At 42.2% G+C, this 57,445-nt stretch carries 56 protein-coding genes (2 of these 56 only partly in view); 25 read left to right on the plus strand and 31 right to left on the minus strand.

The features are described 5' to 3' along the window. Nucleotides 1–592: the 5' portion of a sulfite exporter TauE/SafE family protein gene (locus ABJH64_RS16410; RefSeq protein WP_348274001.1), read on the minus strand. Its footprint begins 167 nt before the window's first position; the window shows 592 of its 759 coding nt (coding positions 1–592); the start codon lies at nucleotides 590–592; the stop codon falls past the left edge of the window. A 227-nt stretch (nucleotides 593–819) separates the two neighbouring features. On the opposite strand from ABJH64_RS16410, the gene ABJH64_RS16415 reads away from it, so the two are divergent. Beyond that, nucleotides 820–2,979 (plus strand): TonB-dependent receptor, encoded by a 2,160-nt coding sequence (locus ABJH64_RS16415; protein ID WP_348274002.1) that lies wholly within the window; start codon nucleotides 820–822, stop codon nucleotides 2,977–2,979. 119 nt (nucleotides 2,980–3,098) lie between these two features. Here the strand turns inward: ABJH64_RS16415 and ABJH64_RS16420 are convergent, their stop codons facing one another. From ABJH64_RS16420 to ABJH64_RS16435, 4 genes are all read right to left on the minus strand, one after another. After that, nucleotides 3,099–3,620, minus strand: a complete 522-nt coding sequence (locus ABJH64_RS16420; RefSeq protein WP_348274003.1) for a hypothetical protein — start codon at nucleotides 3,618–3,620, stop codon at nucleotides 3,099–3,101. Between the two features lie 336 nt (nucleotides 3,621–3,956). Further along, complete coding sequence (locus tag ABJH64_RS16425; protein ID WP_348274004.1) at nucleotides 3,957–5,762, minus strand: hypothetical protein; 1,806 nt, start codon at nucleotides 5,760–5,762, stop codon at nucleotides 3,957–3,959. Nucleotides 5,763–6,102: 340 nt separating this feature from the next. Beyond that, nucleotides 6,103–6,846: a DUF4197 domain-containing protein gene (locus ABJH64_RS16430; RefSeq protein WP_348274005.1), complete on the minus strand. Its 744-nt coding sequence runs from the start codon at nucleotides 6,844–6,846 to the stop codon at nucleotides 6,103–6,105. Between the two features lie 247 nt (nucleotides 6,847–7,093). Beyond that, on the minus strand, nucleotides 7,094–9,787 hold the full coding sequence (locus ABJH64_RS16435) for a putative LPS assembly protein LptD (RefSeq protein ID WP_348274006.1): 2,694 nt from the start codon (nucleotides 9,785–9,787) through the stop codon (nucleotides 7,094–7,096). Between the two features lie 103 nt (nucleotides 9,788–9,890). On the opposite strand from ABJH64_RS16435, the gene ABJH64_RS16440 reads away from it, so the two are divergent. Beyond that, a complete protein-coding gene (locus ABJH64_RS16440; RefSeq protein WP_348299601.1) occupies nucleotides 9,891–10,691 on the plus strand; it encodes an N-acetylmuramoyl-L-alanine amidase in 801 nt (266 codons plus the stop codon). Nucleotides 10,692–10,921: 230 nt separating this feature from the next. On the opposite strand, the gene ABJH64_RS16445 is transcribed toward ABJH64_RS16440, so the two are convergent. The 4 genes from ABJH64_RS16445 to ABJH64_RS16460 form a co-directional block, all read right to left on the minus strand. Beyond that, nucleotides 10,922–11,377 (minus strand): DUF4268 domain-containing protein, encoded by a 456-nt coding sequence (locus ABJH64_RS16445; RefSeq protein WP_348275197.1) that lies wholly within the window; start codon nucleotides 11,375–11,377, stop codon nucleotides 10,922–10,924. A gap of 29 nt (nucleotides 11,378–11,406) precedes the next feature. After that, a complete protein-coding gene (folB, locus tag ABJH64_RS16450; RefSeq protein ID WP_348275198.1) occupies nucleotides 11,407–11,772 on the minus strand; it encodes a dihydroneopterin aldolase in 366 nt (121 codons plus the stop codon). Then, complete coding sequence (locus tag ABJH64_RS16455) at nucleotides 11,772–12,737, minus strand: DivIVA domain-containing protein (protein ID WP_348275199.1); 966 nt, start codon at nucleotides 12,735–12,737, stop codon at nucleotides 11,772–11,774. The genes folB and ABJH64_RS16455 overlap by 1 nt, the downstream gene beginning before the upstream one ends. A gap of 93 nt (nucleotides 12,738–12,830) precedes the next feature. Then, the gene (locus ABJH64_RS16460) at nucleotides 12,831–13,745 is read right to left on the minus strand and encodes a WD40 repeat domain-containing protein (protein ID WP_348275200.1); all 915 of its coding nucleotides are present in this window, start codon (nucleotides 13,743–13,745) and stop codon (nucleotides 12,831–12,833) included. A gap of 35 nt (nucleotides 13,746–13,780) precedes the next feature. Between ABJH64_RS16460 and ABJH64_RS16465 the strand changes: the two genes are divergently transcribed. Together ABJH64_RS16465 and ABJH64_RS16470 are read left to right on the plus strand one after the other, a co-directional pair. Further along, nucleotides 13,781–14,410, plus strand: a complete 630-nt coding sequence (locus tag ABJH64_RS16465) for a 4'-phosphopantetheinyl transferase superfamily protein (RefSeq protein ID WP_348275201.1) — start codon at nucleotides 13,781–13,783, stop codon at nucleotides 14,408–14,410. Next, on the plus strand, nucleotides 14,411–14,989 hold the full coding sequence (locus ABJH64_RS16470) for a redoxin domain-containing protein (protein ID WP_348275202.1): 579 nt from the start codon (nucleotides 14,411–14,413) through the stop codon (nucleotides 14,987–14,989). Here the strand turns inward: ABJH64_RS16470 and ABJH64_RS16475 are convergent. From ABJH64_RS16475 to ABJH64_RS16490, 4 genes are all read right to left on the minus strand, one after another. Then, nucleotides 14,983–15,828: a transglutaminase-like domain-containing protein gene (locus ABJH64_RS16475; protein WP_348275203.1), complete on the minus strand. Its 846-nt coding sequence runs from the start codon at nucleotides 15,826–15,828 to the stop codon at nucleotides 14,983–14,985. The two genes, ABJH64_RS16470 and ABJH64_RS16475, sit on opposite strands and share 7 nt — an antisense overlap. A gap of 194 nt (nucleotides 15,829–16,022) precedes the next feature. Further along, nucleotides 16,023–17,618, minus strand: coding sequence for a carboxyl transferase domain-containing protein (locus tag ABJH64_RS16480; protein WP_348299602.1), 1,596 nt, complete (start codon nucleotides 17,616–17,618; stop codon nucleotides 16,023–16,025). Between the two features lie 263 nt (nucleotides 17,619–17,881). Beyond that, on the minus strand, nucleotides 17,882–18,376 hold the full coding sequence (locus tag ABJH64_RS16485; RefSeq protein WP_348275365.1) for a DUF6265 family protein: 495 nt from the start codon (nucleotides 18,374–18,376) through the stop codon (nucleotides 17,882–17,884). Between the two features lie 162 nt (nucleotides 18,377–18,538). Continuing rightward, entirely contained in the window at nucleotides 18,539–18,853 is a 315-nt protein-coding gene (locus tag ABJH64_RS16490) for an iron-sulfur cluster assembly accessory protein (RefSeq protein WP_348275364.1), read from the minus strand. A gap of 108 nt (nucleotides 18,854–18,961) precedes the next feature. On the opposite strand from ABJH64_RS16490, the gene ABJH64_RS16495 reads away from it, so the two are divergent. The 9 genes from ABJH64_RS16495 (at nucleotide 18,962) to ABJH64_RS16535 (ending at nucleotide 25,947) form a co-directional block, all read left to right on the plus strand. Next, complete coding sequence (locus ABJH64_RS16495; RefSeq protein WP_348275363.1) at nucleotides 18,962–19,483, plus strand: hypothetical protein; 522 nt, start codon at nucleotides 18,962–18,964, stop codon at nucleotides 19,481–19,483. A gap of 2 nt (nucleotides 19,484–19,485) precedes the next feature. Then, nucleotides 19,486–19,899, plus strand: coding sequence for a YkvA family protein (locus ABJH64_RS16500; RefSeq protein WP_348275362.1), 414 nt, complete (start codon nucleotides 19,486–19,488; stop codon nucleotides 19,897–19,899). Nucleotides 19,900–19,931: 32 nt separating this feature from the next. Continuing rightward, nucleotides 19,932–20,552 carry a thioredoxin family protein gene (locus ABJH64_RS16505; protein ID WP_348275361.1) on the plus strand — a complete coding sequence of 207 codons (621 nt, stop codon included), beginning with the start codon at nucleotides 19,932–19,934 and terminating at the stop codon, nucleotides 20,550–20,552. Nucleotides 20,553–20,559: 7 nt separating this feature from the next. Continuing rightward, nucleotides 20,560–21,279 carry an oxidoreductase gene (locus tag ABJH64_RS16510; RefSeq protein WP_348299600.1) on the plus strand — a complete coding sequence of 240 codons (720 nt, stop codon included), beginning with the start codon at nucleotides 20,560–20,562 and terminating at the stop codon, nucleotides 21,277–21,279. After that, nucleotides 21,276–21,728: a D-aminoacyl-tRNA deacylase gene (dtd, locus tag ABJH64_RS16515; RefSeq protein ID WP_348274412.1), complete on the plus strand. Its 453-nt coding sequence runs from the start codon at nucleotides 21,276–21,278 to the stop codon at nucleotides 21,726–21,728. Before ABJH64_RS16510 ends, dtd begins: the two co-directional genes overlap by 4 nt. A gap of 93 nt (nucleotides 21,729–21,821) precedes the next feature. Further along, a complete protein-coding gene (locus tag ABJH64_RS16520; RefSeq protein WP_348274413.1) occupies nucleotides 21,822–23,300 on the plus strand; it encodes a sulfatase in 1,479 nt (492 codons plus the stop codon). A gap of 238 nt (nucleotides 23,301–23,538) precedes the next feature. Next, on the plus strand, nucleotides 23,539–25,014 hold the full coding sequence (locus tag ABJH64_RS16525; protein WP_348274414.1) for an ATP-binding cassette domain-containing protein: 1,476 nt from the start codon (nucleotides 23,539–23,541) through the stop codon (nucleotides 25,012–25,014). A gap of 346 nt (nucleotides 25,015–25,360) precedes the next feature. Beyond that, entirely contained in the window at nucleotides 25,361–25,567 is a 207-nt protein-coding gene (locus ABJH64_RS16530; protein ID WP_348274415.1) for a DUF2191 domain-containing protein, read from the plus strand. Further along, nucleotides 25,564–25,947 carry a PIN domain-containing protein gene (locus ABJH64_RS16535; protein WP_348274416.1) on the plus strand — a complete coding sequence of 128 codons (384 nt, stop codon included), beginning with the start codon at nucleotides 25,564–25,566 and terminating at the stop codon, nucleotides 25,945–25,947. The genes ABJH64_RS16530 and ABJH64_RS16535 overlap by 4 nt, the downstream gene beginning before the upstream one ends. A 32-nt stretch (nucleotides 25,948–25,979) precedes the next feature. Here ABJH64_RS16535 and ABJH64_RS16540 read toward each other — a convergent pair whose 3' ends face one another. Both ABJH64_RS16540 and ABJH64_RS16545 read right to left on the minus strand, forming a co-directional pair. Beyond that, on the minus strand, nucleotides 25,980–26,324 hold the full coding sequence (locus tag ABJH64_RS16540) for a chloride channel protein (RefSeq protein WP_348274417.1): 345 nt from the start codon (nucleotides 26,322–26,324) through the stop codon (nucleotides 25,980–25,982). Nucleotides 26,325–26,472: 148 nt separating this feature from the next. Then, nucleotides 26,473–27,354, minus strand: a complete 882-nt coding sequence (locus ABJH64_RS16545; RefSeq protein WP_348274418.1) for a cation diffusion facilitator family transporter — start codon at nucleotides 27,352–27,354, stop codon at nucleotides 26,473–26,475. A 182-nt stretch (nucleotides 27,355–27,536) separates the two neighbouring features. Between ABJH64_RS16545 and ABJH64_RS16550 the strand changes: the two genes are divergently transcribed. After that, entirely contained in the window at nucleotides 27,537–28,952 is a 1,416-nt protein-coding gene (locus tag ABJH64_RS16550) for a cellulase family glycosylhydrolase (RefSeq protein ID WP_348274419.1), read from the plus strand. Between the two features lie 270 nt (nucleotides 28,953–29,222). Here the strand turns inward: ABJH64_RS16550 and ABJH64_RS16555 are convergent, their stop codons facing one another. The 6 genes from ABJH64_RS16555 to ABJH64_RS16580 all read right to left on the minus strand — a co-directional run bounded on the left by ABJH64_RS16555 (nucleotide 29,223) and on the right by ABJH64_RS16580 (nucleotide 35,958). Next, the gene (locus tag ABJH64_RS16555; protein ID WP_348274420.1) at nucleotides 29,223–30,458 is read right to left on the minus strand and encodes a multidrug effflux MFS transporter; all 1,236 of its coding nucleotides are present in this window, start codon (nucleotides 30,456–30,458) and stop codon (nucleotides 29,223–29,225) included. Nucleotides 30,459–30,701: 243 nt separating this feature from the next. Continuing rightward, a complete protein-coding gene (locus ABJH64_RS16560) occupies nucleotides 30,702–32,456 on the minus strand; it encodes an arylsulfatase (protein WP_348274421.1) in 1,755 nt (584 codons plus the stop codon). Between the two features lie 565 nt (nucleotides 32,457–33,021). Next, on the minus strand, nucleotides 33,022–33,324 hold the full coding sequence (locus ABJH64_RS16565; protein ID WP_348274422.1) for a hypothetical protein: 303 nt from the start codon (nucleotides 33,322–33,324) through the stop codon (nucleotides 33,022–33,024). Between the two features lie 367 nt (nucleotides 33,325–33,691). Then, a complete protein-coding gene (locus ABJH64_RS16570) occupies nucleotides 33,692–34,438 on the minus strand; it encodes a DUF3883 domain-containing protein (RefSeq protein ID WP_348274423.1) in 747 nt (248 codons plus the stop codon). Beyond that, on the minus strand, nucleotides 34,438–34,746 hold the full coding sequence (locus ABJH64_RS16575) for a DNA cytosine methyltransferase (RefSeq protein WP_348274424.1): 309 nt from the start codon (nucleotides 34,744–34,746) through the stop codon (nucleotides 34,438–34,440). Before ABJH64_RS16575 ends, ABJH64_RS16570 begins: the two co-directional genes overlap by 1 nt. Before the next feature lie 78 nt (nucleotides 34,747–34,824). After that, entirely contained in the window at nucleotides 34,825–35,958 is a 1,134-nt protein-coding gene (locus ABJH64_RS16580) for a DEAD/DEAH box helicase (RefSeq protein WP_348274425.1), read from the minus strand. Nucleotides 35,959–36,193: 235 nt separating this feature from the next. Here ABJH64_RS16580 and ABJH64_RS16585 point away from each other — a divergent pair, with 235 nt between their 5' ends. The 3 genes from ABJH64_RS16585 to ABJH64_RS16595 all read left to right on the plus strand — a co-directional run bounded on the left by ABJH64_RS16585 (nucleotide 36,194) and on the right by ABJH64_RS16595 (nucleotide 40,742). Next, on the plus strand, nucleotides 36,194–38,743 hold the full coding sequence (locus ABJH64_RS16585; protein WP_348274426.1) for a c-type cytochrome: 2,550 nt from the start codon (nucleotides 36,194–36,196) through the stop codon (nucleotides 38,741–38,743). Between the two features lie 12 nt (nucleotides 38,744–38,755). Continuing rightward, nucleotides 38,756–39,850, plus strand: a complete 1,095-nt coding sequence (locus tag ABJH64_RS16590) for a TIM barrel protein (RefSeq protein ID WP_348274427.1) — start codon at nucleotides 38,756–38,758, stop codon at nucleotides 39,848–39,850. Between the two features lie 94 nt (nucleotides 39,851–39,944). Further along, nucleotides 39,945–40,742 (plus strand): glucose 1-dehydrogenase, encoded by a 798-nt coding sequence (locus tag ABJH64_RS16595; RefSeq protein ID WP_348299599.1) that lies wholly within the window; start codon nucleotides 39,945–39,947, stop codon nucleotides 40,740–40,742. A 324-nt stretch (nucleotides 40,743–41,066) separates the two neighbouring features. On the opposite strand, the gene ABJH64_RS16600 is transcribed toward ABJH64_RS16595, so the two are convergent. From ABJH64_RS16600 to ABJH64_RS16620, 5 genes are read right to left on the minus strand one after another with little or no spacing between them, the layout of a single operon-like run. Beyond that, a complete protein-coding gene (locus ABJH64_RS16600; protein ID WP_348274429.1) occupies nucleotides 41,067–41,783 on the minus strand; it encodes a tetratricopeptide repeat protein in 717 nt (238 codons plus the stop codon). Next, entirely contained in the window at nucleotides 41,780–42,295 is a 516-nt protein-coding gene (locus tag ABJH64_RS16605) for a DUF1648 domain-containing protein (RefSeq protein ID WP_348274430.1), read from the minus strand. The genes ABJH64_RS16600 and ABJH64_RS16605 overlap by 4 nt, the downstream gene beginning before the upstream one ends. 50 nt (nucleotides 42,296–42,345) lie before the next feature. Then, nucleotides 42,346–42,873 carry a hypothetical protein gene (locus ABJH64_RS16610; protein WP_348274431.1) on the minus strand — a complete coding sequence of 176 codons (528 nt, stop codon included), beginning with the start codon at nucleotides 42,871–42,873 and terminating at the stop codon, nucleotides 42,346–42,348. 30 nt (nucleotides 42,874–42,903) lie between these two features. After that, on the minus strand, nucleotides 42,904–44,586 hold the full coding sequence (locus ABJH64_RS16615) for a DUF2207 domain-containing protein (protein WP_348274432.1): 1,683 nt from the start codon (nucleotides 44,584–44,586) through the stop codon (nucleotides 42,904–42,906). A gap of 60 nt (nucleotides 44,587–44,646) precedes the next feature. Beyond that, complete coding sequence (locus tag ABJH64_RS16620) at nucleotides 44,647–45,204, minus strand: LemA family protein (RefSeq protein WP_348274433.1); 558 nt, start codon at nucleotides 45,202–45,204, stop codon at nucleotides 44,647–44,649. A 332-nt stretch (nucleotides 45,205–45,536) separates the two neighbouring features. On the opposite strand from ABJH64_RS16620, the gene katG reads away from it, so the two are divergent. Next, nucleotides 45,537–47,798, plus strand: coding sequence for a catalase/peroxidase HPI (katG, locus tag ABJH64_RS16625; RefSeq protein WP_348274434.1), 2,262 nt, complete (start codon nucleotides 45,537–45,539; stop codon nucleotides 47,796–47,798). Between the two features lie 210 nt (nucleotides 47,799–48,008). Here katG and ABJH64_RS16630 read toward each other — a convergent pair whose 3' ends face one another. From ABJH64_RS16630 to ABJH64_RS16640, 3 genes are all read right to left on the minus strand, one after another. After that, the gene (locus tag ABJH64_RS16630; protein ID WP_348274435.1) at nucleotides 48,009–48,464 is read right to left on the minus strand and encodes a phage tail protein; all 456 of its coding nucleotides are present in this window, start codon (nucleotides 48,462–48,464) and stop codon (nucleotides 48,009–48,011) included. Between the two features lie 11 nt (nucleotides 48,465–48,475). Then, a complete protein-coding gene (locus tag ABJH64_RS16635) occupies nucleotides 48,476–49,264 on the minus strand; it encodes a polysaccharide deacetylase family protein (protein ID WP_348274436.1) in 789 nt (262 codons plus the stop codon). 163 nt (nucleotides 49,265–49,427) lie between these two features. After that, nucleotides 49,428–50,759: a GntP family permease gene (locus ABJH64_RS16640; RefSeq protein ID WP_348274437.1), complete on the minus strand. Its 1,332-nt coding sequence runs from the start codon at nucleotides 50,757–50,759 to the stop codon at nucleotides 49,428–49,430. A gap of 199 nt (nucleotides 50,760–50,958) precedes the next feature. On the opposite strand from ABJH64_RS16640, the gene ABJH64_RS16645 reads away from it, so the two are divergent. Further along, nucleotides 50,959–53,037, plus strand: a complete 2,079-nt coding sequence (locus tag ABJH64_RS16645) for a glycoside hydrolase family 20 zincin-like fold domain-containing protein (RefSeq protein ID WP_348299086.1) — start codon at nucleotides 50,959–50,961, stop codon at nucleotides 53,035–53,037. A gap of 187 nt (nucleotides 53,038–53,224) precedes the next feature. Here the strand turns inward: ABJH64_RS16645 and ABJH64_RS16650 are convergent, their stop codons facing one another. After that, on the minus strand, nucleotides 53,225–53,701 hold the full coding sequence (locus ABJH64_RS16650) for an acyl-CoA thioesterase (RefSeq protein WP_348274439.1): 477 nt from the start codon (nucleotides 53,699–53,701) through the stop codon (nucleotides 53,225–53,227). A 124-nt stretch (nucleotides 53,702–53,825) separates the two neighbouring features. Here ABJH64_RS16650 and ABJH64_RS16655 point away from each other — a divergent pair, with 124 nt between their 5' ends. From ABJH64_RS16655 to ABJH64_RS16680, 6 genes are all read left to right on the plus strand, one after another. After that, a complete protein-coding gene (locus ABJH64_RS16655; protein ID WP_348274440.1) occupies nucleotides 53,826–54,041 on the plus strand; it encodes a hypothetical protein in 216 nt (71 codons plus the stop codon). Nucleotides 54,042–54,167: 126 nt separating this feature from the next. After that, on the plus strand, nucleotides 54,168–54,440 hold the full coding sequence (locus ABJH64_RS16660) for a hypothetical protein (RefSeq protein ID WP_348274441.1): 273 nt from the start codon (nucleotides 54,168–54,170) through the stop codon (nucleotides 54,438–54,440). Between the two features lie 55 nt (nucleotides 54,441–54,495). After that, nucleotides 54,496–55,176 carry an SDR family oxidoreductase gene (locus ABJH64_RS16665; protein ID WP_348274442.1) on the plus strand — a complete coding sequence of 227 codons (681 nt, stop codon included), beginning with the start codon at nucleotides 54,496–54,498 and terminating at the stop codon, nucleotides 55,174–55,176. Nucleotides 55,177–55,238: 62 nt separating this feature from the next. Beyond that, nucleotides 55,239–56,246: a phosphotriesterase gene (locus ABJH64_RS16670; protein WP_348274443.1), complete on the plus strand. Its 1,008-nt coding sequence runs from the start codon at nucleotides 55,239–55,241 to the stop codon at nucleotides 56,244–56,246. Nucleotides 56,247–56,328: 82 nt separating this feature from the next. Continuing rightward, nucleotides 56,329–56,646, plus strand: a complete 318-nt coding sequence (locus ABJH64_RS16675; protein ID WP_348274447.1) for a type II toxin-antitoxin system HigB family toxin — start codon at nucleotides 56,329–56,331, stop codon at nucleotides 56,644–56,646. Between the two features lie 13 nt (nucleotides 56,647–56,659). Continuing rightward, nucleotides 56,660–57,016, plus strand: coding sequence for a helix-turn-helix domain-containing protein (locus ABJH64_RS16680; protein WP_348274444.1), 357 nt, complete (start codon nucleotides 56,660–56,662; stop codon nucleotides 57,014–57,016). A 126-nt stretch (nucleotides 57,017–57,142) separates the two neighbouring features. Here the strand turns inward: ABJH64_RS16680 and ABJH64_RS16685 are convergent, their stop codons facing one another. Further along, nucleotides 57,143–57,445, minus strand: partial view of a M28 family peptidase gene (locus tag ABJH64_RS16685; protein ID WP_348274445.1) — the 3' portion only. 1,413 nt of this gene lie beyond the right edge of the window; the window shows 303 of its 1,716 coding nt (coding positions 1,414–1,716); its start codon lies beyond the right edge, outside the window; it ends in the stop codon at nucleotides 57,143–57,145.

A 57,445-nucleotide genomic window follows, 5' to 3' on the forward strand; every position in this document is an offset into this window, starting at 1 on the left:
TTGCATCAATCTGGAAGGTATCTGCCACACCCAGGCCCACCAGTCCTGAAATCGAGTTTACCAAAATGAACACGGAAGCCAAAGCGGCTACGGTTCGAGGATTTGCCCAGTTCAAAAGATTTAAAGTTGGGCTCAGGAATATTCCCCCGCCAATTCCAGAAACGCCAGCTAGCAAACCCACACTTCCTCCCAAGCCTAGCTTTTTAATCAAGCTAAATTCATGCGATTGAAGTTTGGCATTTATATATCGAAGCATCATGGCTACTCCAGAGAGTATTAGCGCAGATCCTAAGATGAGAAAAAACGCTTCCTCTGAGAGTTTCACTTGAGCTCCGAAGTAAGCCAGAGGAATACTGGAAACCAGGAATGGCCAAAAAAGCTTGAGATCAAAGACTTTGTTTCGAATGAAGATGATCGTCCCGATGGTGACTACACAGACATTCAGTATCAAAGCAGTGGAGCGAATCTCATAGAAATCTGTGAGAAAAAGGCTCAGAATAGCCAAGTAACTCGATCCCCCGCCAAAACCTACCGAACTGTAAAATAAAGCAATGATGAAAAAGATGAAGGGCAGGTATTCTATGGATAGCATTCGGGACTATGTGTAGTTAAGAAAATTGAAATTGGCCATTTTTTTCTAATGAACAAATGAGACCCAGAAAGCTAAGTCAATTTGTAAATATGAACTCAAATCGCTTTCCGAAATCCTTTCCATAAATCATTCCTATTTATGAGTAGAATTAGTTTATAAAGAGCAGGTTTTGAAACTTTGCGCCCTAAATTCGCAGTCGAAAATAGACCAAATTCTCAAAACCTTTCATGTCAATCTATACTATTAAAAATCTAGCGAAAGTAATTCTCGGTGCTGGACTTAGCTTATCTTATCAGATTTCTTTAGCGCAAACGACCGATACGATTCCTACTACTCAGCTCGGAGAGGTGATGGTCACTGCACAGAAAGAGTCGGAAAACCTTCAAAAAGTACCTTTTTCTGTATCAGCCCTTGACACTCGAAAAGTTGAGGAAATGAATCTTTGGCAGACGAAGGAACTACGTGGATACATCCCCAACTTCTACTCTTCCAATCCCGGAGACAATAGAAACGTGATGTCCATACGTGGGATCACCACTACCTCCTATGAACCAGCGGTGGCGACTTATGTAGATGGAGTTAATCAGTTTGGCTTAGACACTTATTTCTTTTTGCTCAATGATGTAGAAAGAATCGAAATGCTTCGTGGTCCTCAAGGAACACTCTATGGCAGAAATGCCATGGGAGGGGTATTGAATATTATTACCAAACAATCGAAAGAAGATTCCGAGGGTTTTGTACGTGTTGATGTTGGAAACTATGGAATGTTGAGGTTAGCTACTGGTTACAATTTCTCTTTGTTCAAGGATAAGTTCCAAGTTGGCTTTTCCATTCTAAAGGATAAGACTGACGGTTTCTACACCAATTTGTATGACAACAGTGATTTTGATAAGCAAGAGAACCTCATGCTTAATTCAACTTTCAAATACCTTTTTGCGAAAAATTGGGAAGCAATTCTGATTACAAAATTTAATGAAGGACGAAATAATGGTCCATTCTCTTTAGCTCCAGACCCAGCTTCTGCTTTAGAAAACCCTTTCGAAGTCAATCAAAATGCCACTACACAAATGGTAGATGATAGTGAAAACCTTTCCTTGGTAATTAAAAATACGGGGCCAAAAATCAATTTCTCATCACAGACTGCTATCCAAAAGAACTACCGCTACTACAAAACTCCTATTGATGGAGATTTCTCACCCATAGACGGAGTATCGATTGTCAATAATTACGGGGAGGATTGGAATACCGTGACCGTGTGGACACAGGAACTTAGATTGGCATCCGCAACTACTGGTCAAAGGTTGAACTGGCAGGTTGGGTTCTTTGGCTTTACCTCTGACGCGCCTACTAGACAGGGAGTTTATTTTGGAGATGATGCGGAATTGGTGGGATCTCCAATCTCTAATTTCACTACCATCAATACGAATGTCGCTACAGGTTATGGATTCGCATTTTTCGGACAAGCTACATACAGCTTAACAGAGAAATTGAAACTAACTGCCGGTCTGAGATCTGATTATGAGAAAAAGGAACTGACCGTAAGTCAGGAATTGGATTTTGGACAGGGAGACCCTTTAGTGACAGTACCGGATACTACTGGAAATGTGAGTTACAATGCGATTTCACCCAAGCTTGCTCTGGCTTACGAGTTGTCTAATACCAATGATCTATACGCTAGCTACAGCCGTGGTTTCAGACCAGGTGGTTTGACACAGATCGGTTCAGATCCGAGCAACCCGCCACTATTTGTCTATGATCCTGAGTTCTCCAACAATTTTGAAATTGGAAGCAAAAACTACTTTTTCAACAGAAAAATGCGCGTGAATGTCTCTGCTTTTATCTCCACCATCTCGGATGTGCAAGTGCCAGGGCTGATTTTGCCAGATGCAATCGTAGTGACACAAAATGCTGGAAATCTGACAAGTACTGGAGTTGAGTGGGAGATTAACACTATCCCAATGAGGAACTTGAGTATCGATTGGAGCTTTGGCTACACTCACGCCACCTTTGATGATCTGACACTACCAACTGACGGTGGCGAGACAGACTTCTCTGGCAACAGACAGATATTCACTCCGGATATGACTTCCATGGTAGCTGCGCAATGGACGCCTCAGTTTTTCAATACTAAAGAATTTAGCTGGATTGTACGTGGGGAGTGGTTATACTTCGGTGAGCAGTTTTTCAATTTGGAGAACACCATCAGCCAAGATGCTTATCAGATCGCCAATGCAAAGTTTGGGGTGATCTCGGACACCCTAGAGCTCACACTTTGGGCAAAGAATATTTTCGACAAAACCTACATCGATTATGCATACGCCTTTGGACCATCTCACTTGGGAAATCCGGCTACCTTTGGTCTGACAGCGATGATTAAGTTTGATTAGGTTGAGATAGCTGTCCTGCTTCTCCAGAAGCTGGACACAGTATATGTTAAAAAGCCTCTGATGTCGGAAGATTTCAGAGGCTTTTTTGCACTTGCTGTAGTCTTGTGGAGTCAATTGGGCTACTCAATCCTCATAAATTCCTTAAAGTACTTCACTAAGAATTTATATTCCTCTTGATCAATTTTTCCGTCTTCTATCACTTTGCTCACCACTTCAGCGATTTCTTTGAAAGGGTAAGTTTCTCTGAGATGCTTATTTCCATCCAGCCACTTTTTAAGCATTTCCAGTTCATACTTGTTGATGTCTCCATCAGCCATGATGCCATAGCAGATTCCCTGGAGAAAGTACAGATCGGCTTTGATTTTGTCTTTTTCTTCAAATTTTGGCCCGTAATTTTGAAGAATTTCTTTCAATTCGTAAATCTCTTCCGAGCCGATAGTTCCGGTTTTGATTTTGGAGGAAATCTCCTCAAAAAAGGATCGGAATGGTTCTTCGGAGCAAAGTCCTTCATGTGTTTGGCACCAGGATTTTAGCACTTCATATTCACTTCTGGAAATTCTTCCGTCACTTGCGATGCCAGTGACTAAGCCGTTCAAGTTGTGAAAAGCTACTTGGGTTTGGGTTAAAAAGTTGTTGTCCATTTTTTTTGAATAGTTTTTTATAAGATACAAAGTATTGAATAACAATGAAATAAAGTGTCTGATTATCCGCTAGCATTCCATTCGCCTGATACGCTTTGCTTATCTGGTCGGAAGAGCAATGATCAACTACGGGAACGGCTTCTATTCTCACCTTAACCAATTCCTGCAATGCTTTTGGCCTTTTACTGGGGCTAGGAAAAAATTACCTATAAAATGTTGTTGTTTTTTATGCAGCTAGCTGTTGGCCCGTTTTGTCCATGGACCAAAATGCAAAAAGACTCCTCTAATTAGAGAAGCCTTTTTGCACAAACATTCAACCTATAATCAATTTTATTTTCAAACAACCTCTGCTTTTAGCGACAAGGTAAAGGACTCTATTTCATTTTTTAAGTTGAGGAACTGACCCTTCATTTTCTGTAAAATATCATCAGAATCCACCTGAACTGAGCTGATCATATCCTGATAGTAGCTTACACCTTCGATCAGGTTATTTCTGAATTTCTCCAAATACACTTCCTTCTTCGCCACTTTTTCAGTGATTTTGGTTTCAAATTCTTTTTTTAAATAATTCACATAAAGCTGCAATTCCTTCACAAACACATGCGGTCTATCTAGATCGACATTAAGATTTAATTTGCCATAGATATGATCCGCCATTTCTTTGAGCGTAAATGTTCCTTTGAAGTAGGCGAGATTGGGACCTGGACAAATGGTAACAGCGGTGAGATTACGTCTCGGGGTTTCTCCAGCTGCCAAAATCGCCGGCGCGCTCAATCCCTCACATAGGCAATCTTTCGCCTGAACTTTTTCCATTTCCACGGTGTCGATTTCCCCAGCTTGAAACTGCTTGGCTTTTAGGTTCTGGTATTGCCTAGATGCCGTGCAAATGGGTTGCTCGGTGAATTCGGTATTATTCATCAGAAACTTCTTATAGCAAGGACTTCCTGCTCGATCTTTCTCCACTCTTCCGATGCGTTGCTCCTCGCCAGAGGAAGTTCGGAGGTTGTTGAACGGCACACCTAGGGGCGAAGCGTGGCTTAGATAGAAGTCTGATTTCTTTGCTTTCAATAGACGCTCCAGTGTGTCGTCATCCACTGAGGTAGCTTCTGGCACTAGTAAGAAAGGACTTCCCCAGCCAGTACCGTCAAGTTCATAGTATTCCCGTAGGAAGCTGTCTTCAGTTGCTGTTCCTATTCCTCCCTGATACGTGATCTTGAAAGTAGGGCTGGTAGAAAGTGGATTTGCTTCTTTGGTCTGCAGTGCCTTTTGGCAGGTTTCGTAAAGAGTCTGAAAAAGCTCCGATCTGTTGGTTTTGAACTCTTCCAAAATCGGCCCAATCAAGAATCCATCCGTGGCAAAGGCGTGTCCGCCGCAGTTCAAGCCAGATTCAATTCTGAACTCTGAGACCCAAAGCCCTTTCTTGGCCAGGAACTTTCCTTGGATCAGAGCAGATCTATAATCACTGACTTTAAGGATGATTCCCTTCGAAATCTCTCCAAATTGATTGGGATAAAACTCTGAAAATTGCTCAGCATAGCCGTATAAAGCCGGATTCATTCCAGCAGAGAAAACTACCGAACCTTTGGCTTTGCTCTGAGCAAAACCCCGTAAAGCTGACAAAGCATCAGAATACTCTCTTGGCAATTCTTGTCCGTCTTTATCATAGTTGAGTTTATCTACTTTAGTCATGATATTCACATCCACGGCTCCCATACTCAGTTTGGATTTGAATTCCTCCTTGAGTTGGAATTTCTCCGCTTCTGTGGCAGTTTCTAGCTTCGCAAATAAATTCAGGAGTTCGGCATTTTCCGGTAAAAGGTTCAGATACTTATGGAATTCAGTGGAATTGGACCAGTCCGTACTGATCAATTTATTGAATTGCTCTTCTACCAGCGATTGGGTGAGGTCTAGGTAAGCTGTCACTCGTTTGGCTCTATAATCTTCTTCGGTATCAGCAATAGGGATAAATTCCCTAACAAATTTCTTCGAGTAAATTTTCCGCATATCTTCCAGAAGGTGATCATCCATGATGGATACCACACTGGAAATTCCATATTTGGCTACTTTGATAGGCGTGTCCACGGTGTATCCGAGGCCCATGACAGGAATATGGAAGCTATGTGCAGTGGTTTGATAAGGCATATCTGAAGGTGAATTTGGCTTGATTTTGAAGTAACAAACTTAGGTTCATTCGTCGCCTTTATGTCTGGCAGGACTCATTAAAAAGTGTGACTTTTGTCAGGTCACGAGGATTTACCTTAAATCAGAAAATAGAAAATCTGATTTTCCGCAAGCTTACCAATACTCTTAATCCCCCTGCTCATCCGGACAAAAGTCCCACGACTGGCGGCCGTTGAACTTCACTACTAAAGGTTGCGATTTATTAGTTTGGGGTTATTCATTTACTGGTGTAATAGGGGCTATTCATAAAAAAACGCAAGCCATAAGACTTGCGCATCGGGTAAGATAGGATCAGGAATTCTTATTTCCCTTCCTTGTCAGCGTAGCCAAATACTTTTTGTAGGATAGGAGAAGTACGCTCTGAAATATTCCCTCTGATTTTAAGTTCTTCTTTAGCTATTTCTACAAATAGCCCATCAATGGCTTTTTTGGTCACGTAGGAAGTCAGATCGGTATCTACTTTTTTAACAAAGGGAACCTTGTTATATCGAGTCATAACATCAGACCAATATTTAGTAGCATCAGTCTTTTTCAGACTAGCATCTATGATCGGTGAGAACTCGGCAGTTAATAATGGGGAGGTAGTTTCGCTGAAGTAGGTGGTAGCTGCGTTTTTATCTCCCAAAAGAATGTTTTTCACGTCAGTGATCGTCATTTGCTTGATCGCTGTGGTAAAGATAGGTATGGCAGATGTTGCTGCATCCTCAGCAGCTCTATTCACACTAGTGATCACCTGATCTACCATCGAACCCAATCCGAGGGATCTCAATGTACTCTCTATGTTTTTAGCTTCTTCAGGAAAAAGGATTTTTACGTCAAGGTTATTTAGGTATCCATCTTTAGAACCCAATTTTTTTGCACTTATATCGGTCGCTTTTTCCAAGGCAGCTTTTAGCCCAGTGTTAATTTCGCTGGTAGATGGAACCGAGTTGACGCTGGGTGATGAGTTTTGTCCCATCGCTCCCGTGATCGGCGTGAAAGATTCACAGGAGAGAAGGGTGAAAGATCCTATTAGGAAAAAACTGATTACGAATAACTTGTGCATTATTTGTTCGGATTAAGAGTTGGTTTATAAGGATGAAGTACTAGGCTTAACGAACCGGAGGACTTTTAGATATGAAAAAGCTAGAATAGCTCTAGGGAAAGCTGCTTTTTAGAAGTTCTACTTTTTTCCAAGAATTTCTCATCAGTCTCAAAACCAGCTAGTCAGCAGAGCGTTGTTAGGGAAAAAACAATTCTGGTCAGGGATCCAAATTCCGCTAACTTCTTAGCAATCCTTATCCTATGTAGTTCTAATTATCGAAAAATGACCTTCTTCGGGAAACCTTCAAATCTTGCAGAATGGTGGACTTCACGCGGATGTCGATATTATAGGACGTAAACGCACCAAAAGGGACCCAATTGACATTCATCTGCCAGCAGTGTAGATCTCTAGCGATTCCGATCATCGTTTGGGTGAGCTTTTTAGTTTGGGCATCAAAGCCAGTATTGAAGTTGATTTTCCATTTTTCTGACAAGGAAAAATCTCCGTTCATACTCACTGTTTGCGTGATGTTAGTGTTTCCAGACACTTGCTTATTATAGGATAAGACGTAGCCAAACGATACATTCCATGGAATATCCCAATCGATGTATAAACTCGGGTCGGTGGCTATTCTGTTGATTTCACTTTCTACGAAATCATTCATCACTCCACCACTTTGCATAAAATCTTTGGTCATTTCATCTCTTATTTCACCTTGATTTTGAGCGCTGTTGGGGTTGATGGAGGCGTTCATATTCAGAGAAGCACTTCGTATTGTTCCGATTCCCTGTCCATTTTTCCATGCAAATTCATTGATGGATCGAATAGACTCTTGTCCATTAGTGGTCAAATAAGGTTGTGTGGCGTAGGGATCTAGGGTCGAGCTCATGTTCACAGAAAGTTTTCTGTTGAAAAAGCTAGTTCTAGCACTGATTCGAATAGGAGCCAGCTGGAATGAGTCCGCTGCAAAGTTGTAACTAGAGCTCAGGTCAAGGTTTTCTAGCAGAGGGATTTTTTTTGTTTTTCCCTCCCCAGTAGAATCCGCTTTGTCTAGAATTTTGGCTTCCAACACACTACGAAGACTGAAGCTCATAGCTCTACTTTCCCCTTGAGGAGCACCGCTATAAGCAAACCCAGCCTGACGAGAATAAAGTCGAGTATCTCCCTCCTCATTGATCTGAACTTCCTGATAATAGCCTCGCGATGGGTCAGAAAAATCCGGAGAGAAATTGAAGCTAATCGAAGGTTGAATAAGCTGACGAATTGTTCGGATGTTTCCTTTTTTGAAATTGAAAAAACCATAAATATTCGTGTTCATGCTGAACGCCGTGTTGTAGTAGGTTACGCGATTGAACCCATCTTCCAAGATTTTGTCCACTCGTTCTTCTGACGGATTATAGAAGTAATTGATGCGCTTCAGATACCAAAGCTCATTCAGTGTAGCAGACGCAGTTCCGGTGAAATGCTTAAGTAACCTGAAATTAGAACTGATTGGAACTCGAGTTCTGGCGCCGTTATTGGCATTTTGTAGTAGGTATCCAAAATTAGCTGGCGTGAAAGGGACGAGCTCTGGAGCTCCTGAATTTTCCACCAGATCTGGATCCACTCCGAAATCTTGGGTTACCTTATTGGTGATGGAGTTTTGCAGGTCGAAGCTATAGCCTATATTAAAAGTCTTCAGGGGCTCAAATTTGGAGTTTTTGAAAGGGCTCTGCCTGTTCATACTTAGATTCATCGTAGGAAGACTTAGCTGCACTTCGCCGGTTTGAACACTTTGGGAATGCCTCATGCTTGCTCCGAAGGAGAAAGGAGTTCCGGTAAAGGACTTCGAGTAATTGACCGTGGAGGACAAGTCCGAAGTGACATTGTTATTGAAGTTATTTGGGTTGACGATGTTGTTGAAATAACTCGTCGAGCCAGCATTGACGGAGGCAGAGAAGCTGCTGTTACCTCTGGAAACCGGGTTATGTGACCACTGGATTCGGAACGTATTATAATCCACCGGATTCAGCTCGGTTTCAGGTGATTTGAATTTTTGAAAATCTATATTAAATGAACCACCGAATCTGTAGCGTTTTTTATAGGCAGCTTGTGACTTTAATCCCCAGCCTCCATTAGAGTAGATATCCCCTGTGATTCTCGCATGAATGTAATCGTTGATTGCGAAATAATAGCCTAAGTCTCGAAGGTAAAGGCCTCGCTTTTGCTCCTGTCCGTAGGAGGGGAAAATCAGCCCGGAAGCTTTCTCCTCAGGGGTATTAGGGATAATTCCAAACGGCAATCCAAGTGGGGTAGGTATGCCATTGAAGTATAAATTGAACGGGCCGGCTACTATTTGGCCACCTTCTACGGATTTGATTTTGTTTGCCGCTACGTGGTAATGAGGAATGGCAAGGGTACAGGTAGAGTAGTAGCCATTTGCCAGATAGACAGAGCCATCCTCCATTTTTTTTATGGTTTCTCCCCGTAGAATTCCATCCTGCTGCTCAGTGACCACGTCTTTGATGATGGCTTTCTGAGTTTTGAAATTGTACCGCATTTCTTTGCGGATTTCATAGGTGGAATTTCCATCCTTGAAATAGGGGGCGCCAGTTACATTTCCGAGGCTATCGGTGACCCCCGAGGCATAGAGTTCTGAGTTTGCCCAGTCTATTACAATCAAGTCAGCCTCCAGTCGCATCGGTCCGTATTCAAACCATGCCTGCTTGTGGAGATAGATTTTATTTTCTGTAAAATCTGATACAATACTATCTTCTCCATAATAGGTAATATCTGTAGAGATATCACTCCTGGGCATAATTTTTGTCGAATCAGAGGCAGCAAGCGAATCTGCAGAAGTAGGAATGGTGTCCAAAGCTATCAAATCACCTGAAGGTGGCATCAACGTATCAGGAAGCACCAAGGGTTTCTCTTCAAGTTTGCGGACGGGGTTCTGCGCAGTCGCCACTAGCGGAACAATCAATAGCCCAAAAAAGCAAAATAAAAAGAGCCTGAATCCCTGCACTGTTGCTTACGCTTTATTTAATTTGATAGAAATTTCGTGTAAAGTTAATTTTATTGCCCTCATGGAACGGTCCAAAAACAAAAAAATTCTTCTTAGTCTATTATTATGTATCCCTTTTGTATTCGGAGGATTCATTTCAAACGAATCTATGATGCCCAAGTTTCGGATGAAAAAAATCGTCCTCGATGCAGGTCATGGTGGCAAAGATCCTGGTAATCTGGGGTCTAAGTCACGAGAAAAAGACATCAATCTTGCGGTGACTCTTTTGGTCGGGAAATACATCAAAGAAAATTTGCCGGATGTAGAAGTTATTTACACAAGAGATGACGACAGCTTCCCTTCACTGAAAGATCGACCGTTGATTGCCAATACGAATAAAGCAGACTTGTTTGTCTCAATTCACTCCAACTCCGCTCCCAATAAGTCAGCGTACGGAACAGAAACATTCGTCATGGGTACGAAGCATTTTGACGCCAACTTTGATATCGTAAAGCGCGAAAACTCTGTGATTCTTTTGGAAGATAACTACGAGGAAAACTACGAAGGTTTTGATCCCGCCTCTCCAGAGTCTTACATGATGTTCAACCTGATGTCCAAAGTGCACTTCGAAAATTCTGTGACCTTGGCGGACAATGTAGAGACTCAGTTCAGAGATCGAGTTGGTCGAAAAAGTAGAGGTGTGAAGCAAGGGCCTTTTTACGTTTTGTGGACTCCTTCCATGCCTTCAGTTTTGGTGGAATTGGGCTTTCTCTCCAATTCTGAAGAGGAGCGATTCCTGATGAGTCAAGAAGGAAAAGAATATATGGCTTCTGCCATTTATCGTTCTATTCGAGATTATAAAGAGTCGATTGAGAAAAATTGATTTTCTAGTATAAAAATTTATAAAGCCCTTTTTCTTACGATGAAGGGCTTATTTGTGTACTAATTTTCTTGTACCTCTGCTATTTCACCAGTAAAAAGACAAAAAGCAACATAGCACCTATCAAACTTAAGAATTGAGGACGCATCGGTCACCGATCTTCCGACATAGTTGGCAAAGAGTGTAAGTCAAATGGCATCATTGCGGATAATTCTACTCACTTTTATTTTCGATCAACTCTCAAAACCAGGCTTCACATTTTCCCAAAACTCATCCAATGCGATGATCCTTGGCTTCAGAAATGAGATAATCTCCGGCCAATCGTCTGAATTCATCACATTCACATTCGGAAGAATTTTTTCAATCCTGGATACTGGCTGGCCAAATTCATTCTGATCCAGTAATATCCAGTCCCACTCTTCGCCTACTATCGTTTCCAGCATTGCTCTGAATTGGGCAAACTGATCAAAATACAACTCCTGAAGTTCCTCGTCAGCATGTCCCAGTTCAATTCCAATCGACGCAAAATCATTCTCCGCTTTCATTCGAAAATAGATATGACGAACACCGGTTTTGTAGTTCGGCCAATTGATCCTTCTGCCTTCTGAATTGGGAATTGGCTTCATGTATTGCCCGAAAGCAATCCAAAATTCCGATCGGATTCTCGATGTTTCAGCTCTGTTGTACAAGGTGAATTAAATTTTCTGAAGACCTCATGTCAGGTGTAATCTTCTGGGTATTGGATCTGCACAGAGGAGAATTTTACTAGTCCGCCCAGAGCTGGGTGATGTTTTTTGAGGGTAAGTCTGATGTGTTTGGTCGTAGGATAAGCTTCCAAAATATCAGTGACGATCATGTGACCGAGGTGTTCGAGGAGTTTCACACGCACATCCATTCTGGCTTTGATCAGTTTGTACAGCTTGGAGTAATCTACTGTCGCGCTGAGATCATCGTGCAGCATGGCTTGATGGAAGTTTGTCTCCAGCTCGAGATCTAGGGTAAAGCGATTTCCCAGAACGGTTTCTTCAGGATAAGCTCCGTGGTAAGCATGAAATTCAATTCCCTCTAGACTTACTTTTCCCATTAGTTGAATTGGTCAAAAAAGGATCCTGACTGGTTCTTAGGCTCCTCGTTGTATTTGGGTTGGGAAGCTTGCGGCTTCATTGGTTCTTCGAGTGGTTTTTTCTCGGTTTCATTTTCTAACTCTTCGATATCCTCTTCTAGCGCCTCGTCTTCGAGTTGCATCTTGGTGTCTTCTCTTTCGAGTTCTGCCATCTCCTCCTCATCTATGTCCAACTCCAAGTCAGTCGTAGTGGCATGTTCTTCAATTTCGAGTTGTTCTTCGAAGACTTCCATTTGGGCTAGGGGACTTTCTTCCACTTTTTCCGCTACGAATTCCTCTTCTTCGTATCCGAGATTTTCTAAGTTGGCAAAAGTAAATGTCTGAGATCTACTCAACTCATCTATAGCTCTAGCATGTGCTTTGGCATCTATTCTGGAGAAATGCGCTTCGGATAGGTCTATTTGATTGGCCGTATCCTGAGCGATTCTTCTCAGGCTCTTGACCATAGACTCTCGCTGCTCAGCCAGACCTTCATAGGATCTTACTAAGCCCTGCATACTTTCTCTAAGCTCCACGATGGTTTCTTTGGCTTTTGTCTCTGCAGCGCTGATGATGGCAGCGGCTTGTTCTTCCGCCTGTTTTTTAGTGTCTGCCAGCAGCTTATCAATGTGCCTGGTAGCATTATCGGCGGTTTCGTTTGCATCAGCGATGATCAAATCTGCTGCTTCATTTGCCTCTACGATGATCGCAGCGCCGGTATCTTCGGCTGTTTTTAAGGTGCGGAAAAGAGATTCCTCTACATCCTTCAGACGCTTAGCTTCAGCTTCGGTGTTTTGAAGCTTGGTTTTCAGCTCCATGTTTTCCTTATGAAGCGCATCTACTACTTCACTTATTTCATCCAAAAATGCGGTTACATCTTTTTTCTCATATCCTCTAAATCCAACTTCAAAGGTTTTTTGCCGAATGGCTGCTGGTGTGATCTTCATGTGTCAATATGTTATCTTTTGAACGCCAGAGGGAATCTCGAATGACTCTAATCTCTAGATTTTGAGACTTACAGTTTGGCTTGATTTCATGGGTTAATTCGCTTCAATTTTCCAAATAGAAATAGTACGGTCATCGGAAACTGAAATGACGTGTTGGTTATAGCTACTCCAAATTACCTTATTTATGGAAGTGCCATGACCAGCATTTCGAGCTTTGTCGATGACTTTGAGGAGTCTTCTCTCTTCTGCATCCCAAATCTTAATTGACTTGTCCATGGAGCAGGTAACTAGGAGATTTCCGTCCTCCTTGAAATATAAATAATTAATGGCATACATGTGTGCCACGATATTTTCTTGTAGAGAATACTTGTCTGTATCCCAAAATTTCAGGTTTGCATCCCGACCCGCACTGAGGAGCTGTGTCTCATCGGGAGAATAGGAAAGTGCAAATACAGAATTAGTATGTGCGGTCAGGTTAGCAATCGGATTAAAATCATTTGTCAAGTCCAATACCTTCACTGAATGATCGCTGAGACCTATTGCCAAGTGTCTCTTGCTCGTGGCGATCGACATCACCCGGATACTTTTGGAGCTCAGCTTGATGTGTTTTTTGACTGTTCTTGAATTGATATCTACCACGATTAGCACCCCATCACCAGTTCCGATATAAGCCTCATCTCCAAAAACCTTGATGTCGAATATCGCTTGATCGGTCAGTTTTAAAGACCAGATCTCTTTGCTTTCATTCAAATCGATCACATGGATTCCTTCGAAATTATGCCCGATGAAAAGTAGATTTCTGAGTGGATCTGTCTCGAGTGCGTACACCGAATGCGGAAGTCTCGCGATCAATTTGCCATCCTTAGGATGATCCAAATCCCAGGCTACCACCATACCATCGCCTGCGCCGGTATAGAAATACCTGGGATTGGAGCCTTCGGTGAGTGCGTAGATACAGTCATTGTGCCCCGTTAGGGTTTGTAATTTATTAACTTCTATTTTTGACATATATTGGACGGAGCCTATTGGCATTCTTCATTCCTATGCAAACAAAAATAGAGAAAATAGATTCTTCCTCGGCCTTGGCCATCAAGATTATCGAAACCCAGGATGAAAATGACATGGATTTCCTCAGCTTTCGCGAAAAACTGGCCTTTGCGAATATTTCCCATCTCGAAAAAAAACGGGAATGGGCAACTGCTAGAATAGCCATACGTGATGCCTTAGAGGTATTACAAGTTCCTTATCCCGGTTTTTTCAAAGATGAACACGGGAAATCTCAGGCAATGGATGGGCACGGATACATTTCTCTGACTCATACCTTGGGCTATGCTGGGGCCATTTATCACCGTGATACTCCTGTGGGTATAGACATGGATTTGATCCGGGAGAAAATCCTAAAAATTGGCTTCAGGTTCCTCGCTCAGTCAGAATTAGACTTTCTGGAAAAAGACCCCTTGCACTACACGATGGCATGGTCTGCCAAAGAATCTATTTTCAAATGCCAAGGAAAACGTGGCGTCTCATTTCGAGAAAATATCCTGCTGGAACCTTTTGATTCCAAGGCAGGAATCATCAAAGGTAGAATCCGAGGGACGGATTTCACCGATCATCATTACACGGTACAAGTTCGGGTGATCTCGGACGTTGTGCTCACTTACACCATCTGGTAAATGAAAAATCTTCTAGCACTTCTCTTCCTTTTTCTTTCGGTCACTTTCTCGATTTCTGCGCAAAGTTTACAAGAAATAAACCTCACGGATGCCGTGACTGGCAAGGTCATCAATATTCAGTCTCAGGTCAAAGGCAAAGGCTTGGTACTGGTGTTCCATAGTTTAGAATGTCCCTTTTCTAATATGTATGAGGCCCGATTGATTGCTTTGCGGAGCAAGTATCAAAATCAGGGCTTCACGCTCATGTTAGTGAATACCGAATTGAGTGGGAGCGAGGAGGATAAAGCCAGTTTGCGAAGCTACATAGACGCATCTGGAGTGAATATGTCTTACTTGATCGATGCACAGCAGGCGTTGGCCAAGCTTTATAAAATCACCAAAATCCCGGAGGTCATCCTTCTCACGCCTGGCCCGAGTGGTGCAGTGGTAAGTTACCGTGGAGCTATAGATAACAATCCCCAAGCAGAGAGCGCAGTCTCGAGCAAATACTTGGACAAAGCCATGGATTCTATCTTGAAAGGGGAAACTCCCAGCCCTGAGCAGGTGCGGGCTGTGGGTTGTAATGTGCGTACTTACTGAGCATTCAGCAATTCGATCAACTCTCTGATTTCTCTAACCTTATCAGACTCGCCAAGTTTCTCAAAGGAATTTTCCAGATTTCTAAACATCCGCAGCATAATCTGTAGATGGGCACATGGCTCAAAGTACTCTTCCTTTGGCTCGATTTTCAATTGCTCGAGGTAATTGAAAATATCCGTTCTGCTAAAAATCAACCCCTTGTTAAATGCATTAATGTAAAAGGTGAGGTCAGCAGTTTTGTACGTGAGCACAAAGAGATTGGGGAGATTTACGCCATAGATCGGCAGACCTAGTTTTTTAGCAATAAGTAAATAGATGGAGCATAATGTGAGTGGATTTCCACGCTTCGAATCTAAAACCGATGACAGCATGCTGTTGGCCGGGGAATGGAAATTCTTGGTATTGGCAGCGAATCGAAGGGTGTTATAAAGCACATTGTTGATGGACCGAACCTGCTCGTACGGGTTGAGATCATTTTTGAAAGCAGTCCAAACTTCAAAGTAAATCTGATGCATGTCAGCATTCAGCTTTGCATATTCCAAATCCGGATATTGATACGTGTTGATGATCCAAAGCCCCGTGAGCAAATCCCGATCGTCGGTGTCTCGCCATTCCCTCAGCCGGGCTTTCAACAGCGAAAACTGGAGATCGTGGACCAATTCTTCAATTTCTTTCTGAATCTCAGGATTGAAGCTGTTTTCCCATTTTTCCTCCAGAAAAGGAATAATCTCGTTGCCTATAGAAATAATCCTGTCACGCACATGCGACCTGACCTCATGATCTGAATCATCCAATAAGGAAACTAAGGCATTTAATTCTCCGGGAGTCAATTCACTCATAGTCAAATGGCTGCGGGTAATAGGATGAAAACGTATTTTAAAGTACGATGTCTGGTTACTTTTCTATAACGAACGATGGAAAAGCCAGACTGAATAAGTTAATCTCAAGAACCGAGGCGGCATCGGCCTTGTTGCTCAAAGGCACTAAATCCACCTGCGTGTTTGCGGACAATAATAAGTTATTACAAATCGACCTAAGTCTGAATCACGCCCACGTTAAATCTTTCGGTAATCGGCGCATGATTAGCTGCTTCTATTCCCATGCTGATCACTTTTCTGGTCTCCCGAGGATCTATCACCCCGTCCACCCAAAGTCTAGCTGCGGCATAGTATGGGCTCAATTCCTCATTGTATTTAGAAGTGATTTCGTCTAGCAATTCCTTTTCATCTTCAGGAGAAATCTCTTTCCCTTGTTTTTTAAGTCCGGCAACTTTGATTTGCAGAAGGGTGTTAGCAGCAGCGGCTCCAGACATCACTGCCATCTGGGCAGTTGGCCATGAGTAGATCAAGCGAGGATCATAGGCTTTTCCGCACATGGCGTAATTACCTGCTCCGTAGCTGTTTCCAAGGATAAAGGTGAATTTGGGAACCACAGAATTAGCCATAGCATTCACCATTTTTGCGCCGTCTTTGATGATTCCGCCATGCTCTGCTTTGCTGCCAACCATAAATCCGCTGACATCATGCAAGAAAATCAAGGGGATTTTCCGCTGATTGCAATTCATAATAAAACGGGCAGCTTTGTCAGCTGAGTCGGAGTAGATCACTCCGCCCATCTGCATTTCGCCTTTGGCAGTTTTGACGATTTTCCGCTGATTAGCTACGATTCCCACAGCCCAACCGTCCACTCGGGCAGTTCCGCAGATCAAAGTCTTACCGTAATCTTCCTTGTATTCGTCAAATTCTCCTCCATCTACCAATCCCTTCACAATCTTGAGCATATCGTATGGTTTGACGCGCTCGGTAGGGAAGTTGGCAAGCAATTCTTCTCCGCTGAAGCCAGACTTTTGAGAATCAGCCCGATCATAGCCCGCAGTTGTATTGTGTCCTATTTTATCAAAAATCTTTCGGATGGCATCTAGGCAGTCCTGATCTGTATCGTATTTATTGTCAGTGACGCCGGAGATTTCGCAGTGTGTGGTTGCGCCGCCTAACGTTTCATTGTCTATTGTCTCACCTATTGCTGATTTTACCAGATAGGAACCTGCCAGAAATATCGAGCCCGTTTTATCCACAATCATCGCTTCGTCGGACATGATCGGGAGATAAGCTCCACCCGCTACACAGCTACCCATGATCGCAGCTACCTGGATTATACCCATGGCAGACATTTTTGCATTGTTTCGGAATTGACGTCCAAAATGCTCTTTGTCCGGGAAAATCTCATTTTGCATGGGAAGAAAAACGCCGGCACTATCCACCAGATAAATCACTGGTAGGTGATTTTCCATGGCAATCTCTTGGGCTCTAAGATTTTTCTTGGCAGTGATCGGGAACCAAGCTCCTGCTTTGACAGTAGCATCATTGGCCACGATCATGCACATCCGGCCACTCACATAGCCTATTCCTGTAACCACTCCGCCTGAAGGACAACCGCCTTCCTCAGCATACATTCCATCCGCCACAAAAGCTCCAACTTCTAAAAATTCCGTGCCTTGATCACGTAAATAATCTATTCGCTCACGGGCGGTTAACTTACCCTTTGCGTGTTCTTTTTCGATTCTTTTAGTACCTCCTCCTAGTTTTACCTGTTCGTATTTTGCCTGCAAGGTCTGAAGCAAATCTTCCATTGCGGAGTTTGGATTATGGGTAGTTGGTGTCATTTGGGATATTTGGGTTTAGAATTCTCAACCATCGCCTGACGCGATAAGTTTACCTTCGAAGGTAAAAAAACAAGTTGATTTTACGCAATTTCACCACTTGACCAGGCATCGTGGGTGATGGGCGTGAAGCCTTATACTGAGAAACTAGCTTAGGCTAGGTTGCTAGGTTTTATTCCTGATTTCAACGCTAAAACCTAATTCTATTTCGTCGCTTTCACATTAAGTAACCTTTAACGTGCTTTTTTTTCGTAGTTCAATTCTTCTATAGTCCGCACTCCATTTTCTGTTAATGCGAGCCAAAGTTTGATTTTATCGCCTTCTCTTTTCATCGTCAATCCATGAAAATAGACCTCATCTTCAGCTACTTCAACTAGTCGAAAGGTGGTCCATTCCTCTTTTTCTTCCCAGGGCGAAAGGTCAGGATTGAAGTGTTTTAGTTTTAGGGAAAAAGTATCTCCTTCTTGGACGATATTCATAAACTCAGAGAAGATAAGTTTGCCTTCGCTCCAAAATCGAAAAGTGCCAATCATATTGCCGTCCACTGCCGGCATCCACACTTCCTCGCACTCGCCACCAAAGCCAGTTCCCGTCCAGAATCCTTCCAGCCAAGCTAGGTCAGAAACCTTGCCTTTGCCCGGTTCCTGATCTTTTTCCAGCTGTTTTACTTGGGAAAAAGCGATGAAGCTGATGAAAAAAAGGAGGGCAGAAAGAAGGGGATTTTTCATATAAGGAGGCTTAAAATACTCTCCGAAGTTAGAAAAGGTTTAGGTGTAAAACCGCACGTGAGACGCGAACGGTGGCGGTGCAGTCCTTGTAAATCTAAGTATGAATCGTAATTACGGCGCTCTCTGCGTTACCTCAGTAGCCTTTGCGGTTACAAAAACAACTTACACATCGTGCCGCTGTGGTATCTCAGGATTGATGAATGTAAATCCGCGGGCTTCATCACCCTCAAAAAAGTCAATTTGCATTCCCATCAAAAACATGTAATGACGCTTCTCTATCAAGACAGGGATCTCTGAGATGGTGAATTTTTGATCTTCATCTTTAGCCTTATCAAATCCTAGCGCATAAGACATTCCCCCACAGCCCCCGCCTTTGGTGCCAATCCGCAGAAAATAGTCAGTTGGAATATTTTTATTTTCCATGATATTTTTGATTTCTGCTATAGCTTTTTCGGTGATGGTAATTGGCGCTGTCATGGAATTCAAATGTTTTTGGCAGGAAATTGGTTCGTGGGATTCAAAATTACCTTCCCCGAAGTTTTCTAACGGTGATAATTTGTGCAAATTCGAGCTTAATCCTCAAAAATGGAATATACAGTTGATTTATTGAAAATTCTTTTGCCAGCCGGAATCGTCCTGTATGGTATGTATCTCGTGGTAGTTTCTTTCCTTTCGAAGGAAAGAGAAAAGACTCTGGTAGAGCTGAAAACACAAAACACTCAGACTATCCTCCCGATTCGATTGCAGGCTGCAGAGCGTATTTGCCTTTTTTTGGAGAGGATCACTCCGAATAACCTGGTGCGAAGATCAAATCCTGGAGGATTGACTTCAGGTGAACTGCATTCGCTTTTATTGGCGGAGGTTCGCGAGGAGTTCAACCATAATTTTTCCCAGCAGGTGTATTTTTCCGAAGAAACTTGGGAAGCTGTAAAGCGCGCTGTGGAGGAAGTGACGACGATCATCAATCAAAGCCGCCAGCTACTCAATGAGGAGGCTACAGGATTGGATATGGCGAAGGCGATTTTTGCGCAAGCACTAGAGAGAAAGAACGATCCGGTGGGATATGCGTTGAAGCAGGTCAAATCAGAGATTCAAATTTACTTTTGAAAATGACATCTTTTAAATCAAAAAGTGCAGATACCTTAGAAAATGCCAAGGCGCTTTTTGGAAAGAAAGCAGAGGCAATTGGGAGGCAGAAAGAAAAAGTGGCTGAGCTGATCTCCGGCGTCGGAAATAAAATTCTGCAGGTAGGAGATAATCCCCGTGTAAAGAAGCTAATAGAACCGATATCGGTATTTATTCGGATGGTCAAGGCGCATTTCAATGGCTCCCACAAGATGACGAATAGTACGCTAGGCTTGGTCTTATTAGCCTTGATTTACTTCGTGTCGCCTATAGATATGATCCCTGACTTTTTGGGATTCTTTGGGTTTGCTGATGATTTAAGTGTGGTATTGGCAGTTTATGCCAAGGTGAAAGATGAGATTAATCAGTTTCTGGATTGGGAGAGAACTCAAGGGTAACAAGGTCTGTTACTCCCCCAAATCACGACGTTATGCAAGATCGAGAAACACAAGTAATAACTCCTGAGTTGATTGTTTCCGCGCAAAACTATACCGAGTATCGTGCAATGATCGACGAGCTCCTAGCGCAAAATAAAACAACGGGGAACAATCATTCTGAGAGCTATCTAGAATACGCTAAAATGAATGTGCAGCGCATGAACCGCTGGGACAAAACAGCAAAAGTCTCCGAAGAATTAGCGAAAATTGTCACATCGATCACTGCTCCTCAAGTATGGCTGGTGATCACCGAAGGCTGGTGCGGCGATGCTGCGCAAACTATCCCATTTATGGCGAAACTGGCGGATTTGAACCCACTGATCGAGTTGAAGTTGGTGCTGAGGGATGAGAATCCTGAGCTGATGGATGCGTATTTGACGGAGGGAGCGAGATCAATTCCAGTGTTGATCGCATGGACTGCTGACTTGAGCAAAGAGCTTTTTGTTTGGGGTCCAAAGCCTGAATTTCTAAAAAACCGACTCAAAGCTTACAAGCTCGATCCGCAGAATATTACCTCCAAGGAATTCGCAGATGGCACGCATCTTTGGTATGCAAGAGACAAAAACAAGGCTTTGGCAGAGGAACTAACTCCTCTGATTGCCTCAACATTATAAGCAACTTATGAAAATCGCATTGATTTCCGGAGCTTCCGGACTAGTGGGCAAGGAAGTTCTCCACCAATTATTCAAAAACGAAGCCTTCGACTACGTGCTGAGTGTTGGGAGGAGGAAGCTGGCCATAAAGCAACCGAAGCTAGTCCAAATCGAAGGCGACATGGCGAACTTAGCAAACTGGAAATGGGAGGAGATGATCGCTTCTCAAAGTTTGGGTGGAGAGTACAATTCTCTTTTGACTAGCTTGAATGAGGGAAAAGCAGAGGTATTTGCTTTTTCCTCCTTAGGAACTACCATCAAGCAGGCTGGCTCGAAGGAGAAGTTTTATGCAGTAGATCATGACATGGTTTTGGCTTTTGCCCGTTGGGCCAAAAAGCTCGGAGCAAGTAAGTTTTTATATGTCTCTTCCACTGGCGCAGATCCCAATTCCTCTATTTATTACAGCAAGGTGAAAGGGGAAGTGGAGCGAGATCTGAAAGCAGTTGGTTTTGACTACCTCGGGATTTTCAGACCTTCTTTGCTCATGGGCAATAGAAGCGAGTTCAGGTTTGGTGAGCAGGCTGCTCAGATTCTGATGAAGCCTTTGATATGGCTGAAGCTTTTCAAAAACATTCGTCCGATCTACGATTATCAGGTTGCAAAAGCATTGGTAAGAACTGCGTTGATGCAAAAATCAATTTCCTCAGAAATTATCACTTCTGGAGAAATGCAAGACCTAAGCGCATGATCGTAGTCATCCAACGAGTTTCCGAATCCGCAGTGACCATAGAAGGAGTAGTCAAAGCGAGCATTGGTCATGGACTGATGATCTTGATAGGGATAGAAGAGGCAGATGACGATGGAGATATAGTTTGGCTAACTAATAAGATTCTTAATCTCCGCATTTTTCCTGATGAGAACGGAGTGATGAATAAGAGTTTGCTAGACATCAAAGGGGAGATTTTACTCATCTCACAGTTTACGCTTCAGGCGAGTACTAAAAAAGGCAACCGACCTTCCTACATCAAAGCGGCCAGGCCGGACATAGCTATTCCGCTCTACGAGCAGATGATTCAGACGCTCGAAGAAGGCTTAGGCAAAGCAATCGGCACGGGAGAGTTTGGTGCTGATATGAAAGTGTCATTAGTGAATGATGGTCCGGTGACGATTCTAATAGATAGCAAGAATAGAGTATAGGGCCATACGCAGGAAAGAACAGGACAGGCTTGTACCAGTATCGCGTACTTTAGTGAGGTACAACATTGCCTCTGTCGATCCTGATTCCGCCCTATGAAAGCTAAATACCTTCTCACATTTTTCGTTTTTGCTTTATTTTTTCCTCAGCTATTTATGAGTTGCTCTGGTCCAAAAAGCCTAGATCAGGTGCAAAAAACCAAGCCTAATGTGATCATAATTTTGGCAGATCAGTGGCGAGCTCAGGAGGTGGGCTATATGGGAAACACCCAAATCAAGACCCCAAATCTGGACAAGCTTGCTTCGCAAAGTTTGATTTTTGAAAACTCCATAACTACAATGGCGGTCTGCGCTCCCTGGAGAGCTAGTTTTTTGACCGGTCAATATCCATTGACACACGGAGTTTTTTATAACGACAAACCGCTACCGAACGAGGCACTGACCATGGCTGAAATCTATAAGGACCAAGGGTATGCAACCGGATATATCGGCAAGTGGCACCTGAATGGTCATGAAAGAGGTGAGCATCCTTTTAGCGCCAGAGATTTGCCGGTTCCAAAAGACAGAAGACAGGGTTTTGACTATTGGAAAGTCAGAGAGGTGACGCACAATTATAATAACAGCTTTTACTTTGATGAAAATGATGTAAAGCATACTTGGGAGGGCTATGACGTTTTTCCTCAGACGGATAGTGCGATAAGTTTCATCCAGAAGAATAAAGAGAATCCGTTTGTATTAATGCTGTCTTACGGCCCGCCGCACGATCCGTATTTCTCAGCTCCCCAAGAGTATCAGGATATGTATGACGCGAGTACACTGGAAGTTCGCCCAAATGTACCCTTGGCTTATCAGGATTCTGCGCGCAAAGTACTGGCGGGATATTACGCTCATGCCACGGCGATAGATTTTGCGATCGGGAATTTGTTGAAAGGGTTGGAGGAGGCCGGGGTGGCCGATAATACCATCCTTGTTTTTACCTCAGAGCATGGGGATATGTTGATGTCCAAGGGAGTGCTGAAAAAACAGCGGCCGTATGACGAGGCGATCAAAGTGCCCATGTTGATAAGGTATCCGGCCAAGTTTGGGACAAAAAGTCGTCACATCATCGATCCCATTGGAACCCCAGATTTGTTGCCGACACTTTTGGGATTGAGTGCTATCGCGTCTCCTGAAAGTATTGAAGGAAAGGATTTCTCAGGTGAATTGCTGGCAGGAAAAGATCTGGGAAATGAAGCTACTTTGATCATGCTTCCTGTTCCATTTCACGAGTGGAAGTTCTCCAACGGCGGAAGAGAATTTCGCGGCATTCGTACCAAGAGATATACTTATGTGAAGGATCTCAAAGGTCCTTGGCTGCTATATGACAATGAAATAGATCCATTTCAGGAAAATAATTTGGTAAATAATCCAGCGGTGCAAGACCTGCAAAGTCAGCTAGAAACTATGTTGATGAAAAAACTGGAAGCTACCAAAGACACTTTTCTTCCTGCCGATGAGTACATGACTAGGTACAATTACCTTTACGATATGCAGGATAGCGTTCGAAAAGTTAATTACTTGGACTTGGGGAGGTAAATAGATTTTGTCTGACGAAAAAGACCTCCCAGTCAAGTATGTTTAGGATTTAATTTCAAATTTCTATATCAGAAGATAGTCAGTTGTTAACTTTGAGTTTTTCAATTTATGATTATCCGCTTTTCTACCAGTAAGGTGGAATAAGCAATGTAGCAAATGTTAAACTTAAGAATTGAGGCCGCTTCGGTCATCGGTCATTTCAATTTTATAATTTCCCAATCTTCGAATCATCCCCATTTTGAATTCACTCTTAAAACTCCACTCTGCCAGCATACAATTCAAAGCGCAGCAGGCTTTTCAAAATTTGGACTTCAAGTGGCAAGAAGGTCAGCAATGGGCGATAATCGGAAGTTCGGGCTGGGAACTCACAGCTTTCATAGAATCCATCCGCGGCAATACGGTCGTATCGAGCGGTGAAATTTCCAGACCTTTTGCTGCTGCCTATTCTGCTCAGAAAAGTGACGCAAAGGAAATCCACAGCTTTCGCGATTTGATCGCGTACGTTTCGCAGAAGTATGAATTACGCAATAAATCCCACCAGCAAAACTTCTACTTCCAACAGCGCTTCAATTCCTCTGAATCTGAGGAAGCAGCGACTGTGAGTGAATATTTGAAAGAAGTTGATGCGAAACTAGCTGGCCCATGGACATTAGAATCAGTGTCCAAATTGCTTCGCTTGGAAGACTTGCTGGACAAAACGATCATTATGCTTTCGAATGGAGAGACTCGAAGGCTCGCATTAGCACTAGGCCTTTTGCGCCAGCCAAAGATCTACCTGATGGATCAGCCGATGACAGGTTTGGATGTGAAAAGCAGAGAAGAATTTGGAGAGATTTTGAAGGAAATAATCGCTGCTGGAGTTCATGTGCTGATCAGTACTTCGGCCAGCGAAATCCCTGAGGGGATCACACATATCGCCAAACTCGATAAATCTGGAATTCAAGAAACATGGACGCGAGATGAATTTCACGGCTTGGGAGTTCAGCCAGAAAGTGCTTCCTCATGGAATTGGGATGAGCTGAAGGGTTTGCTTCCAAAGACCTTTCCTCAGCGAGATTCTATCATCAAACTAGAAAATGTTACCATCAAATACGGAGATAAAACCATTCTCAATAAGCTTAACTGGGAAGTAAAACCCAAAGAGCGTTGGTTGCTCAAAGGCCCAAATGGCTCGGGTAAATCCACACTTCTGAGTTTGCTAATTGGAGAAAATCCTCAAGCCTATTCGCAGAATTTCTGGCTTTTTGACCGAAAAAGAGGAACAGGTGAAAGTATCTGGGATGTGAAGCGACCTACGGGTTTTGTCGCTCCCGAACTCAGCCGGTATTTTCCTGCGAATCAAACTTGCCGAAAAGTCATACTTTCTGGGCTTTTTGATACGATTGGATTATTCAAAAAGGTAAGTGATGAGCAGGAAGCATTGGGTTTACGGTGGATGAAATTGTTCAACCTGGAATCACTTGCCAATCTTCCGATTTCCCGACTTTCTCTAGAAAATCAGCGTTGGGCATTGCTAGCTCGAGCGTTAATCAAACAACCGGAATTATTGATTTTGGATGAAGCTTCACAGGGAATGGACGAGTTCCAGCGTAAGCTTTTCAAAGATACCATTCAGCAAATCTGCGAATTGAGCGAAATAACTTTGGTGTATGTCAGTCATTATGCCGAAGATATTCCTAAGGCGGTGGGAGAGGTGATGGAGTTGAAGGGGTAGATTGCCTCTCTGTTTTTGGTGCTAAAAATGATATGCACCTAATTTTTACGAGTGATTATCCCATAGCTTATTTCGCCCTTTCAGGGCTTTAAACATGATCGTTACTTTATCCAAACAACGGCCTTGCGACCGTTACTGTACTATTTTGCCCTTTCAGGGCTGATAAATGTAATACTAATGACTCTCGAATTCTTGATTTGTGTTGCGTCTGTGAGGGCACATACGACTGTTGAGAGTTTCAACTTAATTCAGAGTCAGTTGTGAAAAAAGACTTAGAGGTTAAATTATCACTTTAAGAGAAACTTAATACGATCTTATGTCGTATGTTTGTTCAAAACATAAGACAATGAAAGTCACAGCTTTAATTGAAGATGAATTGATCCAAGAAGTGATGGATCTCTCTGGCGCGAAGAATATTACAGACGCCCTAAAAATCGCTTTGAATGAATATCGCTCACGGAAATTGATGCGTAACTATGCCAATAACATAGTAGCTGAACCTTTGGAATTCACTTATGGAGCGAAGCAGATTCGAGATTTGAACCAGAAATGAACAGGGTTATTATTGATACGTCGGTTTGGATAGAGTTCTTCAAAGCTAATCAGCCATATTTTGATACCTGTGTGGAGCTTATAGATCATTCAGAGATTTACTCTTTGGAATTGATTTTCGCGGAATTACAGCAAGGTGCCAAAGGGAAAAGAGAGTTCAACCTGATCGCTGATTTTTTTAAACAAATGAGAATTCTTAATGCTCCAGGATTGATTTACCAAGCTGGGATATACTCTAGAGATCATAAACTGTTAGAGCGAGGAATCGGATTAATTGATGCCGTGGTTATTTCTACTGCGATCCGATATGATCTGAAAGTTTGGACACTGGATAAAAAAATCAGAGACTTTTTGGAGGAGAAAAATACATTTTCAGGTTAGCGGAAAGTCTCTATAGAATTAAATTCTGTTATTTATTCCTTCACCTTTTCACTTTGTGAACTGATAAAAGGTGTCCTAGAAGCAAGGAAATACCCAGTCAAACTTGCAAATAGAATTGGAATGAAGTAACTGAAACCTGTAAGCGTAGCTAATAAAATAGTGGTGCTCATAGGAGTTCTGGTGACGCAAGTATTGATTCCTGCCATACAGCTTACGATGGTAAGTGTAAGGTTAGTATCGGGGAAAATATGATGAATAATCAGCCCTAATAAAGCCCATAACACGAAGGTTCGGCTAAAAAGAAATGGATTGAATCGGATAGGTTGATCTAGAATGTCCAGCGTTTTGACTAGATTTCTTCTTCTTTTTAATTTCAACGTTGGTCTGGTTTTGAGGATAGCAGATTAAGTTTCTAATATTCGAAGTAACCTCGGCATGTTTTAAAATTCAAACTCTACAGCTTCTATCTAATTTATAAAATTGAAGTCTTAAGTGTCTTTCTTAAAAAGTCAAACCAAAGAAATCTCAATTTACTTCACCCTCATAAGGCTCAATATGGATCAGCACATTGCCTAGTGCGGGGATCACTTTGCATAGCTTATCCTTCAATTGATGCGAAATATCATGTCCCTCAGTTACGGTCAACTGACCTTCGACTAAGGCATGGAGATCCACATGGTATTCCATTCCTGCTTTTCGGATAAAGCATTTTTCGGTTCCTTTCACACCTGGCACTGACAAGGATACTTTGCGTATTTGCTCGGTGAGCTCCTCGTAATTGTTCTCGTCCATCACTTCACTGAGCGCAGGGCGAAAGATTTTGTAGCAATTATAAAGGATGAAAGCTACCGCGAAAAGTGCCGCGTAGTCATCCGCCATTTCAAAACCTTCCCCACCAAAAATCGCGATCGTGATACCAACAAAAGCTGCGACAGAGGTAATCGCATCGCTCCTGTGATGCCAAGCTTCCGCCTTTAGCGAAGAGCTATTTAGCTTTTTGCTCCGCCTCATCACCACCTGAAAGGAGATTTCCTTCCAAATAATTATTCCTGTCAATACGACCAAGGTGAAGGATTTTGGCAACTCATGAGGCGTTAGGATATGCTGAAAAGCCTGCCAAGCGATAGTCCCAGCTGAGATAATCAGAAAAACTACGACTACAAAGGTGATCAAAGGCTCAGCTTTCCCATGGCCGTATGGATGGTTTTCATCAGCTGGTCTGGCAGAATATTTCAAGCCAAATAGTACCAGAACCGATGCGAAAACGTCCACCACAGATTCGATTCCATCGGCGATAAGCGCGTAGGAATTTCCAAAAATACCAGCTAAGAATTTGATTGCAGCTAAAGCAACATTTCCCAGCATGCTGAAAACAACTGTTCTAACTGCAAGATTTGACGTACTCATGGTGGCATTGTTGAAAGAGAGGCAAAAGTAGGCAATATTCTTTTTAGCAGACAGCGAGGCGAGTAATCTCCTCAAATCTCTGGTTGGACTACCTATGCAACAAATGAATCCCTTTTACCTAACATATACCTCCCTTAAGGGAAGTTGGGATTGAATAGTTTTGGAACACAAAACCTAAGCCTATGAAATTTACTTTCAGATTACTAGCAGTCCTATTTTTAGTTGCTTCAATTATTTCCTCCTGCGAGGAAGAGGAGAAGCCATTTACTTTTCTGGTATCGACAAATACGCTCCAATTTGGATCGGATGAAGAAACGCTTCAACTAACGGTGACGAGTGACCAACAATGGGAGGTGGAGAATGATGTTTTTTGGATTACTGTAAGTCCAAGTCAAGGCTCAGGGAATGCGCAGATCTCAATTAAAGCAGCACTAAATCCTACAGCAGAGATGAGATCCACCGTGATAAACGTTAGGTCAGGCACACTCATACAGCCCATAAAAATAAGTCAAGCGGCGGGTGAACCTCAATTTCCAGCATATTACATTCCTGCAGATGCTTCAGGAATGCGGGATATTCCGAGTCTTTACTTGGCTGGTGAAATGGGAATCGGCTGGAATCTTGGCAATTCTCTCGAGGCAATAGGAGGAGAGACGGCTTGGGGCAATCCTAAAACTTCCAAAGTGTTGATCGATGCGATCAAAGCTGCCGGGTTTAATTCCGTACGAATACCTGTGGCATGGAGCAAATTTTCCAATGAAGAGACTTTTGAAATAGACCCGGTTTGGATGGCTAGGGTGACTGAGGTAGTGGATTATGTAATCGACAATGACATGTATGCGGTAATGAATATTCACTGGGATGGGGGCTGGATGCAGCCGACTTTTGCGCAGCAAGACTATGTGAATGAGAGGTTAGAAAAAATGTGGATACAGATTGCGTTGAATTTCCGTGATTACGAGGATAAGTTGCTTTTCGCAGGTGCAAATGAGGTGATGGTGGAAGGGGATTATGGAACTCCAAAACCGGAATATTACCAAGTTCAGAATTCATTCAATCAGACTTTTGTAGATGCGGTACGATCCACAGGAGGTAGAAATACCTATAGAAACCTCGTCGTGCAAACCTTCAATACCAACATAGATCATGGCGTTAATTTCTTCCAAATGCCCGAGGATTCGACAGCTGATCGCTTGATGGTGGAGGTACATTATTACGATCCTTATGAGTTTGCGCTAAGGGAGGACGAGCTAATTACCCAATGGGGAGCAAATGCAACTGATCCTTCAAAAACTGCTCTTTGGGGTGGTGAGGCTCACGTGGATGCTCAGTTTCAAAAAATGAAAACAAAGTTCATTGTTCAAGGTATTCCCGTTTTGATGGGAGAATATGGGGCAATCCAGAAAAAAGATGCTGAGAATCACAGCTTTCGGATAGCTTATCATCGGTATGTGACTCAAAGCTCGATTGAGCATGGATTGGTGCCGTTTTATTGGGATAATGGCTATCAAGGAGACTATGGGTTTGCGCTATTTGATAGAAATACCGGAGCTCAGATCCACCCTGATTTGGTGAAGGCGATTTTGGAAGTTGATTAAGGAAAATGGCACAAGTGACTTCCAATTCACGTAGTCTGACTGGGCTCATTTACCTCAGATGTGTCAAGTTCTCAGACCTGTGTCATGACTCATTCAGTGTCTGCTCTAATTGGATATATCTGGGGCAATGAGTTGGCAGTCTGAAGCCTGCGATTTCATGAGTCCAAGCCTGCCTGTCAGCAGATAGCTTAGGAGATTTGAACTAACTAGGACATGAAAAAAGCCAGAATTTATAACGAACGCTTGCTTTTGGTTAAATAGGTAGTAAGCTTATGAAGCAAAAGCACTCTCTTTTCGCTCATGACTAACCGTCCCCGGCATAGATTGATCCATTTTCAAAACGATAAAACCTCCAATAGCGCAAATGGCCATGCCGACAACCATCGGAAAAGCTGAAGTAGCATGGAAGGAGCTTACAATAGCCGTCACCACACCTCCAAATGCCATTCGCATACTTCCAAGCATAGCCGAGGCCGATCCTGCGTTTTTGGAAAAGGGAGCCATTGCTAAAGCCGTAGTATTTGGCCCATTCAGACCATGAGCAGTAAGAAATACAAACATCAGCGTAATCAAACCAGTCACATTCAAAAATTCAAAAAAGATACCCGCAACGAGTAAAAGACCAGTGATACTTTGGTAGTGTAGGGAGAAATTAATGATTTGTTGGGAAGTGAATTTCTTCAGCAAAATATGATTCAGCTGCGTAGAGCCGATCATGGCAAATGCCAAAATAGCAAAAAGCCACCCAAACTGATGCTCTGTAAAGCCATATAAATTCATGAAAACGTCTGCGGAGCTTGCGATGTAAACAAATGGTGCAGCCCCAGCTATGCCTCCAGCGAGCATATAAACCAGGAATTGGCGATTTTCAAGGACTCTAATATAGCCTTTCCATACTTGCTTGGGCTTTAGGGAAATTTCCCTGTCAGGTAATGCACCAGTTGGAAGTACCACTACAGTTGCTATCCAAATGATCGCTGTCAGTGCAGCAAGAATGATAAACACCCAATGCCAATCGTAAGCAGCGGTTATAAACCCTCCCAACGTAGGCGCAATCATCGGTGAAACTGCTATCACTAGTACAAGCAAAGACATGGCTTGCGCGATTTTCTTTACCGGGAAAATATCCCGCACAATTGCCTGAGCGGACACCATACCGGCACAACCGCCTATAGCCTGGAGGAAACGCATGATGATCAGGTTTTCCACAGTTTGAGACATTGCACAGCCTATAGAAGCCAAGATGTAAATTCCCAGCCCTACGTAGAGCGGTTTTTTCCTACCATATTTATCTAGCAGTGGCCCATAGAACAGCTGTCCAATAGCGATTCCCACCAGATAAGCAGTCAAAGAAAGTTGAATATTGGAGATCGGCGTGTTGAGATCCCGCGCCATTTCCGGGAATCCCGGAAGGTACATGTCGATAGAAAAAGGAGAAATTGTACACAAGGCTCCCAGTACCAAAATGATTTTGAAATGATCTCTTTTCCTGATTTTCTTACTCACCCTAAAAATATTTTTCCTGAAATTATAGACTATCATGGGTTAACAGGCTCGTCTGATATTGAGTTCGTAAAGATCCGGTAAAATGTTTAAGGATTGATTAAGAGAGTATTAATTCTGTTGTGAAATCAGTAATAAATAGTAGGCCGTGCGGTGTAGCAGGGAAATTCAGACCTTTTAATGGGCGATGAAGTTTTCCTCCAAATAAAAGATTTTAGGATACTTTTTACAGAAGTGCCTTAAGTTTTACTTTTTCTCCAACTCCACCCAAAACGGGAAATATCGCTTGCCGTCAACGGTATAAAAAGGCAATAAATCCCCTTTGGTTTGTTCGAGTTTTACATCTTTCATTTCAAAAACAGCAATAGGTTCAGCGGATCTATCCACTTCTATAGTCGCATAATTTCCCGTTTCCAACGTCATTTTCCCGGTGGGCGGGACAGGATTGAGAAACTTAAACCTGATGTCATACATCCCCGGCGCGATATCCACCTTCCAATATCCGAATATATCCTCCTGGGCCCAGATGCCCCGCTCGCCCGAAGCATCGTTACGATTGAGAAAAACAGGGTTTTCAGCTTTATTTCCGATCTGAATTACCGGAGGGTTGACCAGATTTTCCTCGTTGATCAACTCTCGGTATATCCCATCCAGTTCAGTTTTCAGTGCCTGAGCTTTAGTAGGGTTGCTTTCGGATAAGTTGTGGAGTTCATAGGGGTCATTGCTTAGATCAAATAGGTCGAAATTTTCTATCTCAGCATTGTGTCCCGTATTTCCTACCAATTTCCAGCCTCCTTTTTGGATGGAAATATTTTCGTAGAGCTCAGGATATTTTCTGGTCCAGTAGGTGAAATAGCTTCTTTCAGACGCCTTGATTTTTTCTCCTTTGATCAAAGGAACCATGCTTTGACCATCAATTTTGCGGTCATTTGGCACCTCAAAACCCACCAGATCCGCCAGCGTAGGCATCACGTCCAGGTGCGCAGCGAGTGCGTTGATTTCCTTATTTCCGCTGAATCCATCAGGATAGCGTATGAAAAATGGCGCTCTTACTCCGCCTTGAAACACATTTCCTTTCAGTCCTCGCAAACCTGCCACATACCGTCGCTGCTGTGGGCCATTGTCGGTCATGAAGATCACGATGGTGTTGTCGGTTATGTCTAGTTCATCTAGTTTTTGGAAAAGCTTTTTCAGGTTATCATCTATATTTTCCACCATGGCATAGACCTTCCGGGCATCTTCCTTGTTTTGCTCAGACATCGGGTAAAAAGGTTTTCCATCAGTTCCAAAACCTTCAGATGGGTCTATGTCTTTGTATTTTTGATAATACTCGTCCGGAACTTGAAGGGGAGTATGAGGCGCGTTGAAGGATAAATAGGTGAAAAATGGCCGATCTTTATTTTTCTCAATAAACTTGATCGCCTCATCAGCAAAAATGTCCGAGCAATAGCCGGCATAACTTTCTTGCTGATTGTTGTGCCAAAGAACTGGGTCAAAATAGCTTCTATCTCCTTGATAAAAAGTGGTGAAATCTCCGACTTGGCCCATTCCACCTGACAAATGCATCACCGATTCGTCAAACCCCTGATCGCTCGGTCGCATAGGATAATTGTCGCCGAGGTGCCATTTACCAAAAAGTCCGGTGACGTAATCCTTTGATTTTAGAAGTTCTGCGATTGTGAGCTCACTGCTCGCCATCATTGCACCGCCATTATAAGTATCACGTACGCCAGTTCGCAGTGAATAGCGTCCAGTCATCAAGCTCGCTCGGGTAGGGGCACAAACTGGAGAAACATAAAAATTAGTGAATCGAACACTCTCTGCGGCGAAGGCATCGAGAGTCGGCGTGTGGATGTGAGGATTTCCGTTGGATCCCAAATCTCCATAGCCTTGATCGTCTGTGATGATGAGAATGACGTTGGGCGATTTAGTTTTTTGTTGGGAAAAAGTGAGGTGGGAAGAAAAAAGTAAAACAATAAAGAGGTAGCGTTGAATATTCATTTTGACTAAAGTTGAGGCTTGACGATAGTCTAAAAATAGGTTTTCTAGGATGAAAAGCTATGCTGTTTAATGGATTAGCATGAAATATGGATCATGCTTGCGGCACTCTTAAATTTTTGCTTATAAATAAAGCCTTATTTTCGATACGCAGTATTCGGAGCCATTATCCGTTGTGCCTTTGGGACAAATGAACTAAAGAAAGTTGGAGATCTTAAATTAAACTTAGGTTTGGAGAGTAATAGGTCATAATTAAATAGAGTGTTAATGTAGAGTGGATTATGATTATTGAACTATTTATTTAAGAAAATATTGAGCCTCTAGCCAACGGAAATATCGATAATAGCTCTTTGAAATGTAAAGGTATCTAGAGTAGGGGATTATCTGAAGATTGTCATTGGATCTCAAATTTTTGTACCGTTGACCGAGTCTCTTGCTAATGATATGTAGATAAAAAAAGTGCATTTTGATCGGACTTATACTTTCAAATTTCAATAAAACTTCTGGTTACATTGAAAATTAGAAATTGCTAGAAAGCACACGACTTAAATGTTTTGTTATTGTTGTTTTATTCTCTTTTTTCTACTGTTACCCAAGACTTATCAAACCCGATTGCTTCTAGGATTTTGTCTCGATTTAATTTTTCAGGCTGTCTCAATTTTATTATTAAACTACTTTTAGGAACTTCTTCAATAATGGTGAATTGAGAACCATGAGGTTGCCAAACAAATTTTTTGAATTCAGTTTCTTTGATAAAACCTTCAAGGTTTCCTCGTTTATTCCAATGGAACTCAAATAGTTCTTGATCATATCTGATGGTGTCAAATTCAAAGACTGCAACTTGAGAGAGGTCTTCAGATTTTACTAGCACAACTGTTCTTAAATTCTTGAATTTTTCACGGATGGATGAAATTCGTTCATTACATATTTCTAATACTTGACCACCTATGAAATTAGGATCGATAGAAGTGTTAAAGGATCTTCGGTTTGAGTATATGGAAAATATCTAAATAGGATTTAGTTAAGATTGTGGGAATTCTTTGGAATTGGGACGTTACCAATAACTTCTAAATCACCTAATTCATAATGATAAGTTATTCTGAATTTATATGGATGATCATCAAGTAAGACTTTATCAGCACATTTTTCGCATAACGGATGATAATTTCCCAAGAATGCAGAAACTAGATTTTGGTGATCTTGATCAGATCCACATAAATAACATTCCCAAAAATCAGTCATAAATATGAAGTGTAACTAACAATTATTGTCGGCCTCTCAACTTTGCTAAAAGCTAATCTGCTATTCAGTGGATCAAAAAAGTAATCATGAAATGGCTTGTCGATGAAATTCTTTACGACAAATAGACAAAAATTGTGAGTGTATGTTTGGGCCATATAGAATTCCTTTTCTGTCAGTAATATGTTTCCAGAAGCTTCGGATAGACCTTTTACTTCAACACAATAAAACTTTGTTTCATTTGAAAGTTTGAAATCAAATCCACAACCATAGTTAGTAGTATCTTTTATTTTAAATGACCTAAAATCATTAATTGATTCAAAGTTTTTCTTAAAATATTCCTCAGCCGCTTTCCCAGTAGCTAACCTTTTTGCAATACTTTCTGAGTAACCTGTTCTTTCGCTTTTCTCAATAATTTCTTCAATCTCAAAATCTCTTGAAAAAAAGTTTTTAATTAATCGGGAAAATGTAATTAAATCTAAATGAGAATATTTCTCTAAAATTTTCTTGCAGTAGGCTCGCATTGGCCTATTTCGCCTTCCCAGTCTATTATTTGGAAAAGCTGGATCAAATTCATCTCGATAATTTTTAAGTGAATTAGGTTTAATTCCTAATGAAAAACCTAAAATATTATACGCTTCTTGGAATCGATCAAACCCGAGAAATTGTAATCCCTCTTTATCGAATTTAGAAAAATATAATCCAATGAGAATAGCCTTATCCCTTTCTGTAAAATCAGCATTCATTAGGCTGCTTGATTTTTCATACTATTGAACCAAATTGAAGAATTATATTTTGATTGTTGGCTCTTTTGCCTTTTCTTTTTAATATACTTAGAGATCTGATCTTTTTCGTCAACTTGGGTGGTGTCTCCATGTGGTCGTTCTCCAAAGTTGGCTTCAAAAGAATCTTGGCAATGGGTATCAATATCTGATGAAAAAACACATTTTGCACTAATATCATTTTCTTGACAAGCTTCTTCAAAAGCAATTCTGAATCCACCAATTCCGCAGAAAAGGTCAATAAAGCGTATTTTTTCTCTTGAGTCGTACATTTTTTAAAATTAGTAATTTGTAACAGAGGATGAAAGATTTACTTTGAATAGAGATTTCTTTAATTATAAATCACTCCCTCAAAACTCAAATTCATCAATACTCCTCAACTGCACATGTTTTTTCATCTTCTTTTGGATGATTTTGAAGTGATGCAGTTCTTCTTCGGACACCAAAGAAATAGCTTCTCCTGTAGCTCCGGCACGGCCTGTTCTACCGATTCTGTGGACGTAGTCTTTTGGTGAGCGTGGCAATTCGTAATTGATCACCAAGGGTAAAAATTTGATATCAATTCCTCTCGCTGCCAAATCTGTCGCAACAAGAATTCTCGTTTTACCGGATTTGAAGGTATGCAAAGCTTCCGTTCGCGCACCTTGGCTTTTGTCTCCATGAAATGCCAGTGCTTCTATTCCGTTTTTGTTGAGTTTGGTGACGATGTTATTTGCTGCTCTGATGGATGAAGCAAAAATCAAAATCTGTGACCAATCTCCAGAATTAATTAAATAGCGCAAAAATGGGCCTTTTTGCTCCATCGGAACGCGGTAGGCATATTGCTCGATCTGGTCTGGAGAGACCGTGTCTGGCTCAGCACTGATGCGTACCGGTTCATATAGCATCTCAGTGATCAGTCCTTCCACGGATTCCTCACTGGTGGCAGAGAAAAGTATATTCTGCCGTTTTTTGGGAAGCCTCTCTAAAATTAAATCCACTTCCTCTTTGAAACCCATATTCAACACTTTGTCAGCCTCATCCAAAACAAGGACTTCTACTTGATTGAGATTCAGGGAATTCTTTGAAAGTAAATCCAATAAGCGGCCAGGAGTCGCAATGAGAATATCCGTTCCGTATATCTTCATCATCTGAGGATTGATAGAGACGCCTCCGAAAACGGCGAGGGCTTTCACAGGTCTTTTCAGAAAACGGGCGAAATTCTCAGTCACTTCGGCGACCTGACTTGCCAGCTCCCGAGTAGGAACCAACACCAAGATTGGGATCATTCTCCCTTTGTTTGGCTCTTTTTCCTGAAGCCTCTGAAGAATAGGCAAAATATAAGAAGCAGTCTTTCCAGATCCAGTTGGAGCGATTCCAAAGAGGTCTTTCTTCTGCAAAATCGCCGGAATAGCCGCTACCTGAATAGGATAGGGGTTGTCGTAATTTGCTTTTTTGATTGAGTCGAGAATCTGCTTGGAAAGTCCTAAATCTGAAAAGTTCATAAGGGTAAGTTTTGCACAAAGGTAAGCCTTGGAATTTACTATTTTTTCACTCCCTGGGATAAGCTTGTCTCAAGGAGTGATTTTCTGGAGATGAAATCTAAGTTGCCAAACATAAAAACGGACTTGTGTATCAGGTGAATATGTGGCAAATTGTAAACTGGTACTACAAACTTTTCATGAACCTGTAGGTTCGTAGATAAAGTCAATTATCCAAACCCAAATCGCCTATTTCCTCATGCCTACTTTGTTCAGATTATCCTATTGTCTTCTATTTCTGTTTTTCTTTTCCTGTACCAAGCCCTCCTCAGAGCGTTCCGAAACGATATCTCGAGCACGATCTGCATTGGAAGAGATGGAGACTTTTCAGCTTGAACCAGGATTTGAAATTCAGTTGGTAGCAGCGGAACCCATGGTGGAAGATCCGGTTTTTATCACATTTGATGAGGATGGAAGGCTATGGGTGGTAGAAATGCGTGGGTTTATGACCGATACGTTGGGTTCAGATGAGGATAAGCCTATCGGTAGAATCTCCATGCTAGAAGACACGGATCAAGATGGCAAAATGGACAAAAGCACCATTTACCTGGACAGCCTGATCATGCCTAGAGCGATGGCATTTTATGGTGATGGCATATTGGTAGCTGAAAATCAATCCTTATGGGAAACCAAGGATTTGGATGGAGATGGAAAAGCAGACTTCAAGGTATTACTGGACTCTACATACGCGTCTTCCGGCAATCCAGAACACTCAGACAATGGCTTGCTAAGGAATATGGACAACTGGTATTACAATGCCAAGTCTAGCTTGCGCTACAAATACCAAGATAAAATGTGGATTCGGGATAGCACAGAGTTTCGTGGACAATATGGAATTACCAGTGATGATCAGGGCAGATTGTATTACAACTACAATTGGTCGCAGCTACATGGGGACTTGGTTCCGCCCAATTATTTGTCTCGCAATGCTAACCACAGCCCTTCGACGGGGATAGATCATGGGGTTTCAGTGGAGCGGGCTATTTACCCGATTCATTCTACTCCCGCTGTGAATAGAGGGTATATTCCAGGGGTTTTGGATGAAAACCAAACGCTCTTGGAATTCACGGCAGCTTGCTCACCTCACATCTATAGAAGTACACTTTTTCCCTCTGACTATTATGGAAATGCTTTCGTGGCTGAACCAGCTGGAAATTTGGTGAAGCGAAATGTGCTGACTCAAAATGGAATTACGGTAGGAGCTAAGGATCCCAATCCTGGCAAGGAATTTCTGGCTTCCACGGACGATAGATTTAGACCTACTTCTTTTGCCACAGGACCTGATGGTGCGCTCTATATCGCTGACATGTATCGAGGTCTGATCCAGCATGGGGAATACATGACGCCATATTTAAAAGAAGAGTCGGAGAAAAAAGGCTTGTTTTCGCCTGTTCATTTGGGTAGGATTTGGAGGGTAGTTCCCAAAGGGGCTTCGCCAAAAAGCTATTCAAAACTGTCTAAGGTGACGAACACGGAGTTAGTGACCCTGCTTGCTAACGAAAATGGCTGGTATCGAGACATGGCCCAGCGACTGCTCGTGGAGCGAAATGATCAAGCTATTGTTCCAGAGTTGGAAAAAATAATCCAGGATGATTCCAAGCCTGAGTTAGGTCGCGTGCATGCGCTCTGGACGCTAGAGGGAATTGGTGCTTTGTCTGAAAATCTTTTGCTAGAGGTTGCTAAAACAACCTCTCCATTTCTGAAAAACACCAGCATCCGATTGCTGGAGGCCGGAGTTGTAGCTAAGCGTTTTTCTAAAGAAAAGTTTGCAGAAATACTACGCGAGGCATCCCAACTTGATAATCAGCAAGTGGCTTTGCAAGTGGCTTTGAGTAGTTATCCGCTTTCTGGCAAAGATGATCGTGATCTTCTGAAAACGGTTTTCAATACCTATGGGGACGATCCATTAATCCGTGATGCGATTGTCAGTAGTTTGGAAAATAGGGAATTTGCCATGCTGACGGAGCTTTGGAATTCTCCAGATTGGAATACTTCTGATCAGAAGAAAGAGATTTTCTTGGAAGCCTTAGTTTCTGCGATTGTAAAAAAAGGGAATGCTATGGAGACTGTAAATCTACTGGCCATGACCGACCCGGGTGCAAAAGAATTTGGATGGAAGGAAAGTAATGTCCTCTCTGCGATGTCACTTCAAGCAGCGACGCTGAAAGACAGAAAGCCTATCCCGCTGGCTTCTACTCCGGATATTTTTCAAAGAACAAACCTCCCAATCGCAGATGCTCGGATGGATATGCTAAAGCGTATGTTTAGCTGGCCTGGGTATTCGCCTTCAGAAGTTGCGCTTCCAGAAAACCAATTGGATGAGAAATCCTTGGAGCAATTCGCACTAGGGCGCCAAAAATTTTTGGTGACCTGCGCTGGCTGCCATGGTACGGATGGGCAAGGCGCTGCGCGAATGGGGCCTCCATTGGTGGATTCAGAATGGGTTTTGGGGGATGAGAGAAGACTTTCTATGATTTTGCTGCATGGACTGGAAGGCCCTGTAGTGGTCAATGGAAAGACCTATGACGCACCTGAAATATTACCAGTGATGCCATCCCATGCTACGATGAACGATGGAGATATCGCGGCGATTTTGACTTATATAAGAAATGAGTGGGGAAATCAAGCACCACCGGTAGCACGCGGTACAATCAGCAAAACACGAATTACCAATCAAGGAAGGGTGTTTCCATGGAAATCTGACGAGCTTAATGAACACCTAAAGACTATTTCAGCCAATTCAAAATAATAACTGTGAGCTATGGAAAAGCATGAAAAGTTGAGCGTTCAAAAGTCTAGAAGAGATTTTTTAAAAAAATCCAGCTTGGGAGCGATGGCTATGAGTCTGCCTTTGGGTGCTTTGCCATCTTATTTGAGAAATGTGCGGATGGGAATTGTAGTGCATTCCTATGCAGCCCGATGGCATTCGGATACTCCAAGTGAGAACTATCCTGGCTTTGAAAATGCGTTAAGCTTGATTGCTCATTGCAAAGAAATCGGTGCAGGAGGAGTTCAGACGATGGTGGATGGTTGGTCTTCTGATTTTGCGAAGCAAGTGAGAGATGCACGGGAAAATGCCGGATTGTACTTGGAAGGAAGTATTTCTCTACCTAAATCGAAAGATGATCTGCCGAAATTCGAAGCAGAGGTGTTGGCAGCAAACGAAGCCGGTGCAACTATTCTGAGAACGGCCTGCTTGAGTGGAAGGCGGTACGTGAATTTCAGTTCGCTCGATGAGTTCAATAAATTTAGAGAGAATTCCCTTCGGGCAATAGAACTTGCCGAGCCTATTGTTAGGAAGCATAAGATGAAATTGGCTGTAGAAAATCATAAAGATTGGACTGCCAAAGAACTGGCTTGGATCATCCAAAACCTGGGAAGCGAATGGGTGGGAGTGACCTTGGATTTCGGAAACAATGTTTCCTTTATGGAAAATCCTTCCGAAGTGATCGAGACATTGGCGCCTCTGGCTTTTTCTACCCATGTTAAAGATATGGGTGTAAAGCATTACGAAGACGGTTTTTTACTGTCTGAAGTGCCTTTGGGCGAAGGTATTGTGGATTTGAAATCGGCTGTGGCTTTATGCAAAAAGTTCAACCCAACTATCAACTTTAGTTTGGAGATGATTACCCGGGATCCACTAAAAATCCCGGTCATGCAGGAAAGCTATTGGGCTACCTTCGATCATCTGTCAGGATTGGATGTGTATAGGATAGAAAGATTGCTTGATGAAAATCAATTCCAAGGTGAGCTCCCGTATGTGACAGGTTTGAGCAAAGAAGAGCAATTGGCTTATGAAGAGAAGAATGTTGTTGCCTGCCTGGATTATAGCCTGAGTTCCTTAGGATTGGGGTGATTGTCTTTGAAAAAAGTAAGAATTGTGAGTGGTCACTAGTCAAAAGTGAACAGTTTGAAGTAATCAAGAATATAAAATCAATTAATTAAAAAATATGTCTCAAGAATCAAGTAACAGTAAATTACCAGGAATCAAACTTTTTGACCTCACAGGAAAAGCAGCCATCATCACCGGTGGTTCAAAAGGGCTAGGCTTGGCCATGGCCGAGGGACTTGCCTCAGCCGGAGCTAATGTAATGCTAGTCAGTAGAACGCTCGAAGAAGGGCAGGAATCTGCAAAGAGAATAGCTGAGCTCTATGGAGTCAAAGCAATTGCTTTCGAAGCTGATGTAGTGAATAAAGATCAGACTGAAGCCATGGCAAAGGCGGCTTTTGATGCCTTTGGAAGAATAGACACCTTGATAAATTCTGCAGGTATAAATATCCGCGGCGCGATCGATGAATTGCAGTTGGAGGAATTCAGCAAGGTAATGGACATCAATGTGACCGGCACATGGCTTTGTAGTAAAGCGGTAACTCCCTACATGAAGGAAGCTGGAAAGGGAAGCATTATCAATCTGGCGAGCACGCTGGGATTGGTAGGCTTAGCCAACAGAACTCCCTATGCTTCAAGCAAAGGAGCAGTTGTACAGATGACGCGTGCGCTGGGGTTGGAGTTTGCAGCGTTCAATATTACCGTGAATGCGATTTGTCCCGGGCCATTTTTGACAGAGATGAACTTACCGATAGCTGATACGGAGGAAGGGAAAAAATTCGTTGTAGGAGCTACTGCGCTCGGTAGATGGGGAAGATTGGAGGAGATCCAAGGAGCTGCGATCTATTTGGCTTCAGATGCGGGAACCTATATGGTGGGTTCGATGCTAACCGTGGATGGGGGATGGACGGCGAGGTAGTTTGCGGGTTTTTCTCGCGGCGACGCGCCGTCGCAACGTTATAATTTTCAATATATGATTATCCGCTTTTCTACCAGTAAGGTGGAATAAGCAATGTAGCAAATGTTAAACTTAAGAATTGAGGAAGCCTCGGTATTCCAACCAGATAAGCAAGGAATATAAGGTGTCTGGCATTATTGCGGAAAATCATATTTCAATAATCTCCAACGAACTGTTCAAAGATTCATCAGAATAATTTCAGTGAGTTATAAGAATTTTTAATCCTTGGATAAATCTTCGGATTTGCAACTTCATTAGACTACACGAGCAAAAAAGTACAAGTTGTTAACCTTGTGCTTTTTTGTTTTGGAGTATTTCGAGAGTATTCAAGGCATAGTCTTTATACCATCCGATTTCGCAGGAATCTATGTATTGGACGAGTTCCCTTTTTCTTTCATCCAAATCTGACTCTCTATACTTGATAGTCCAATCACTTAATTTTCGATTCCATACCTGATTTCTTTTACTCATGGATCGAATGGTCTCTATAGGATCATCTAGCTTTTCGGGAAAGCCAAGTTCATCGATTGTTGCTTGGATGATTGAGATGTAATTTTCGTCAAAGATCTTTCCCGAATCAGCGATTAAATCAGCGTAATCAGTTAGGATATTCAATTTTTTAAAAGGATGGAATGTATCAAAAGATGCAAAGGCAAGGGTGGCGTATTTCTCAGCTTCTTGGTAATTCGAAAGCAGTCTATTACATCTGATCAATAAGTTTAGCGCCAAACTATATAAGGAAGGATAATCCTCTGCTTCCATATTCTCCACTACAATTTCGAAATGAGCGATAGCTTCTTCATAGTGCTCAGACATCCAATAGATATGCGCAAGTTGATTATGCTGTTTAATCTTTAAAACTTCGGCATCATAGGAATCCCGGACTTTGTCTAGGTAGCTATTTATCAGCTTTATTTTGTCGCTAAGTGGAATTTCTTGTTTGACGAGCTGGAGCATAATCTCCGCTGGAAAGAAATCTTTTTGTAGTTGTTCTCGGTTCATTTGTTCTGAAGTTTCTTATTTATCCTAGCTGAATTGATCAGAAATAAAAGTGGAACAATGAAAATTGCTGTCAGCGTAATTGGGAGAAACCAACTGCCTAGACTATCTCTTATCCCTTGTCCGATTTGGATATTTCTATAAAGAATGGCCCCGAAAATCATCACAATTACCATTTTCAGGTAGCGCATCATTCGTTGAATATTTTTGTATTGAGCTGAAGCATTTTCCAGCGTGATGTCAACTGGGTAATTAAAGATTTCTGGATGTCTGTTTAGTAGTGTCAATCCAATAAACAGGATGGTTGATAAGATAGGCAAGATGAACAGGGTCGCTTTTCCACCAAAATCATCAGGCTGTCCTGCAGCATTGAAATGAGTGGGGATAGTATCAGGAAGGCTTGAATAGTGTGAGATTGCCAATCCCCAAATGGCTAAAATCGCCACTGAGGCCAACATTTCTAAAAGGATATCTGCCGGCCTTAACTTTAATTTGATTTGTGGTCGGTCTTCCATTCTTAGATTTCTTTTGCGTCAAGCATATTCAAAATTTGAATTTGTAATTCTTAATTCTTCGGCAAATACTTCTGCGGGATTGGATTTTCTGGAGATTCCTGCATCCAATAGATAGTGATGATCCACCACCTGTTGCCGTCGTATAGCAGTTGGATGCTATTAATCCCTCTGGCAAATGGCTTATCCATGGATTCGTGGTTGTAGGATTCGTAGGTACTGAATGCCTGCGTTATTGTCCCAAAGGTGTCCACCGATCTATGGATTTCTTTCTCAAAAAACCCTGTATCGACCAGCATTTTCCCTGCCCTCTCTATGTAGCCTGTTGGTGTCATAAAAGTGGCTCCAATCTCCCCAGCTTGGTTTTTGCCTGTAGGGATCAACTTCGCCTCTGGATGAAATAGAAACTTAAACAATTCCCAATCTCTTTCTTGGCCCTTTTTGCCCGAGATTACTGCATAGAGTGTTTCTATGGTACTATCCAATGACTGAACCTTGCTTAGGTATTTTTCTGAGGATTGCGCCTTAACTAGTGTCGAAAAGGATAGCATTGCGATAAGTAGGATTGCTGTATTTTTCATAAGATTGGGTTTTATCATTCAGTTATTCTATTACCAGCTTCCGCCGCCACCGCCTCCAAAGCCACCACCAGACGATCCGCCACCACCCGAACCTCCTGAGCTCGATGGCGAACTGACCATGGTGGATTGAGTTGATTTGATGGAGTTGGAAAAGGATTTTGAAAAATGGTTCATGGACATCATTCTCCCTGTGGTCGAGTAATACCAACTAGGCGGCTGGAGATTCAGACCATCGAATTTTTTCGCCCAATTGTCAAACATTCCGAAAGCCAAGGCATAGCTCATCGTGGATTCGAAATAAGTTGGATCTTTCTGAAGTAGCATTTTGAGTTTGTTTTCCTCGGCTACTTTGATGAATTGCCTGAAGCCTTTCAGTTCGGATAAAATGGCTGTCCCTTCCTTGTTTTTTTTGATCAGAAACTGGCTCATGATTATAAGGAAAATCAAAGAAACACCCACAGCTATAGCGGCTACAATTCCCCAGAAAAACAGAAATGAAGGAACTAGGATGAAAAGAAGAAGTATCAGAGCTCCTATCGTGTAATTCTTAATTTGCCGAGATTTATTGATATAATATATCTGTGCAGCGTCATTTAGACTGCTGCTAGCTGTACTCATGGTGGTGTAGAATTTCTCTTTGAGAGTACTGACTAGCAACTCTTTTCTGCCAGCAAATAATCCGTTGTAAAGCTGACGCTGATATAATGGTGCATCATCTTCGATGTCGTCTATTTTGATGAGTTTGGTATCGTCTTTAGCAAACCATCCCTTTTCATCAATCTCTTCAATTGTCAAATAGCCTTTTGAAGCCCAATAAGGGATAAGCGAAATCAAATCTGCATTGTCACCTGAATCATCGATCAAAAAGCCAACCATGGCTGGATCCATGTTTTTGGGGGGATAATAACTGGTCATTGTCACGGCATGATCATCTTTACCATGCTTTTTCCAAATCATATAAAAACCAATATAAACGAGGGGTAATATCAAAGTCCAACCGTAATTTGTCCAAAATGGCCAGAGAGGTTTAATTTCTTTGATGCTTCCCAAGGGCAATTTTAACAAAACTGTTACCGCCTCCCCACCAAAGGAAACCACTTCAGCTTTACTATTTCCAGTGAAAATTCCATTGGCATAACTCGTCTCAAAATCTGATGCTGGCTCACTTGATCCTAATTCGCCTGAATACAAAAAGTACTCCCCCTCTTGCAAATTGACGCCATCCGGCAAATGTACTGTGAAGTTGATTTTGTTGAATGGAGCGTACCAATCACTTGGTTTGATATTCCAATAAAATTGGATTGCTTCTTTCTCATGGAGAAAAGCATTTTCTACTCTATACCGAATCTCATACTGCTGTGCGCCATCTATAGTCACATCCGCATCACCGATTTTGATTTGGGCTTTGCTGGACATTTTCTGTTCAAAAGCTGATGGAGAATCAAACTTATGTCCTGGGACTTCGATGTTGCTCAGTTTGATTTGACGTTTTTCCTCCTTGTTTTCTTCAGTTAGTAAATCATAGGAAAGCAGAATATCCCGAAATATTCCATGCTTTGGCTCATTAAAGTAGATGTTGTATTTCTCTACTACGTCAAAATACCCTGCTTCTGAAATTGTGATATCCACATCATAGGAAGTGACCGTGAAGTCCTGCGCATTAACTTGTAGCTGCGCAAAAAAAAGGAGAAATAGAAAGGCGATTTTTTTCATGCTAGTGCTTATCAAGCAATCTTGCTCATGTGAATTTCTGGTGTTTCTGAATTGATTTGATCAAAAACTTACCTTAACATTCTCGCGACTTTCTGGCTCAGCCTCGAAGTAGTCAAAGTGCTGGTAATTGAACATGCCAGCTACCATCACAGCGGGGAAACTTTCGCCGTACGTATTGTTTTCGCGTACGGTGCCATTGTAATAGCGTCTGGCTCGCTCCAGATTTTCTTCTATTTCATTGAGTTTGGCTTGAAGCTGTAGGAAGTTTGTGTTTGCCTTCAGATCAGGATAGGCTTCGCTCAAGGCAAAGATGCTTCGCAGGGTTTTTTGCAATTGGTTTTCTGCTTGTATTTGAGCATTAATATCGTTTGAAGGAACAGCTATTGCAGCATTTCTAGCTTGGATCACTGCTTCGAGCGTTTCTTTTTCGTGACTAGCGTAGCCTTTTACAGTTTCTACCAGATTTGGAATCAGATCATAGCGTCGCTTTAGCGCGACATCTATGTTGCTCCAGCCATCTTTGACGGTGTTTTTGTTTTTCACAAAACGATTGAATATTCCGACTAAAATGAATCCTAAAAGGAGTATAATACCTAGAGTGATGATCAGAGTTGTCATAATGAGTTGAGATTTGATTGAAGGTGAACAAATGCTGCGAAAAAAATAGAATGGATTTTTGCATGTTTTTTAAGGCAGGTTGGCATTTTCAAAGTACCAACTTTTATTGAAAATTCAAGACGTCTATCACTTTAGAACTTCTTAATCGACTCTTGAAAATTGAATCTTTCAGCGATATTGGGTAATTTGATTCGCAGCTAATTCTCAAGCTAAAGTGGATATAATCGCATGTGTAAAAGACTCATAGTTTTTATCAATCGAATTTTGAATTACATATTATCCCTTTTCAATATCTTAGCTTACTCAAGAAAATAACCATAAATTTTATACATATGAGCAACAACGGAAACGGACATAACTCTACAGACCCTGTTTGGGATGTCAATGACAGTTCGGCTAAGTGCCCTTTCACGAGTGGATCAATTCATCAGACGGCTGGTGGCGGTACAAAGAACCGCGACTGGTGGCCTAACATGCTGAACCTGAATATCCTTCGTCAACATTCTTCCAAATCCAACCCATTGGGTCCTGATTTTAACTATGCAGAAGAATTCAAAAAGTTGGATTTGGCAGCGGTCAAAAAGGATTTGGCTGATTTAATGACTGATTCTCAGGATTGGTGGCCAGCGGATTTTGGTCATTACGGTCCATTTTTTATCCGAATGGCTTGGCACTCAGCAGGTACTTATAGAATTGCAGACGGAAGAGGTGGAGGGGGTTCAGGGTCTCAGCGTTTTGCACCGCTCAATAGCTGGCCAGATAATGCCAATCTAGATAAGGCACGCTACTTACTTTGGCCTATCAAACAAAAGTATGGCATCAAGCTATCTTGGGCTGATTTATTGATTTTGGCAGGAAATGTTTCTTTGGAAACGATGGGATTGAAAACCTTCGGCTTCGCAGGGGGAAGAGTGGATGTCTGGGAGCCAGAGGAGGATATTTACTGGGGTTCAGAAGGCGAGTGGCTTGGTGATAAGGAACGCTATGCAAGTGAGAGTGGCGAAAGAGAGTTGGAAAATCCACTAGGAGCTTCGCACATGGGGTTGATCTATGTGAATCCTGAAGGGCCAAAAGGTCAACCCGATCCAGTGGCCGCGGCTCATGATATTCGTGAGACTTTTGGGCGCATGGCTATGAACGATGAAGAGACGGTGGCGCTGATAGCAGGTGGTCATACCTTCGGAAAAGCTCACGGAATGGCAGATCCGGGAGAATATGTAGGCAAGGAGCCACAAGGAGCAGGAATTGAAGAGATGGGATTGGGCTGGAAAAGCTCTTTTGGCAAAGGTCACTCAGGAGACACCATTACATCAGGTCTTGAAGTGACCTGGACTCAGACGCCTACGAAATGGGATAATACCTTCTTCGAAAATTTATTCGGATTTGATTGGGAGCTGACTAAAAGCCCTGCCGGTGCACATCAGTGGACACCAAAAGGCGGAGGCGGAGCCGGAACGGTTCCAGATGCCTTTGATCCAGCCAAAAAGCATGCGCCAGCTATGTTGACGACGGATCTTTCTTTGAGAGAGGATCCTGCCTATGAGAAAATATCAAGGAGATTTTATGAAAATCCAGACCAGTTTGCAGAAGCATTTTCACGTGCATGGTTCAAATTGACTCACAGAGATATGGGACCTAAAGACCGTTATCTAGGCCCAGAGGTTCCTACTGAAGAGCTGATCTGGCAAGATCCTATTCCAGCGGTATCTCACGAGCTAGTAAATGAACAGGATGTAGTTTCGCTAAAAAGTAAAGTCTTAGCCTCTGGACTTTCTGTTTCAGAGTTGGTTTCTACTGCTTGGGCTTCTGCCTCTACTTTCCGTGGATCAGATATGCGTGGTGGTGCCAATGGTGCACGTATCAGACTTTCTCCTCAAAAATATTGGGAAGTGAACAATCCAGCTCAGCTTGGAAAAGTGCTTGAAAAATTAGAAGCAATCCAAAAGGAATTCAATGGTGCTCAAACTGGAGGAAAGCAAATTTCTCTGGCAGATATGATTGTATTGGCAGGATGTGCAGGTGTGGAGCAAGCTGCTAAAAATGCAGGCAAAGATATCACCGTTCCATTTACTCCTGGTCGTGCAGATGCTTCTCAGGCCCAGACAGATGTAGCTTCTTTTGCAGCAATGGAACCAGCAGCAGACGGTTTCAGGAATTATTTCCGACCTACTCACAAAGCATCTGCAGAAGAAATGCTTGTGGATCGCGCTCAATTGCTAACGCTTACTCCGCCGGAAATGACTGTTTTAGTTGGTGGATTGCGAGTGCTAGGTACCAACTATGATAATTCTAAGTATGGTGTATTTACAAGCACTCCAGGTGCTTTGACTAATGACTTCTTCAAGAATATCTTAGACATGAGGATTACTTGGAAAGCAGCTGATACAGGTGCTCATGCTTTCTTAGGTTCTGATCGAAAAACAGGTCAGGTCAAATGGACAGGAACAAGAGCAGATTTGATCTTTGGTTCGAATTCTGAGCTGCGTGCATTATCTGAGTTCTATGCTAGCTCAGATGCTAGTGACAAGTTCATAAATGACTTTGTAGCTGCTTGGAACAAGGTGATGATGCTCGATCGCTACGATTTGGCTTAATTGAAAATAGCGTAAAATTCTAAAAGGTGATCTGGCAACGGGTCACCTTTTTGGTTTTTATTATTATCCGCAATAATGCCAGTCACCTTATATTCCTGGCTTATCTGGTTGGAAGACCGATGACCGAAGCGGCCTCAATTCTTAAGTTTAACATTTGCTACATTGCTTATACACCTTACTGGTAGAAAAGCGGATAATCATATTGTTTTATTAAGGGTTTGAAATAGTCAAACCTTCATGTGAAAGCTCTAGTGATTCTATAGCTATTTCTTCACTTACTTCATTACTATCTGTTCCGGTAATTTTTGTAGGAAAAGCATTAGTTAATACCCATGTTATAGTTTGATTATCAGATTCATCTAACAGTTGGATAAGGACTTTTTCTCTTTTTATTGTATTCATTTTTATGGTACTGAACCATTTCCAAAAGTCATTTTTCTTAGGAAAAACCCCATTTTTTAATGTGATAGTGGAAGATTTGGCACTACCAGACATTTTTACTGTTGAAAACACTGGATTGTTACCATGTCTGAAGTCTAAGCTATCGGGTTCAGCATCCAATCCGGTAACTTCCTGAAAAGATATAGGTGCGGGAAGAGAATCAAATTTCACTGAAAAGTAAAATTTCGGCAAGGGCCAATTGCTGTCTTCAGTTTCGCTTGTCATGTTATATAAGGTTAGTTAGAAAGCTTTTTCTCGAAATCTAGACTTATCGTTTTTTTAGCTTCCTTCACATCAATGTACTTCTCCAATTCTTTCATAGAAATGACTCTAAACTCATTCTCTTTTAAGTATTCCAAATATGCTTTAAAAAGCTCAGTTGGCGTATTCACCCAAGGATGTTCGATATCGGGAACGCCGTGAATTGTTAAAACAACGATACTGCCGTCTTTGGCCTGATCAAAAGCAGCTAAAATTTCCTCTTTATTAGTTTCATCCGTCGCCCAACTAGGAACTAGATACGGATGATCACTCTGAGGATGGTAGGCTCTACTTCCTCCTGCTCTGGCGAAGACATAGTTTTTTGCTTCCAAAAACTTGATTACCTGGGGATTTAGACCATATCCGGGATAGGCGAAGTTGGTTGGTTTGGGAATTCCAAGCGAGTCACATTTTGACTCGATATATTCGAGTTGTTCATTGAATTCTGCTTGGGATAATTTACTGACATTGGCGTGAGTATGCGTGTGATTAGCCACTTCTAATCCCATTTTATCCAATTCCTGAATCTGTCTCCAATTCATATATAGTGTACTGTCTGCATAATTTGGCTGAAACTCACAGACGAAGAATGTTCCACCAAATCCATATTCCTTCAACATAGGTGCAACAACAGTATAGTGGCTAGCTGACGCATCATCAAAAGTGAGAACCACTAATTTATCTGGTATTGGTTGCTTAAGGATTTGGGCTTGAGTGCTGAGGTAGAGGAAAAAGCTTAAAAGTAGGAGGGTGAGGGTTTTCATGAGCTAATGATGATAGGTTGAAGCTTTGTTCTCTCAAAAAAACATAACGTGTATAGCTAATCCTCAATAAATGAGTTTATTGCCTAGTAGCTTTCAATCAACTTGTTTTTTAGCAACGCGAGTAAATTAACTTACTCCCTCAAACGTCCAACGTCCCACTTCCTCAACCCACCAACAGCGTAATCAGATAGATCACGCTGATCGCCGTCAACGACATGATCAGCGTACCCAAACTGTGGGTTTGATTTCCTTGCTTGATGGAGAGTCCTGAAAGCTGAGTGACGGCCCAGAAGAAACTGTCATTGGCATGGGAGATCGCCATTGCTCCTGCGCCTGTGGCCAGAACGGCGAATACTCGCATACTTTCTGAGTCAAGTCCTAGTGATCCCAAAAGCGGAGCCACAATCGAAGCCGTGGTGATCATCGCCACAGTAGAAGAGCCTTGCGCCGTTTTCAGCGCGAATGCTATCAAAAACGGAAGAAAAATCCCCCAGCTTGCACCACTCATGCTTGTGCTGACCAGATCGCCAATCCCGGAATTCTGTAGCATTTTCCCAAATACCCCACCCGCTCCAGTGATCAGAATTACCGGAGCTGCGATCAGAATAGCTTCACCTACCCATCCGGAGGATGAAAGTAGCTTGGCGTCGAATTTTTTTGGAAGGGAAAAGGCCAAAAATACGCCTAATAGTAAGGCAATAACTGGGCTTCCCGCAAATTGAATAAAGGTGTAAAAAGCTCCTTCTCCAAAAGGCTTGGTCGGATACTTCGCTATGGAAGCGATTATGATTAAGATCAAAGGGACGATAATTGGAAGAAAAGAGGCAAATGCTGTGGGTCTGTTTTTCAGCTCAATTTCCTCTGATTTCACAGCCATTTTTGGCACCAAAGGGATTTTAAAGGCTACTTTCTTGACAAAAATATAACTCGGTATCAGGGCAATCAAACTCACTATCAAACCGTAGAAAATAATCATTCCCAAATCTGCCTCGTAAATCCCCGCCGTAGCAATCGGTCCGGGAGTAGGAGGGACGAGGGAATGCGAGGCAGTGGCTCCCAAAGCCAATGCAATGGTCGTTGCCGCATAAGGAACCTTACTTTTCAACGAAAGTGACTTGCTAATCGGGTTCATCATAATAAAAGTGCTGTCCCCAAATACAGGTATAGATAGGATGTATCCCGAGATCATCATCGCGAGCGTCACCGATTTCTCCCCGATCCATTTCAGGATTTTTTCAGCTATGACAATGGCACCACCAGTTTTCTCCAGAAAAGTACCCATCATCACACCCAGCAAAATCAGCAATCCTATACTTCCCAATACTCCGCCGAAGCCTTCGGAAATGGATTTTAGAATCAACTCACCAGGCATTCCAGCGAGCAGACCGTAGAGTATGGCTCCGCAAAAAAGCGCAAGAAAGGGGTGGATGTCGAATTTGACGATGGCAAGGAGAATGAGTGCCAGGGCAAAAAGAATAATCAGAAGAGTGAGCATCTTGGGTTAGGTTGGGTTTGAGATCAGACAACGAATGTTTTTACTTCGCTACCTTCATCCTAAAAATTAGATAAAAAAAGGGAGAATTAAAGTGTATCCTCAGAATAGCTTCCAAATTGTTTGTTGAATGGCAAAGAGGCCTTTTAATATTCTCTTATTTTTACCGGTGCTACTAATTTGTTTCAATAAACCTCTTCACATGATCCGCATATCCATTTTTAACTTCCTTGTTTTTGTATTGACCCTGGCTTCCTGCACCTCCGTTCCTACCAAGGAGGGCAACTATATGATTTTGCCTAGCCCCGCTGAGGTAGAGATTACGGGAGTTTCAGAATTGTCGCCTTCAGCTATCGCAGATAGGGTGCAGGAGATGAAAAATGATTTTATCTCTGGAAAATCTCTGCCAGAATCATCACAGGATGTGGTCAGCCTTAGTCTAAACCCCAATGCTGAGCTAAACTCAGAAGGGTACTCCCTGATGATTTCCAAAGATCATATTGATATCTCGGCATCTACGAATGAAGGACTTTGGTACGGAGTGATTACGCTTGGTCAGTTGGTTCAAGACGCAGAAGATCAAGATGCAGCTTTGCCTTTGATCTCCATAAAAGATGAGCCGGCACTTGCCTATCGTGCGGTGCACCTTGATGTGAAACATCACCTGGAGAAGCGGGAATATTACTACCAGTTGATGGATCGCTTGGCTGAAATGAAGATCAATGGGATTATCTTGGAAATTGAGGATAAACTGGCATTTGAAAGGCAGCCAAAAGTTGGTTCTCCTGATGCCTGGTCTATTGCAGAATGGAAAAAACTAAGTGAGTATGCCATGGCTAGAAATATCCGGATTTCTCCTTTAGTGCAAGGGTTAGGTCATGCCTCTTTCATCCTGAAGCACGAGGAATACCAAGATCTTCGAGATGATCCAGCTAGCGATTGGGCTTTCAATCCGCTGGATGAGCGCACGTATGATGTGCAATTCGATTTGTATTCAGATGCATTAGCTGCTTTTCCTTTTGCCCAATACCTGCACGTCGGTGGCGACGAAGTTCATACCACCGGGCGAGGTAGTGGGAAATCTGCTTTAGAACTACAGTTGACTTGGTTGAATAGAGTGAGTAGCTATGCTGAAGAGCATCAGGTGACACCGATATTTTGGGATGATATGCCGTTGCAAAATGCTGGAGTATATGGTTCTATCTTCAATAGAAAATTAACAGAAGCGCAGGTAGATAGTATCTGGCAGGTGAACGAACCCAAACTGAATGAGTATGTGGAAATGTTCCCAAAAAACTGCATCTACATGCGCTGGAATTATAGCATGCCTGAGACGCCTGGAAATAACCGCGCGATGAAGTGGTTTACGGATAATGGCTTTCAGGTCATGGGAGCGACGGCTGGACAAACCCGTTGGAACCTTATGCCACTTGAAGAAAGCAACACGGCGAACATTCGGGACTTTGCACTTATTTCTATTGATAATCAGGCAGATGGTTTGCTTTTGACACTCTGGGACGATGATTCCCCACATTTTGAATTGTTCCAAAGAGGGATCGCGATTTTCGCAGAATACACTTGGTCCGGAAAAAAGCGTACCTCCGAAGAAATTCATACTGCCTTCAGACAGCGGACTTTTGGGAGTGAGCTGACTTCTTCTGAGTTTGCTTTCATTAATGATTTGGAAGCTCCGGTAGCTTTTTGGAAAAATGCCCTGCTGGAGTCGAGAGATAGAAATAGACTGCGAGCTATGGATAATCCTATGCGGGATGCTGTTTTGACTTTGCCAGATGCTAATTCTCCTGGCGAATGGGTGAAAAGAAATGAAGTGAAATTGACCAAAGCGAGAGAAAATAAGCTGGCTGTGGACTCGGTACTGTCCACTATAGCTGAGGCCAAAAAAGTTGCAAAAAGGAATACCTATACCTTAGATGTGTATGAACAAGTAGCCAAAGTCACGCAGTTTTCGAACAGATCACTACTTCTTTTAGAAGAATGGGATTTGGCAAAAACAGGTGAGGAAAGAGAGGCTGCGAAGGACAAGTTATTGAATTTGGAAAGTGAATGGAAATCTCAGCTAGCCGAATTAGAGGAGGTTTATGGTAAAACCCGTGTTCTAGATAAGCCAGCTACTTACCTCCTGGATCAAGATCACCATGTACATTTGGCTAACCAGGCGATCAAATTTTCAGATTGGCAGTTCTACGTGGAGGGTCTTTTCATTCAGAAAATCAAAGAAGGAAATAGCCTGATAATGACTGGTGATTTGGAAAGCAAATAGGTGATCGTGGCCCGTGAGGTTTTTTTAAAAACCTCGATGATCTTTTCTCGAATCACCAAGCACTCGACTAGAGTTCACTAGCTGATTTGAATTTTGCTACCCATCACTTATCCCCGATTAGACAACTCGGAAACTCTCTTTAGACCAAGTAAAACATTCAATTTCCCTCATTCTATATCCAAAAAATCTACTCATTAAAGAAAGGCTTCATCTCGTTATGAATATCTTCTCTGAGAGCTTTCAGCCGCGTAGCGTATTCTTCGAGTTTCTTTTCTTGGGTGGTTTGAGGGACCCAAGGCTTTACCTTTTGCGGATTGCCATGTTCGTCCACAGATACGAAGATGATGATGCAGTGCGTCTTTTTCTCAAATTCCTTTTGTCCAAAATCTCTGGAATAGACTTCCACCATAATGTGAATACTGGAGCTTCCTGTATAGATCACAGCACAATCTACCTTGATTACATCTCCGATATTGATAGGCTTGTAAAATCGGATACCGCCGACATAAACCGTCACACAGTAGGATTCTGACCAGGTTCTGGCACAGGTATAGGCCGCTTGATCGATCCACTTCATCACTACACCTCCATGTACTTTTCCTCCAAAGTTGATGTCTGAGGGTTCGCTGATAAACTGGAATGAAGTTTTGTGGGAGGTGTCCATGGCGCTGAAGTTTTTTTTAAGGGCTAAGCTACTAGATATTTTGAGGTTTCTAAGAATAGGGTTAGGGGCTAGTCATAGTTTTGTCCGAAATCTGAAGTGAGGAAAAAAAAGGAATAAAAGCGTAATGAAATTCAATGCTGGTTTAATAACGCTTCGTGATCCGCACTCTTTAATTGAAATCAGAAGTAGTTCCATTCCTGAAGGGAGTGAAAAACGAAAATCACCGGCAGACTATGTGAATAAAGATCCAACTATTGTTGAGATTGGAGATGAATTATGGATGTTGTTTCCAAATTCACCGGAGGTTTATGTAGTTGGAAAAGATACCTATGCTTATTAAAGTCTATTCCATTAAATCCGAATGATACGTATAAGCAAATTCTCCCACCAAATCCTGAGATTTCCTCTGATGAATTTCTAAATGAACTCTCAGCATTTATCTTAAAGATTATCAAAGGATTACCTTTTGACTTGGTATTCTGGTGCCGCTCCACAGCATGAAGTTGATAAGCTGCCAAAAGAGTATTTAGGTGGATCTGAATTTACTGATTTGGCAGAAAAGTATAAAACCAAAACGTACTATCAAATTTTCAAGGATGAGCATAAACTATGGGAAGGCTCTTGGGATGTAAAACTATTTTCGGTTCGCGATATTCTTTATTCTTATTCCAAACCGGACGAAGATCCAGATGCGGTGGAAAAGGACAGGCAGACGATTTATTTTTATGAGCTGAAATAAGCCCAATTTCAAACAATAGTCCTTTCAATCCGCTTTAATCAAAAAAGGAAAAGTAATGAAAGGAAAAAATATTGTCATCATCGGAGGAAATTCAGGAATTGGTAAGGAAGTAGCTGCACAAGCGGAGAAAGAAGGAGCAAAGCTGTTCTTGTACTCTAGAAGTGGCGAAGGAACTACGCAGCTGGATATCACCGATGAAAATTCAGAAATTCAGGATCTGCCCGAAGTAATCGATGGCTTAGTCTATTGTCCTGGCTCTATCAATTTGAAGCCATTTCATAGAATTTCCCCAGAGGATTTCAAAGCCGAAATGGATGTAAATTTTTTTGGAGCGGTCAAAATTCTTCAAGCCTGCATGAAGGGTTTGAAAAAATCAGAATCGGCTTCTGTAGTCATGTACAGTACAGTTGCAGTACAGACAGGGATGGGATTTCATGCTGGTATAGCCTCTGCCAAAGGAGCGGTAGAAGGTTTGGTGAGATCTCTAGCGGCCGAGTGGGCTCCCAATCACATCCGGGTCAACGCCATAGCGCCGTCGCTAACGGATACTCCATTGGCAAAGCAGCTCGTGAGTACCGATGAAAAACGCGCGGCTTCTGACAAAAGGCATCCGCTAGGTAGGATAGGGACGCCACAGGATATTGCTGCGGCAACGCTCTTTTTGCTAGATGAAAAATCATCCTGGGTAACCGGGCAGATCTTGCATATTGACGGGGGAATGTCCTCGCTCAAATAAGAAAAAAGCATATCTATCGAAATACAGTTGACTTAATCTGAGGGAGTTGCTTAGTTTTATAAATGAAGCAAGCTCTACACCTTGGATTAAGTTTTCTTTTTTTGGCTTTCTCCTGCACGAAGCCAGATTCCTCCAGCACTTCAATAAATACCGTCACTGGGTCAATACCCATCGATTCGATTGGTCTGACGTTAATTCACGAGCACATGCTGGTGGATTTCATAGGAGCTGATTCCGTGTCGCCTGATCGCTATACTTCAGCCCAAGTTATCGCGAAGGTTCTGCCTTATTTATTGGAAGTGAAAAAGTATGGAGTGAAGACCATTTTTGATTGTACACCTTCTTATTTGGCCAAGGATCCACTTTTGCTTAAAAAGCTCAGTGAGCAATCGGGAATACAACTCATTACCAACACGGGTTTTTACGGAGCGGTAGAGGGAAAGTATTTGCCAGACTTTGCCTTTACCGAATCGGCAGAGCAATTATCAAGGCGATGGATAGTTGAATTTGAAAATGGGATAGAGGAAACTGGGATCAAGCCAGGGTTTATCAAAATTTCTGTAAACGAGGAATCGCCTCTAAGGGAAGTTGATGCAAAACTGGTCAAAGCAGCTGGGCTGACTTTTAAAGAAACCGGTTTGAATATTTATTCACACACGGGAACTTGGAAAACAGCAAAGCAAGAGGTCGCAATTTTGGAGGAAATGGGTGTAGATCCTTCAGCTTTTGTGTGGGTACATGCGCAGGCGGAGCAGGATTTCCAGAATTATCTGGAAGCTGCCAAACGTGGAATTTGGATCAGTTGGGATGGAATAGGGTGGAGTATAGATGAATATGTTGAGCGCTTACTTTTTGCAAAAGAGAATGGTTTTCTAGACCAAGTTCTGATTTCCCACGATGCAGGTTGGTATGATCCAGCCAAGCCTGATGGTGGAGATTTTCTGCCCTTTACTAATATCTTCGTAATGCTTATGCCATCGCTGAATGCAAAAGGATTTGGAGAATCAGATTGGAAAATGCTTTTGGAAGAAAACCCTAGAAGCGCTTTTGGGATTAGGAATGGTCAATGATCAAATTCAATTTTCAAACTCTTGGGATTTGTGACGCCACAAATTAAGTTTGCAAAATGATGACTTTTTAATACCTTTGAAAATGCGAATTCTCGTCAAGAAGACTATTTTGTATTACGCTAAAAAATATCCTTCGGCTTCGACACAGTTAGTGATTTGGTACACTGAGTTTTCAAAAAGAGAATTTTCAAATTACAATGAACTTAAGGAAGTTTATGGAAATGCAAGCATCGTAAGCAACACGAGGGTTGTCTTTAACATAAAGGGTAACGATTTTCGGCTAGTAGTTTCAATAAATTTTTTGCAAAAAGCCTGTTATGTAATTTGGTTTGGAACGCATAAACAATACGACAAAATAGACGTAAGCACGATCGAATTTGATCCGAAAGTTTTAATGTGAAAAAGATAGGATTATGAAATGGAAAGTTTTAAAAAGCGAAGACGACTATAACAAAGCATCGCTGAGGCTGATGGAAATATTCCATGCAGATCCAAATTCTCCTGAGATTGATGAGCTTGAATTGCTATTAGTCCTGGTCAAAGATTACGATGAAAAGCATTATCAGCTTCCTGAACTTGAACCGCTTGAAGTGATCAAGTACAAAATGAATGAAATGGGAATCAAAGCCAAGGATCTTGAGCCACTCATTGGTAGTAAAGGTCATGTATCAGCGGTTTTGTCGGGCAAGCGAGATATCACGTTAAAAATGGCTCAAAAGCTTAGAGATTTCTTCAGTCTTCCTGCGGAGGTTTTTTTGCATAGCTCTTAATTTCAAGTTATTTACGCTTTTGTATCAAGGTTGAAATTCAATTCTAAAATTAAAGTAGGTAGAGGTATTAAATTAAATTAGAGCAAATATTCGCAGCGCCGTGCGTCGCCGCGGGATATAATCATCTTACAACTGAAATCCTTTCACCTGCTCCTTCAGCCCAACTTTAGCAAACTCTATTTGTCTCAAAGTTTCTGCATCATCTACAGCCACCATATCCTTGATCGAATCCAGAGACCTGATATAATAGTCCGTCCAAGTATCCAAAATCAATTGCTCCCCAGCTTTCGATCCTCCTTCAGCTATCACTTTTTTACTTAAAACAGATTCTGTCGTGAGACGGATAGTAGCTTTTGACATAAGCATTAGTACCATTTGCTGAGCAGTAGTTGAGTCTGCATTCAGAAGTGTAAAAGCAGAAACTAATGC

The organism is Algoriphagus sp., from assembly GCF_039969895.1.
GTDB lineage: Bacteria > Bacteroidota > Bacteroidia > Cytophagales > Cyclobacteriaceae > Algoriphagus.

Coding starts and splice junctions, on each gene's coding strand:
- ABJH64_RS16415 (WP_348274002.1), top strand. CDS start 820: ATGTCAATCTATACTATTAAAAATCTAGCGAAAGTAATTCTCGGTGCT.
- ABJH64_RS16420 (WP_348274003.1), bottom strand. CDS start 3,620: ATGGACAACAACTTTTTAACCCAAACCCAAGTAGCTTTTCACAACTTG.
- ABJH64_RS16425 (WP_348274004.1), bottom strand. CDS start 5,762: ATGCCTTATCAAACCACTGCACATAGCTTCCATATTCCTGTCATGGGC.
- ABJH64_RS16430 (WP_348274005.1), bottom strand. CDS start 6,846: ATGCACAAGTTATTCGTAATCAGTTTTTTCCTAATAGGATCTTTCACC.
- ABJH64_RS16440 (WP_348299601.1), top strand. CDS start 9,891: ATGGAACGGTCCAAAAACAAAAAAATTCTTCTTAGTCTATTATTATGT.
- folB (WP_348275198.1), bottom strand. CDS start 11,772: ATGGGAAAAGTAAGTCTAGAGGGAATTGAATTTCATGCTTACCACGGA.
- ABJH64_RS16455 (WP_348275199.1), bottom strand. CDS start 12,737: ATGAAGATCACACCAGCAGCCATTCGGCAAAAAACCTTTGAAGTTGGA.
- ABJH64_RS16460 (WP_348275200.1), bottom strand. CDS start 13,745: ATGTCAAAAATAGAAGTTAATAAATTACAAACCCTAACGGGGCACAAT.
- ABJH64_RS16465 (WP_348275201.1), top strand. CDS start 13,781: ATGCAAACAAAAATAGAGAAAATAGATTCTTCCTCGGCCTTGGCCATC.
- ABJH64_RS16470 (WP_348275202.1), top strand. CDS start 14,411: ATGAAAAATCTTCTAGCACTTCTCTTCCTTTTTCTTTCGGTCACTTTC.
- ABJH64_RS16475 (WP_348275203.1), bottom strand. CDS start 15,828: ATGAGTGAATTGACTCCCGGAGAATTAAATGCCTTAGTTTCCTTATTG.
- ABJH64_RS16480 (WP_348299602.1), bottom strand. CDS start 17,618: ATGGAAGATTTGCTTCAGACCTTGCAGGCAAAATACGAACAGGTAAAA.
- ABJH64_RS16485 (WP_348275365.1), bottom strand. CDS start 18,376: ATGAAAAATCCCCTTCTTTCTGCCCTCCTTTTTTTCATCAGCTTCATC.
- ABJH64_RS16490 (WP_348275364.1), bottom strand. CDS start 18,853: ATGACAGCGCCAATTACCATCACCGAAAAAGCTATAGCAGAAATCAAA.
- ABJH64_RS16495 (WP_348275363.1), top strand. CDS start 18,962: ATGGAATATACAGTTGATTTATTGAAAATTCTTTTGCCAGCCGGAATC.
- ABJH64_RS16500 (WP_348275362.1), top strand. CDS start 19,486: ATGACATCTTTTAAATCAAAAAGTGCAGATACCTTAGAAAATGCCAAG.
- ABJH64_RS16505 (WP_348275361.1), top strand. CDS start 19,932: ATGCAAGATCGAGAAACACAAGTAATAACTCCTGAGTTGATTGTTTCC.
- ABJH64_RS16510 (WP_348299600.1), top strand. CDS start 20,560: ATGAAAATCGCATTGATTTCCGGAGCTTCCGGACTAGTGGGCAAGGAA.
- dtd (WP_348274412.1), top strand. CDS start 21,276: ATGATCGTAGTCATCCAACGAGTTTCCGAATCCGCAGTGACCATAGAA.
- ABJH64_RS16520 (WP_348274413.1), top strand. CDS start 21,822: ATGAAAGCTAAATACCTTCTCACATTTTTCGTTTTTGCTTTATTTTTT.
- ABJH64_RS16530 (WP_348274415.1), top strand. CDS start 25,361: ATGAAAGTCACAGCTTTAATTGAAGATGAATTGATCCAAGAAGTGATG.
- ABJH64_RS16535 (WP_348274416.1), top strand. CDS start 25,564: ATGAACAGGGTTATTATTGATACGTCGGTTTGGATAGAGTTCTTCAAA.
- ABJH64_RS16545 (WP_348274418.1), bottom strand. CDS start 27,354: ATGAGTACGTCAAATCTTGCAGTTAGAACAGTTGTTTTCAGCATGCTG.
- ABJH64_RS16550 (WP_348274419.1), top strand. CDS start 27,537: ATGAAATTTACTTTCAGATTACTAGCAGTCCTATTTTTAGTTGCTTCA.
- ABJH64_RS16560 (WP_348274421.1), bottom strand. CDS start 32,456: ATGAATATTCAACGCTACCTCTTTATTGTTTTACTTTTTTCTTCCCAC.
- ABJH64_RS16570 (WP_348274423.1), bottom strand. CDS start 34,438: ATGAATGCTGATTTTACAGAAAGGGATAAGGCTATTCTCATTGGATTA.
- ABJH64_RS16575 (WP_348274424.1), bottom strand. CDS start 34,746: ATGTACGACTCAAGAGAAAAAATACGCTTTATTGACCTTTTCTGCGGA.
- ABJH64_RS16580 (WP_348274425.1), bottom strand. CDS start 35,958: ATGAACTTTTCAGATTTAGGACTTTCCAAGCAGATTCTCGACTCAATC.
- ABJH64_RS16585 (WP_348274426.1), top strand. CDS start 36,194: ATGCCTACTTTGTTCAGATTATCCTATTGTCTTCTATTTCTGTTTTTC.
- ABJH64_RS16590 (WP_348274427.1), top strand. CDS start 38,756: ATGGAAAAGCATGAAAAGTTGAGCGTTCAAAAGTCTAGAAGAGATTTT.
- ABJH64_RS16595 (WP_348299599.1), top strand. CDS start 39,945: ATGTCTCAAGAATCAAGTAACAGTAAATTACCAGGAATCAAACTTTTT.
- ABJH64_RS16600 (WP_348274429.1), bottom strand. CDS start 41,783: ATGAACCGAGAACAACTACAAAAAGATTTCTTTCCAGCGGAGATTATG.
- ABJH64_RS16605 (WP_348274430.1), bottom strand. CDS start 42,295: ATGGAAGACCGACCACAAATCAAATTAAAGTTAAGGCCGGCAGATATC.
- ABJH64_RS16610 (WP_348274431.1), bottom strand. CDS start 42,873: ATGAAAAATACAGCAATCCTACTTATCGCAATGCTATCCTTTTCGACA.
- ABJH64_RS16615 (WP_348274432.1), bottom strand. CDS start 44,586: ATGAAAAAAATCGCCTTTCTATTTCTCCTTTTTTTTGCGCAGCTACAA.
- ABJH64_RS16620 (WP_348274433.1), bottom strand. CDS start 45,204: ATGACAACTCTGATCATCACTCTAGGTATTATACTCCTTTTAGGATTC.
- katG (WP_348274434.1), top strand. CDS start 45,537: ATGAGCAACAACGGAAACGGACATAACTCTACAGACCCTGTTTGGGAT.
- ABJH64_RS16630 (WP_348274435.1), bottom strand. CDS start 48,464: ATGACAAGCGAAACTGAAGACAGCAATTGGCCCTTGCCGAAATTTTAC.
- ABJH64_RS16635 (WP_348274436.1), bottom strand. CDS start 49,264: ATGAAAACCCTCACCCTCCTACTTTTAAGCTTTTTCCTCTACCTCAGC.
- ABJH64_RS16640 (WP_348274437.1), bottom strand. CDS start 50,759: ATGCTCACTCTTCTGATTATTCTTTTTGCCCTGGCACTCATTCTCCTT.
- ABJH64_RS16645 (WP_348299086.1), top strand. CDS start 50,959: ATGATCCGCATATCCATTTTTAACTTCCTTGTTTTTGTATTGACCCTG.
- ABJH64_RS16650 (WP_348274439.1), bottom strand. CDS start 53,701: ATGGACACCTCCCACAAAACTTCATTCCAGTTTATCAGCGAACCCTCA.
- ABJH64_RS16655 (WP_348274440.1), top strand. CDS start 53,826: ATGAAATTCAATGCTGGTTTAATAACGCTTCGTGATCCGCACTCTTTA.
- ABJH64_RS16665 (WP_348274442.1), top strand. CDS start 54,496: ATGAAAGGAAAAAATATTGTCATCATCGGAGGAAATTCAGGAATTGGT.
- ABJH64_RS16670 (WP_348274443.1), top strand. CDS start 55,239: ATGAAGCAAGCTCTACACCTTGGATTAAGTTTTCTTTTTTTGGCTTTC.
- ABJH64_RS16675 (WP_348274447.1), top strand. CDS start 56,329: ATGCGAATTCTCGTCAAGAAGACTATTTTGTATTACGCTAAAAAATAT.
- ABJH64_RS16680 (WP_348274444.1), top strand. CDS start 56,660: ATGAAATGGAAAGTTTTAAAAAGCGAAGACGACTATAACAAAGCATCG.